The sequence below is a fragment of the Comamonas sp. NLF-1-9 genome (assembly GCF_019195435.1).
Taxonomy (GTDB): domain Bacteria; phylum Pseudomonadota; class Gammaproteobacteria; order Burkholderiales; family Burkholderiaceae_C; genus Comamonas_C.
Map to the genome: position 1 here is coordinate 2,947,454 of NZ_CP078069.1, position 57,671 is coordinate 3,005,124.

Annotated in this window: 41 protein-coding genes, 2 tRNA genes, 3 rRNA genes and 2 pseudogenes (2 of these 48 running past the window's edge); 37 read left to right on the forward strand and 11 right to left on the reverse strand. The window is 66.2% G+C overall.

Annotated features, from left to right (window positions below; translation table 11 throughout):
- A protein-coding gene (locus tag KUD94_RS14255; RefSeq protein WP_218237826.1) for an ATP-binding cassette domain-containing protein crosses the window boundary here: on the reverse strand, positions 1–1,667 show its 5' portion. The gene continues 217 nt to the left of window position 1, outside the view; 1,667 of the gene's 1,884 nt are visible here — the first part of the coding sequence; it begins with the start codon at positions 1,665–1,667; its stop codon lies beyond the left edge, outside the window.
- A gap of 403 nt (positions 1,668–2,070) precedes the next feature.
- On the opposite strand from KUD94_RS14255, the gene KUD94_RS14260 reads away from it, so the two are divergent.
- From KUD94_RS14260 to KUD94_RS14315, 12 genes are all read left to right on the forward strand, one after another.
- Positions 2,071–3,604 (forward strand): 16S ribosomal RNA (locus KUD94_RS14260).
- Positions 3,605–3,775: 171 nt separating this feature from the next.
- Positions 3,776–3,852: transfer RNA gene (locus tag KUD94_RS14265), tRNA-Ile, on the forward strand.
- Between the two features lie 124 nt (positions 3,853–3,976).
- A tRNA-Ala gene (locus tag KUD94_RS14270) sits at positions 3,977–4,052 on the forward strand.
- Between the two features lie 400 nt (positions 4,053–4,452).
- A 23S ribosomal RNA gene (locus KUD94_RS14275) occupies positions 4,453–7,334 on the forward strand.
- Between the two features lie 146 nt (positions 7,335–7,480).
- Positions 7,481–7,593, forward strand: a 5S ribosomal RNA gene (gene rrf, locus KUD94_RS14280).
- Together the 16S, 23S and 5S rRNA genes with 2 tRNA genes alongside form the textbook arrangement of a ribosomal RNA operon.
- Positions 7,594–7,677: 84 nt before the next feature.
- Positions 7,678–8,427 (forward strand): pseudouridine synthase, encoded by a 750-nt coding sequence (locus KUD94_RS14285; RefSeq protein WP_218237827.1) that lies wholly within the window; start codon positions 7,678–7,680, stop codon positions 8,425–8,427.
- A 69-nt stretch (positions 8,428–8,496) separates the two neighbouring features.
- Positions 8,497–8,907 (forward strand): MerR family DNA-binding transcriptional regulator, encoded by a 411-nt coding sequence (locus tag KUD94_RS14290; RefSeq protein ID WP_218237828.1) that lies wholly within the window; start codon positions 8,497–8,499, stop codon positions 8,905–8,907.
- Between the two features lie 59 nt (positions 8,908–8,966).
- A complete protein-coding gene (locus KUD94_RS14295) occupies positions 8,967–10,157 on the forward strand; it encodes an isovaleryl-CoA dehydrogenase (RefSeq protein ID WP_218237829.1) in 1,191 nt (396 codons plus the stop codon).
- A gap of 37 nt (positions 10,158–10,194) precedes the next feature.
- Positions 10,195–10,857, forward strand: coding sequence for a carbonate dehydratase (gene can, locus KUD94_RS14300; RefSeq protein ID WP_218237830.1), 663 nt, complete (start codon positions 10,195–10,197; stop codon positions 10,855–10,857).
- Between the two features lie 22 nt (positions 10,858–10,879).
- A complete protein-coding gene (gene aceK, locus KUD94_RS14305) occupies positions 10,880–12,679 on the forward strand; it encodes a bifunctional isocitrate dehydrogenase kinase/phosphatase (RefSeq protein WP_218237831.1) in 1,800 nt (599 codons plus the stop codon).
- Between the two features lie 33 nt (positions 12,680–12,712).
- Positions 12,713–13,894 (forward strand): acetyl-CoA C-acyltransferase, encoded by a 1,182-nt coding sequence (locus tag KUD94_RS14310; protein WP_218237832.1) that lies wholly within the window; start codon positions 12,713–12,715, stop codon positions 13,892–13,894.
- Positions 13,895–13,962: 68 nt separating this feature from the next.
- Positions 13,963–14,634 (forward strand): SDR family oxidoreductase, encoded by a 672-nt coding sequence (locus KUD94_RS14315; RefSeq protein ID WP_218237833.1) that lies wholly within the window; start codon positions 13,963–13,965, stop codon positions 14,632–14,634.
- Positions 14,635–14,640: 6 nt separating this feature from the next.
- Here the strand turns inward: KUD94_RS14315 and KUD94_RS14320 are convergent, their stop codons facing one another.
- Positions 14,641–15,708 (reverse strand): hypothetical protein, encoded by a 1,068-nt coding sequence (locus tag KUD94_RS14320; protein WP_218237834.1) that lies wholly within the window; start codon positions 15,706–15,708, stop codon positions 14,641–14,643.
- Between the two features lie 14 nt (positions 15,709–15,722).
- Positions 15,723–17,549 carry an SLC13 family permease gene (locus tag KUD94_RS14325; protein WP_218237835.1) on the reverse strand — a complete coding sequence of 609 codons (1,827 nt, stop codon included), beginning with the start codon at positions 17,547–17,549 and terminating at the stop codon, positions 15,723–15,725.
- Between the two features lie 159 nt (positions 17,550–17,708).
- Here KUD94_RS14325 and KUD94_RS14330 point away from each other — a divergent pair, with 159 nt between their 5' ends.
- Together KUD94_RS14330 and KUD94_RS14335 are read left to right on the forward strand one after the other, a co-directional pair.
- Positions 17,709–18,839: an acyl-CoA dehydrogenase family protein gene (locus KUD94_RS14330; protein ID WP_218237836.1), complete on the forward strand. Its 1,131-nt coding sequence runs from the start codon at positions 17,709–17,711 to the stop codon at positions 18,837–18,839.
- Positions 18,836–19,237, forward strand: a complete 402-nt coding sequence (locus KUD94_RS14335; protein WP_218237837.1) for a YchJ family protein — start codon at positions 18,836–18,838, stop codon at positions 19,235–19,237. The genes KUD94_RS14330 and KUD94_RS14335 overlap by 4 nt, the downstream gene beginning before the upstream one ends.
- A 66-nt stretch (positions 19,238–19,303) precedes the next feature.
- Here the strand turns inward: KUD94_RS14335 and KUD94_RS14340 are convergent, their stop codons facing one another.
- Positions 19,304–20,350 carry a virulence RhuM family protein gene (locus KUD94_RS14340; protein ID WP_218237838.1) on the reverse strand — a complete coding sequence of 349 codons (1,047 nt, stop codon included), beginning with the start codon at positions 20,348–20,350 and terminating at the stop codon, positions 19,304–19,306.
- Positions 20,351–20,480: 130 nt separating this feature from the next.
- On the reverse strand, positions 20,481–21,530 hold the full coding sequence (locus KUD94_RS14345) for an AraC family transcriptional regulator (protein WP_218237839.1): 1,050 nt from the start codon (positions 21,528–21,530) through the stop codon (positions 20,481–20,483).
- 181 nt (positions 21,531–21,711) lie between these two features.
- On the opposite strand from KUD94_RS14345, the gene KUD94_RS14350 reads away from it, so the two are divergent.
- The 19 genes and pseudogenes from KUD94_RS14350 to KUD94_RS14895 form a co-directional block, all read left to right on the forward strand.
- Complete coding sequence (locus KUD94_RS14350; RefSeq protein WP_218237840.1) at positions 21,712–23,334, forward strand: carboxyl transferase domain-containing protein; 1,623 nt, start codon at positions 21,712–21,714, stop codon at positions 23,332–23,334.
- Between the two features lie 39 nt (positions 23,335–23,373).
- On the forward strand, positions 23,374–23,715 hold the full coding sequence (locus KUD94_RS14355) for a type II toxin-antitoxin system VapB family antitoxin (RefSeq protein ID WP_218237841.1): 342 nt from the start codon (positions 23,374–23,376) through the stop codon (positions 23,713–23,715).
- Complete coding sequence (locus KUD94_RS14360; protein WP_218237842.1) at positions 23,702–24,103, forward strand: PIN domain nuclease; 402 nt, start codon at positions 23,702–23,704, stop codon at positions 24,101–24,103. Before KUD94_RS14355 ends, KUD94_RS14360 begins: the two co-directional genes overlap by 14 nt.
- Positions 24,104–24,105: 2 nt before the next feature.
- Positions 24,106–24,618 (forward strand): DinB family protein, encoded by a 513-nt coding sequence (locus KUD94_RS14365; RefSeq protein ID WP_218237843.1) that lies wholly within the window; start codon positions 24,106–24,108, stop codon positions 24,616–24,618.
- On the forward strand, positions 24,615–25,400 hold the full coding sequence (locus KUD94_RS14370) for an enoyl-CoA hydratase/isomerase family protein (protein WP_218237844.1): 786 nt from the start codon (positions 24,615–24,617) through the stop codon (positions 25,398–25,400). Before KUD94_RS14365 ends, KUD94_RS14370 begins: the two co-directional genes overlap by 4 nt.
- 251 nt (positions 25,401–25,651) lie before the next feature.
- Positions 25,652–26,401 carry a DUF4126 domain-containing protein gene (locus KUD94_RS14375; RefSeq protein ID WP_218237845.1) on the forward strand — a complete coding sequence of 250 codons (750 nt, stop codon included), beginning with the start codon at positions 25,652–25,654 and terminating at the stop codon, positions 26,399–26,401.
- Between the two features lie 13 nt (positions 26,402–26,414).
- The gene (locus KUD94_RS14380) at positions 26,415–28,424 is read left to right on the forward strand and encodes an acetyl/propionyl/methylcrotonyl-CoA carboxylase subunit alpha (protein WP_218237846.1); all 2,010 of its coding nucleotides are present in this window, start codon (positions 26,415–26,417) and stop codon (positions 28,422–28,424) included.
- Positions 28,425–28,521: 97 nt separating this feature from the next.
- Positions 28,522–30,000, forward strand: a complete 1,479-nt coding sequence (locus KUD94_RS14385) for a sulfatase-like hydrolase/transferase (RefSeq protein ID WP_218237847.1) — start codon at positions 28,522–28,524, stop codon at positions 29,998–30,000.
- 28 nt (positions 30,001–30,028) lie between these two features.
- Positions 30,029–30,937, forward strand: a complete 909-nt coding sequence (locus tag KUD94_RS14390; RefSeq protein ID WP_218237848.1) for a hydroxymethylglutaryl-CoA lyase — start codon at positions 30,029–30,031, stop codon at positions 30,935–30,937.
- Positions 30,938–30,939: 2 nt separating this feature from the next.
- A complete protein-coding gene (locus KUD94_RS14395; RefSeq protein ID WP_218237849.1) occupies positions 30,940–31,437 on the forward strand; it encodes a YbaK/EbsC family protein in 498 nt (165 codons plus the stop codon).
- A gap of 299 nt (positions 31,438–31,736) precedes the next feature.
- Positions 31,737–32,387, forward strand: coding sequence for a 2-hydroxychromene-2-carboxylate isomerase (locus KUD94_RS14400; protein ID WP_218237850.1), 651 nt, complete (start codon positions 31,737–31,739; stop codon positions 32,385–32,387).
- A 72-nt stretch (positions 32,388–32,459) separates the two neighbouring features.
- Positions 32,460–34,067, forward strand: a complete 1,608-nt coding sequence (locus tag KUD94_RS14405) for a WD40 repeat domain-containing protein (RefSeq protein WP_218237851.1) — start codon at positions 32,460–32,462, stop codon at positions 34,065–34,067.
- A 114-nt stretch (positions 34,068–34,181) separates the two neighbouring features.
- Positions 34,182–37,085: a DNA methyltransferase gene (locus KUD94_RS14410; RefSeq protein ID WP_218237852.1), complete on the forward strand. Its 2,904-nt coding sequence runs from the start codon at positions 34,182–34,184 to the stop codon at positions 37,083–37,085.
- A 58-nt stretch (positions 37,086–37,143) separates the two neighbouring features.
- Positions 37,144–37,401, forward strand: a complete 258-nt coding sequence (locus KUD94_RS14415; protein ID WP_218237853.1) for a type II toxin-antitoxin system HicA family toxin — start codon at positions 37,144–37,146, stop codon at positions 37,399–37,401.
- A complete protein-coding gene (locus tag KUD94_RS14420) occupies positions 37,398–37,742 on the forward strand; it encodes a type II toxin-antitoxin system HicB family antitoxin (protein ID WP_255568869.1) in 345 nt (114 codons plus the stop codon). Before KUD94_RS14415 ends, KUD94_RS14420 begins: the two co-directional genes overlap by 4 nt.
- A 203-nt stretch (positions 37,743–37,945) precedes the next feature.
- The gene (locus KUD94_RS14425) at positions 37,946–38,179 is read left to right on the forward strand and encodes an addiction module protein (protein WP_218237854.1); all 234 of its coding nucleotides are present in this window, start codon (positions 37,946–37,948) and stop codon (positions 38,177–38,179) included.
- The gene (locus KUD94_RS14430) at positions 38,145–38,459 is read left to right on the forward strand and encodes a type II toxin-antitoxin system RelE/ParE family toxin (protein WP_255568872.1); all 315 of its coding nucleotides are present in this window, start codon (positions 38,145–38,147) and stop codon (positions 38,457–38,459) included. The genes KUD94_RS14425 and KUD94_RS14430 overlap by 35 nt, the downstream gene beginning before the upstream one ends.
- Before the next feature lie 126 nt (positions 38,460–38,585).
- Positions 38,586–42,413 (forward strand): annotated as a pseudogene (gene uvrA / locus KUD94_RS14890) (excinuclease ABC subunit UvrA); the annotation flags it as partial.
- Positions 42,414–42,965: 552 nt separating this feature from the next.
- Positions 42,966–45,191: pseudogene (locus tag KUD94_RS14895) on the forward strand (hypothetical protein); the annotation flags it as partial.
- Positions 45,192–45,193: 2 nt separating this feature from the next.
- Here the strand turns inward: KUD94_RS14895 and KUD94_RS14450 are convergent.
- From KUD94_RS14450 to KUD94_RS14470, 5 genes are all read right to left on the reverse strand, one after another.
- On the reverse strand, positions 45,194–45,553 hold the full coding sequence (locus KUD94_RS14450) for a carboxymuconolactone decarboxylase family protein (protein ID WP_218237855.1): 360 nt from the start codon (positions 45,551–45,553) through the stop codon (positions 45,194–45,196).
- A gap of 5 nt (positions 45,554–45,558) precedes the next feature.
- Positions 45,559–45,954, reverse strand: coding sequence for a DUF488 domain-containing protein (locus tag KUD94_RS14455; protein ID WP_218237856.1), 396 nt, complete (start codon positions 45,952–45,954; stop codon positions 45,559–45,561).
- An 83-nt stretch (positions 45,955–46,037) separates the two neighbouring features.
- Positions 46,038–49,415 carry a FecR domain-containing protein gene (locus tag KUD94_RS14460; RefSeq protein ID WP_218237857.1) on the reverse strand — a complete coding sequence of 1,126 codons (3,378 nt, stop codon included), beginning with the start codon at positions 49,413–49,415 and terminating at the stop codon, positions 46,038–46,040.
- A gap of 82 nt (positions 49,416–49,497) precedes the next feature.
- Positions 49,498–51,459 carry an adenylate/guanylate cyclase domain-containing protein gene (locus KUD94_RS14465; protein WP_218237858.1) on the reverse strand — a complete coding sequence of 654 codons (1,962 nt, stop codon included), beginning with the start codon at positions 51,457–51,459 and terminating at the stop codon, positions 49,498–49,500.
- Positions 51,460–51,587: 128 nt separating this feature from the next.
- The gene (locus KUD94_RS14470) at positions 51,588–52,013 is read right to left on the reverse strand and encodes a MaoC family dehydratase (protein WP_218237859.1); all 426 of its coding nucleotides are present in this window, start codon (positions 52,011–52,013) and stop codon (positions 51,588–51,590) included.
- A gap of 71 nt (positions 52,014–52,084) precedes the next feature.
- Here KUD94_RS14470 and alkB point away from each other — a divergent pair, with 71 nt between their 5' ends.
- Positions 52,085–52,750: a DNA oxidative demethylase AlkB gene (gene alkB, locus KUD94_RS14475; protein WP_218237860.1), complete on the forward strand. Its 666-nt coding sequence runs from the start codon at positions 52,085–52,087 to the stop codon at positions 52,748–52,750.
- Positions 52,751–52,766: 16 nt separating this feature from the next.
- Here the strand turns inward: alkB and ychF are convergent, their stop codons facing one another.
- Entirely contained in the window at positions 52,767–53,861 is a 1,095-nt protein-coding gene (ychF, locus tag KUD94_RS14480; RefSeq protein ID WP_218237861.1) for a redox-regulated ATPase YchF, read from the reverse strand.
- A gap of 134 nt (positions 53,862–53,995) precedes the next feature.
- Between ychF and KUD94_RS14485 the strand changes: the two genes are divergently transcribed.
- From KUD94_RS14485 to KUD94_RS14495, 3 genes are all read left to right on the forward strand, one after another.
- On the forward strand, positions 53,996–55,117 hold the full coding sequence (locus tag KUD94_RS14485; protein WP_218237862.1) for an FAD-dependent monooxygenase: 1,122 nt from the start codon (positions 53,996–53,998) through the stop codon (positions 55,115–55,117).
- 38 nt (positions 55,118–55,155) lie between these two features.
- Positions 55,156–55,881, forward strand: coding sequence for a DsbC family protein (locus KUD94_RS14490; protein ID WP_218237863.1), 726 nt, complete (start codon positions 55,156–55,158; stop codon positions 55,879–55,881).
- A 107-nt stretch (positions 55,882–55,988) separates the two neighbouring features.
- A protein-coding gene (locus tag KUD94_RS14495) for a M61 family metallopeptidase (protein ID WP_218237864.1) crosses the window boundary here: on the forward strand, positions 55,989–57,671 show its 5' portion. Its footprint extends 78 nt past the window's final position; only the first 1,683 of its 1,761 coding nucleotides appear in the window; the start codon lies at positions 55,989–55,991; its stop codon lies off the right edge, out of view.

The window sequence follows — 57,671 nt, forward strand, 5'->3', positions numbered from 1 at the left end:
TTTTGCGGCGGCTCCTTGGCGGCAGGCTGGCGTGGCGCGTCCGCCTTGGGTGCGGCGGGCGCCGCCGGGGCCTGGGCGGCGGCCCATTGCGCGCTGCGCCGCGACTGGGTGAGCCAGTCCTGCACGTTGCCTTCGTATTCGCGCCAGCGCCCCTGGCCTTCGCTGGCGATGATGCTGGTCACCACGTTGTCCACGAAACGCCGGTCGTGGCTGACCAGAAAGACCGTGCCTTCGTAGTTTTGCAGCAACTCCTCCAGCAGCTCCAGCGTGTCGATGTCCAGGTCGTTGGTCGGCTCGTCGAGCACCAGCACGTTGGCCGGGCGCGCGAACAGGCGCGCGAGCAGCAGGCGGTTGCGCTCGCCGCCCGACAGTGAACGCACCGGAGAGTGCGCGCGCGCTGGCGAGAACAGGAAGTCCGCCAGGTAGCTGCGCACATGCTTGCGCTCGCGCCCTATCTCTATCCATTCGCTGCCCGGGCTGATGAAGTCTTCCACCGTCGCATCCACGTCGAGCTGGGCGCGCAACTGGTCGAAGTAGGCCACCTGCAGCGTGGCGCCCAGACGCACGGTGCCGCTGTCGGGCTGCAGCTCGCCCAGCATCAGCTTGAGCAGCGTGGTCTTGCCCGCGCCGTTGGGCCCGAGCAGCCCGACCTTGTCGCCGCGCACAATGGTGGCGCTGAAATCCTGCACCACCTGTTTGTCGCCAAAGGCCTTGGACACGTTCTCGAGCTGCGCCACCACCTTGCCCTGGTAGGCACCACTGGCGGAATCGACATCCATCTTCACGCGCCCCAGCGTCTGGCGGCGCTGTGCGTGTTCCTGGCGCAGCGCCTGCAGGCGGGCGATGCGGCTCTGGCTGCGCGTGCGCCGCGCCTCCACGCCCTTGCGTATCCAGACCTCCTCCTGCGCCAGCAGCTTGTCGGCCTTGGCGTTGAGGACCTCCTCGCGCGCGAGTTGCTCGGCCTTCTGGCGCTGGTAGGCGGCAAAGTTGCCGGGGTAGGAAAGCAGCTTGCCGCGGTCCAGCTCGACAATGCGCGTGGCCACCGCGTCGAGGAAACTGCGGTCGTGCGTGATCGTCACCACGCTGCCCGCAAAGCCCAGCAGCAAGTCTTCCAGCCAGGCGATGGCGTCCAGATCGAGATGGTTGGTCGGCTCGTCGAGCAGCAGCACCTGCGGTCTGGCCACGAGGGCCTGCGCCAGCGCCACGCGTTTTTGCATGCCCCCGGAAAGCTCGCCCACGGGCTGCTCGCCTCGCAGCTTCAGGCGCTGCAGCGCTTCCTGTACGCGCTGCTCCCAGGTCCAGGCGTCGAGCGCCTCGATCCGCGTTTGCAGGTTTGCAAGTTCGAGCGCGTCGCTGCTCTGCTGGTAGCGCTCGCGCAATGCGATGGCCTCCTGCAGGCCCAGGGCCACGGTGTCAAAGACCGACGCCTGCGGCTCAAAGCGGGGCTCCTGCGCGACATAGGCCACCCGCGTGCCTTGCTCCAGCACCAGCGCGCCATCGTCGAGCGTCGCCAGGCCCGCCAGCACCTTGAGCAGCGAAGACTTGCCCGCGCCATTGCGCCCGATCAAGCCGACGCGCTCGCCCGCTTCGAGCGAAAAACCCGCCTTGTCCAGGAGCGGCCAGTGCCCGAAGGCAAGCTGCCCCTCCATCATCGTGATCACTGCCATGCGGGCAGTTTATAGGGGCGCTCCAGGCCCTCTGAATCTTTTTCCTCGCCCATCTTGCGCGCTGCTCAAAACTTGGTATAGAATTCAGGGCTTCGCTGATCGCAGCGCTCTTTCTTGAACCGGGTTCTCTCTTGGGGGCTTTGGGGTGTGATGGGAAGAGACAGGGTTCGTTAACAACACACAGCCGATAAGCGTGGGCGTTTGGCTCGGTGCAGCTGCAAAGCGGCGCGCCCGCCTGGCCCGAGAGGGGCTTTGACTGCCATAGTTGGTGCTGGCGCGCAAGCGCTGCGCTGCTGGGGCAGGCGAGGGCCATCTTGGAGCTCTGGCACACCAAACGCTCATGAGAAAAGGAAGTGAGGATTCACTTCAATTTCCGTTTTTGAGTGAGCACAAGCAAAAGATCGAACTGTAGAGTTTGATCCTGGCTCAGATTGAACGCTGGCGGCATGCCTTACACATGCAAGTCGAACGGTAACAGGCTCTTCGGAGCGCTGACGAGTGGCGAACGGGTGAGTAAAGCATCGGAACGTGCCCGGTAGTGCGGGATAGCTCGGCGAAAGCCGGATTAATACCGCATGAGATCCGTGGATGAAAGCAGGGGACCCCTAGTGGGCCTTGCGCTACTGGAGCGGCCGATGTCGGATTAGGTAGTTGGTGGGGTAAAGGCCTACCAAGCCTGCGATCTGTAGCTGGTCTGAGAGGATGATCAGCCACATCGGGACTGAGACACGGCCCGAACTCCTACGGGAGGCAGCAGTGGGGAATTTTGGACAATGGGGGCAACCCTGATCCAGCCATGCCGCGTGCAGGATGAAGGCCTTCGGGTTGTAAACTGCTTTTGTACGGAACGAAAAGTTCTTCTCTAATACAGAGGGACGATGACGGTACCGTAAGAATAAGCACCGGCTAACTACGTGCCAGCAGCCGCGGTAATACGTAGGGTGCGAGCGTTAATCGGAATTACTGGGCGTAAAGCGTGCGCAGGCGGCCATGCAAGACAGTGGTGAAATCCCCGGGCTCAACCTGGGAACTGCCATTGTGACTGCATGGCTGGAGTACGGCAGAGGGGGGTGGAATTCCGCGTGTAGCAGTGAAATGCGTAGATATGCGGAGGAACACCGATGGCGAAGGCAGCCCCCTGGGCCTGTACTGACGCTCATGCACGAAAGCGTGGGGAGCAAACAGGATTAGATACCCTGGTAGTCCACGCCCTAAACGATGTCAACTGGTTGTTGGGGATTCATTTCTTCAGTAACGAAGCTAACGCGTGAAGTTGACCGCCTGGGGAGTACGGCCGCAAGGTTAAAACTCAAAGGAATTGACGGGGACCCGCACAAGCGGTGGATGATGTGGTTTAATTCGATGCAACGCGAAAAACCTTACCCACCTTTGACATGGCAGGAATCCTTCAGAGACGAAGGAGTGCTCGCAAGAGAGCCTGCACACAGGTGCTGCATGGCTGTCGTCAGCTCGTGTCGTGAGATGTTGGGTTAAGTCCCGCAACGAGCGCAACCCTTGCCATCAGTTGCTACGAAAGGGCACTCTGATGGGACTGCCGGTGACAAACCGGAGGAAGGTGGGGATGACGTCAAGTCCTCATGGCCCTTATAGGTGGGGCTACACACGTCATACAATGGCCGGTACAAAGGGCAGCGAAGCCGCGAGGTGAAGCCAATCCCATAAAGCCGGTCGTAGTCCGGATTGCACTCTGCAACTCGAGTGCATGAAGTCGGAATCGCTAGTAATCGTGGATCAGCATGTCACGGTGAATACGTTCCCGGGTCTTGTACACACCGCCCGTCACACCATGGGAGCGGGTCTCACCAGAAGCAGGTAGCCTAACCAATTGGAGGGCGCTTGCCACGGTGGGGTTCGTGACTGGGGTGAAGTCGTAACAAGGTAGCCGTATCGGAAGGTGCGGCTGGATCACCTCCTTTCTGGATACAACACAGAAAAAAAGCGCACAGAGCGCAAGCACAGGCGGCAGCCGCTGCTCTGCACAAGCGCTGGCCAGGCGCCCACACTTATCGGTTGTTGGACAGCACAAGGGGTGTGTGTCACCAGCGGTCCGGGCCCGGCAAAGGGTTCGAATGCAGTTTGACCGATTGGGGTCTGTAGCTCAGCTGGTTAGAGCACCGTCTTGATAAGGCGGGGGTCGTTGGTTCGAGTCCAACCAGACCCACCAATCCCTGGGCAAAAGATCGTGACAGCAATGGCGATCAAGATTGCGCTTGCCAGGCAAGGCGCGAGCAAGGGCCGTGTAGCAGCGCTACACAAGCGACCGAGCAACGCAGCATGGCGGGCGCAAAGGGGGATTAGCTCAGCTGGGAGAGCACCTGCTTTGCAAGCAGGGGGTCGTCGGTTCGATCCCGTCATCCTCCACCAGTGTGCCCAAACCGGTGCACCCCAAGCCAGATGCAGTGGCAATCTCAAAGCAAGCCAGAAGCGCCTGCTTTGACATTGGCATGAGCCAAGAAACTGGAAGCGCAAAACGCTTCCCGGCTGTTCCTTAAAAATTCACAGAGTCGAATCAGCGCTGCTGATGGCAAGGGCGTCCGCGAGGATGCGCAGTGTCATCGGTGGCAAAGAATTTGATTGCGTCAAAACGAACATGAGATTCGAGAGAAACTCTGTTTGAGTAATGACGAATGGTTCTCAAAGCACTGCTGTAAAAGGCAGAGCCAAGAAAGAAATTCGCGTTACGGCATGAAAACGCGCGAGGTGCAAGACCTCGCAAGTTGACTTGAAAGCAAGACTTGGAGGCTGCAAGGCTTCAAAGTTATAGGGTCAAGTGAACAAGAGCATGTGGTGGATGCCTTGGCGATGATAGGCGAAGAAAGACGTGGTAGCCTGCGAAAAGCTTCGGGGAGCTGGCAAACAAGCATTGATCCGGAGGTCTCTGAATGGGGAAACCCACCCGATGAGGGTATCGGTGCCTGAATACATAGGGCACGCGAGGCAAACCAGGGGAACTGAACCATCTCAGTACCCTGAGGAAAAGACATCAACCGAGATTGCGAAAGTAGTGGCGAGCGAAATCGCAGCAGCCTTCTAGAGATAGTCAGGCGGTTAGCAAAGCGGCATGGAAAGGCCGGCCATAGTGGGTGATAGCCCCGTATGCGAAAACCGTTTGGTGGTACCAGGCTAGAGACAAGTAGGGCGGGGCACGAGAAACCCTGTCTGAACATGGGGGGACCATCCTCCAAGGCTAAATACTCATCATCGACCGATAGTGAACCAGTACCGTGAGGGAAAGGCGAAAAGAACCCCGGGAGGGGAGTGAAATAGATCCTGAAACCGCATGCTTACAAAAAGTCGGAGCCCGCAAGGGTGACGGCGTACCTTTTGTATAATGGGTCAGCGACTTACATTCAGTGGCAAGCTTAACCGAATAGGGAAGGCGCAGGGAAACCGAGTCCGAACAGGGCGTCTTAGTCGCTGGGTGTAGACCCGAAACCAGGTGATCTATCCATGGCCAGGATGAAGGTGTTGTAACAGGCACTGGAGGTCCGAACCGACTGGTGTTGCAAAACCAGCGGATGAGCTGTGGATAGGGGTGAAAGGCTAAACAAACCTGGAAATAGCTGGTTCTCTCCGAAAACTATTTAGGTAGTGCCTCGCGTATTACCTTCGGGGGTAGAGCACTGTTTAGGCTAGGGGGTCATGGCGACTTACCAACCCTAGGCAAACTCCGAATACCGAAGAGTAGAGCGCGGGAGACAGTGCACCGGGTGCTAACGTCCGGACACAAGAGGGAAACAACCCAGACCGCCAGCTAAGGTCCCTAAAATTGGCTAAGTGGGAAACGAAGTGGGAAGGCTAAAACAGTCAGGATGTTGGCTTAGAAGCAGCCATCATTTAAAGAAAGCGTAATAGCTCACTGATCGAGTCGTCCTGCGCGGAAGATGTAACGGGGCTCAAGCCAGTTACCGAAGCTGCGGATGCACAACTTGTTTGTGCGTGGTAGGAGAGCGTTGTGTAAGCCTGTGAAGGTGTCTGGTAACGGATGCTGGAGGTATCACAAGTGCGAATGCTGACATGAGTAGCGTTAAAGCGGGTGAAAAGCCCGCTCGCCGTAAGCGCAAGGTTTCCTACGCAACGTTCATCGGCGTAGGGTGAGTCGGCCCCTAAGGTGAGGCAGAGATGCGTAGCTGATGGGAAACGGGTCAATATTCCCGTACCGCTCAATGGTGCGATGTGGGGACGAAGAAGGTTAGCTCAGCCAACTGTTGGACATGTTGGTTCAAGCCTGTAGTCGTGCCCGGTAGGCAAATCCGCCGGGCTGAGATGAGGGGTGACAACGAGGGCACTTGTGCCTGAAGTGAGTGATACCCTGCTTCCAGGAAAAGCCACTAAGCTTCAGCCATTGACGACCGTACCGCAAACCGACACTGGTGCGCGAGATGAGTATTCCAAGGCGCTTGAGAGAACTGCGGAGAAGGAACTCGGCAAATTGATACCGTAACTTCGGGAGAAGGTATGCCGCAAGTAGGTGAGGCCTGTACAGGTGGAGCCCAAAGCGGTTGCAATAAATCGGTGGCTGCGACTGTTTAATAAAAACACAGCACTCTGCAAAGACGAAAGTCGACGTATAGGGTGTGACGCCTGCCCGGTGCTGGAAGATTAAGTGATGGGGTGCAAGCTCTTGATCGAAGTCCCAGTAAACGGCGGCCGTAACTATAACGGTCCTAAGGTAGCGAAATTCCTTGTCGGGTAAGTTCCGACCTGCACGAATGGCGTAACGATGGCCACACTGTCTCCTCCGCAGACTCAGCGAAGTTGAAATGTTTGTGATGATGCAATCTCCCCGCGGAAAGACGGAAAGACCCCATGAACCTTTACTGTAGCTTTGTATTGGACTTTGAACGGATCTGTGTAGGATAGGTGGGAGGCTTTGAAGGGTGCTCGCTAGAGTGCCTGGAGCCAACGTTGAAATACCACCCTGGTGCGTTTGAGGTTCTAACCTTGGGCCCTGATCGGGCTTGGGGACAGTGCATGGTAGGCAGTTTGACTGGGGCGGTCTCCTCCCAAAGCGTAACGGAGGAGTTCGAAGGTACGCTAGTTACGGTCGGACATCGTGACGATAGTGCAATGGCACAAGCGTGCTTGACTGCGAGACTGACACGTCGAGCAGGTGCGAAAGCAGGACATAGTGATCCGGTGGTTCTGTATGGAAGGGCCATCGCTCAACGGATAAAAGGTACTCTGGGGATAACAGGCTGATACCGCCCAAGAGTTCATATCGACGGCGGTGTTTGGCACCTCGATGTCGGCTCATCTCATCCTGGGGCTGTAGTCGGTCCCAAGGGTATGGCTGTTCGCCATTTAAAGAGGTACGTGAGCTGGGTTTAAAACGTCGTGAGACAGTTTTGTCCCTATCTTCCGTGGGCGCTGCAGATTTGAGGAGACCTGCTCCTAGTACGAGAGGACCGGAGTGGACGCACCGCTGGTGTACCTGTTGTCACGCCCGTGGCATCGCAGGGTAGCTATGTGCGGAAGAGATAAGCGCTGAAAGCATCTAAGCGCGAAACTCCCTCCAAGATGAGATCTGCCGGGGGCTAGACCCCCCTGAAGGGTCGTTGTAGACCACAACGTTGATAGGCTGGGTGTGCAAGAGCAGCAATGCCCGCAGCTAACCAGTACTAATTGCCCGTGAGGCTTGACCCTATAACCTTGAGGCCCAAAAAACACCAAAAAAGCCCAAGGTCCATGCCAAAGACTCAATCAAATTCCCAAAACGATTCGACTGCTGTGAATGAGCTGCACAAAAAAAGGCGCCACAACGCCCCCACAACGTGCAGCTACCCTTTACGCCTGATGACAATAGCAAGCCGGAACCACCCCTGCCCATCCCGAACAGGACCGTGAAACAGCTTCGCGCCAATGATAGTGCGGACTCCCGTGTGAAAGTAGGTCATCGTCAGGCACCCATACCAACAACAAACCCCCTGCCTCAAGCACCATACATGTGCCATGGACAGGGGGTTTGGTGTTTGCGGAAAGTGACGACGTGCAATTGGCAGATGCCTTGTATTCCCAGGGTTTCGGCACCCGCCGTTTCTGCCAGGCGCTGATCGAGCGTGGCCTGGTAGCGGTTCGCTCACGGAGCGGCGCACCTTGCATCGTGCGCGAGCCGAACCAGGACGTGGACGAAGATGGCCTGATCCTGCGAGTCGATGATCAAGACTGGCCGTTTCAGCGCAAGGCCTATCTGATGCTGCACAAGCCGGCCGGCACCGAATGCTCGCAGCGCCCGCGCAGCCATCCAAGCATCTACAGCCTGCTGCCCGCGCCGCTGCGCCAGCGCCCGGTGCGTGGCGGCACGCCCGGCGTGCAGGCGGCGGGGCGGCTCGATCAGGATACGACGGGGCTGCTGCTCCTGAGCGACGACGGCCAGTTTCTGCACCGCATGAGCTCGCCCCGGCATCGGGTGCCCAAGCGCTACCGCGTCTGGACCCGGCATGCGATCGACGCGAGCCAGATGCAGCGGCTGCTGTCGGGCGTGGTGCTCGACGACGATCCCAAGCCGGTTGCTGCTACCGGATGCGAAGCGGTCGCAGACCGGGTGCTGGATCTGACGCTCACCCAGGGCAAATACCACCAGGTCAAGCGCATGCTGGCCGCCGTGGGCAACCGGGTTGAGCGGCTGCACCGCATGCAGATCGGCGCGCTGGGCTTGCCGGGCGATCTTGCGCCGGGTCAATGGCGCTGGCTGGATGCCGATCAGCTTGGGCTGGCAATGAGCCCAGCCCTGCCGTGATTTGGCCTGTGGGTGCTGCCTCCCTAGAATCGGCCCAGCGGCCCCGTTCCAGGCGGCCGGTTCGAGACCATGCCTGTGACCTACACCATCAGCGACCTGGCGCGCGAGTTCGACCTGACTACGCGTGCCATTCGTTTTTACGAGGACATGGGGCTGCTGCGGCCCACGCGCTCGGGCCCGGGCGGGCGCTCGCGCGTGTACAGCGGGCGTGACCGCACCCGCCTGAAGCTGACGCTGCGCGCCAAGCGCCTGGGGTTGTCGCTGACCCAGGCCAAGGAAATCATCGACCTCTACGAGAGTCCGCGCGACACCGGCGCGCAGTTGCGCAAGTTCCTGCAGGTGCTCGGCCAGCACCGGCGCGAGCTGGAAGCGCAGATGCAGGATCTGCAGGCCAATCTGGACGAAGTGCAAGAACACGAGCGCGAGGCCCTGAGCCTGCTTTCCAGGCTGGCACAGGCGCCGGAAAGAAATGCCGGATAATTGACGTTTACGTAAACGTAACTTAACTGCCGGCATCGCCCGGCTTTCAGGAGGACACCATGGCGACTGCACTCTCTCTGCCGGGCCTGAACTTTCAGCTGGGCGAGGACATCGACGCGCTGCGCGATGCGGTGCGCGACTTCGCGCAGGCCGAGATCGCGCCGCGCGCCGCCGAGATTGATCACAGCGATCAATTCCCCATGGATGTCTGGCGCAAGCTGGGGGACTTGGGCGTGCTGGGCGTCACCGTGCCCGAGCAGTACGGCGGGGCCAACCTCGGCTATCTCGCGCACATGATCGCGATGGAGGAGATCTCGCGCGCCAGCGCTTCCGTCGGGCTGTCCTATGGCGCGCACAGCAATCTGTGCGTGAACCAGATCAACCGCAATGGCAGCGACGCGCAGAAAGCCAAATACCTGCCCAAGCTGGTGAGCGGCGAGCACGTCGGGGCGCTGGCGATGAGTGAACCGGGCGCCGGCTCGGACGTGATCAGCATGAAGCTCAGGGCCGAGGACAAGGGCGGCTACTACCTGCTCAATGGCTCCAAGATGTGGATCACCAACGGGCCGGATGCCGACACCCTCGTGGTCTATGCCAAGAGCGAACCCGAACTCGGCGCGCGCGGTGTCACGGCCTTTTTGATCGAGAAGGGCATGAAGGGTTTTTCGATCGCGCAAAAGCTTGACAAGCTGGGCATGCGCGGCAGCCATACGGGCGAGCTGGTGTTCCAGGATGTCGAGGTGCCCTTTGATAACGTGCTCGGCGGCGTGAACAACGGCGCCAAGGTCTTGATGAGCGGTCTGGACTACGAGCGTGCGGTGCTCACCGGCGGGCCGCTCGGCATCATGCAGGCGGTGATGGACAACGTCATCCCCTACATCCACGACCGCAAGCAGTTTGGCCAGAGCATCGGCGAGTTCCAGCTCATCCAGGGCAAGGTGGCCGACATGTACACCGTGCTGCAGGCGGCGCGCAGCTTTGCCTACACCGTGGCCAAGAACCTGGACATGCTTGGCAAGGACCACGTGCGCCAGGTGCGCAAGGACTGCGCAAGCGTCATCCTCTGGTGCGCCGAGAAAGCCACCTGGATGGCCGGCGAGGGCATACAGATTCACGGCGGCAACGGCTACATCAACGAATTTCCGCTGGGGCGTCTGTGGCGCGATGCCAAGTTGTATGAAATCGGCGCGGGCACGAGCGAGATCCGCCGCATGCTGATTGGCCGCGAATTGTTCGCGGAAACCTGTTGAGCAGCAGTTCTGCCCGAAAACCCATAGGAGAGGCTTGATGCCGACCACCAATATTGCCGACCTGTTCGAGAACAACCGCGCCTGGGCGGCGCAGATGGAGAAGGAGCGCCCGGGCTTTTTCACCAAGCTCAAGGCGCAGCAAAAGCCGCGCTACATGTGGATAGGCTGCTCGGACAGCCGCGTGCCGGCCAACCAGATCTCGGGCCTGGAGCCGGGCGAGGTCTTCGTGCACCGCAATATCTCCAACGTGGTGGTGCCGACCGACCTGAACTGTCTGTCGGTGGTGCAGTACGCGGTCGACCAGCTCAAGGTCGCGCACCTGATGATCGTCGGCCACTATGGCTGCGGCGGCGTGCTTGCGGCGTTGCAAGACCAGCGCATCGGTCTGGCGGACAACTGGATACGCCACGTGCAAGACGTGCGCGACAGGCATCTGGCGCTGCTGGAAAAGACCCCGGTGCAATGGCGCCACGACGTGCTGTGCGAACTCAACGCCATCGAGCAGGTGGTAAACATCGCGCACTCCACCGTGATCCAGGACGCCTGGGCACGCGGGCAGAAGCTCGAACTGCACGCCTGGTGCTACGGCCTGAGCGACGGCTTGATCACCGACCTGAAGATGTCCGTGCCCAGCGTCAACGGACTGCAGGCGGCCTACCGCGACGCGGTCGCGCTGGTAGGCACGCGCGAGCGCGGCTGAGCTGCCGCCGGCGGGGCGCGCCATGCCTTCCGAGCGCCTCGATGCCCCGCAGGCCTGGGAGATCGCCCGGGCCATGGTCGATGGCTTCAACCGGCACTACTCGCTGTTTCGGCTGGAGTCGGCGCGCGCCAAGCATCGTTTTGAAACGCGTGACTGGCACGGCCAGCAGCGCGCCCAGCGCGAGCGCATCGAGTTCTACGACCTGCGCGTGCTCGAATGCGTGCGCCGGCTGAACAAGGAATTCCACGCTGCAAGGCTCCCCATGGCGCTGTGGCACCAGGTCAAGCTGCATTACATCGGCCTGCTGGTCGAGCACCGCCAGCCGGAACTTGCCGAGACTTTTTTCAATTCGGTCACGACCAAGATCCTGCACCGCACGCACTTTCACAACGACTTCATCTTCGTGCGTCCCGCCGTGAGTACCGACTATCTGGAAGACCACGCCCCGGGCGCGCGCGCGAGCTACCGCGCCTACTACCCGCACCCGCACAGCCTGCGCGAGACGCTGCGGCGCATCGTTGAAGATTTCGCCCTGCAATGCCCGTTTGAAGACCTGGAGCGCGACATTGCGCGGGTGCATGCGGCCTTGGCGCCGCGCATTGCGACCTACACGCTGCGCGCCAACTTCCAGATCCAGGTGCTGGCCAGTCTGTTCTACCGCAACAAGGGCGCCTACCTTGTGGGCCGAGTGATCAATGGCTATACCGAGCTGCCCTTCGCGCTGCCCATCCTGCATGCCGAGGATGCCCGTCTGTACATCGACGCGGCGCTGTTTGGCGAGGACGACTTGCTGGCGCTGTTCAGCTTCGCCCGGGCCTACTTCATGGTGGACATGGACGTGCCCAGCGCCTGCGTGCAATTCCTGCGCAGCCTGATGCCGCGAAAGCCCGTGGCCGAGCTGTACAACGCGATAGGCCTGGCCAAGCAGGGCAAGACCCTGTTCTACCGCGAGTTCCTCTCGCACCTGAAGCACTCCAGCGACCAGATGCGCATCGCACCCGGCATCAAGGGCACGGTGATGCTGGTGTTCGACCTGCCGAGCTTTCCCTACGTGTTCAAGCTCATCAAGGACAGGTTTGCGCCGCAAAAGGAAACCACGCGCGCGCAGGTGCAGTCCAAGTACCTGCTGGTCAAGCACCACGACCGCGTCGGCCGCATGGCCGACACGCTGGAATACAGCCTGGTGGCGCTGCCGCGCGAGCGTTTTTCCGACGAGCTCATGGCCGAACTGCTGGCCGAGGCGCCCAGCCAGATCGAACTGAGTGAACGCGACGGGCGTGAAGAGGTGATCATCCGCCACCTCTACATCGAGCGGCGCATGGTGCCGCTGAACCTGCATCTGAAAGAGCTGCTGGACGCCGGAATCGAGCGGCCCGAGGTCTGCGCGCAGCTCGAGCGCGTCGTCATCGAATACGGCAACGCGCTCAAGGACCTGGTGGCGGCCAACATCTTCCCGGGCGACATGCTGTGGAAGAATTTTGGCGTGACCCGCGGCGGTCGCGTGGTGTTCTACGACTACGACGAGATCGAGTACCTGACCGATTGCCACTTCCGCGCGGTGCCCGAGCCGCGCACCGAAGAAGAAGCCTTGTCCGGCGAGGTGTGGTATCCCGTCGGCCCGCGCGACGTGTTTCCCGAGACCTTTGCGCCCTTCCTGCTCGGCCATCCTGCCGTGCGGGACATTTTTTTGCGCCACCATGGTGAGCTGCTCACGCCCGAATACTGGCAGGCGCACCAGGAACGCATACGCCAGGGCCACCTCTATGATGTTTTCCCCTATGGCGCGCAGCAGCGCTTCGAACCGCACCGCCTTGCGGTGTGACGCTTTTTTGTTGATTCCGTCAGGAGATTGAAAATGCAAGACCCCATCGTCATCGTCGGTGCCGCCCGTACCCCCATGGGCGCCTTCATGGGCGACTTTTCCGCGCTCGCCGCGCACGACCTGGGCGGCGCCGCGATCAAGGCCGCGGTCAAGCAGGCCGGCATCGCCCCGGAGAAAGTCGACGAGGTGTTGTTTGGCAACTGCCTCATGGCCGGACAAGGCCAGGCGCCGGCGCGCCAGGCGGCGCACAAGGCGGGGCTGCCGCGCAGCACCGGGGCGGTGACGCTGTCCAAGATGTGCGGCTCGGGCATGGAGTGCGCCATCCTCGCGCACGACCAGCTCGTGGCCGGCAGCCGCGACGTGATGGTCGCCGGCGGCATGGAGAGCATGACCAACGCCCCCTACCTGCTGCAAAAGGGCCGCGGCGGCTATCGCATGGGGCACGACAAGGTCTACGACCACATGATGCTCGACGGCCTGGAAGACGCCTACGAGCCCGGCCGCTCCATGGGCACCTTCGGCGAGGACTGCGCCGCCAAATACCAGTTCACGCGCGAGCAGCAGGACGCGTTTGCGGTCGAGAGCGTCCAGCGCGCGCAGCAGGCGGCGCAAAGCGGCGCGTTCGACGCCGAAATCACGCCGGTGACGTTTGCCACGCGCAAGGGCGAGGTGACGGTGTCCATCGACGAAGGCCCGGCCAAGGCCAAGCTGGACAAGATTGCCACGCTCAAACCCGCGTTCAAGAAGGACGGCACGATTACCGCAGCATCGAGCTCCAGCATCAACGACGGCGCGGCGGCGCTGGTGCTGATGCACGAATCGACCGCCAAGGAATTGGACTGCAAGCCGCTGGCGCGCATCGTCGCGCACGCCACGCATGCGCAGGAGCCCAACTGGTTCACCACCGCGCCGATCGGTGCGACCGAAAAGGCGCTGAAGAAGGCCGGCTGGAGCGTGGCCGACGTCGATCTGTGGGAGGTGAACGAAGCCTTTGCCGTGGTACCCATGGCGCTGATGCACGACCTGAAGGTGCCGCACGAGAAGGTCAACGTCAACGGCGGCGCCTGCGCGCTGGGCCACCCGATCGGTGCGAGCGGCGCGCGCATCATGGTCACGCTGCTGTATGCGCTCAAGGCACGCGGGCTGAAGAAGGGGCTGGCCACGCTGTGCATCGGCGGCGGCGAAGCCACGGCGGTCGCGCTGGAAGTGATTTAGTCCTTGTTTGATAGCTGCTGGCGCTTACCCATCAAGGGTTTTCGCCGCTTTTGACTGAAAAGACAGACATGGCCAGGGTTTTGATCATGGGGGCCTCGCGCGGTCTTGGGCTGGAGCTGGCACGCCAGTACCTCACCGCGCGCGATGAAGTGTTTGCCACGGCGCACAGCGACGCGGGCATGCAGGCGCTGCAGGAGCTCGGCCTCACGCCGCTGCGCCTGGACGTGAGCGATGCGGCCAGCGTGCAACAACTGGGCGAGCGGCTCAAGGGCGAGAGCATCGACATCGCCTGGCATGTGGCCGGGGTGATGTGCAGCCGCCGCGATGCGCGCCATGCGCCCAGTCTGCAGGAGTTCGACCGGGTGATGCACACCAACGTGCTGGGCGCGATGCAGACCATCCCCGTGGTGGCGCCGCTGGTGGAAGCAGCGCAGGGGCGCTTTGGCTTTCTCACCAGTGTCATGGGGCAGATCGGCAGCGCCAGCGCCAGCAACGCCTGGCTGTACCGCAGCAGCAAGGCGGCGCTGAACATGGTGGTGGCTTCGGCCCGGCACAGCTATCCCAAGGCCTGGTTTGCGCTGTTTCACCCCGGCTGGGTCAAGACCGACATGGGCGGCGACAAGGCTCCATTGGGCGTGCGCGACAGCGTGACCAGGCTGCGCGTGACGCTGCAGAGCGCCGGCGCTGCCGACAACGGCGCCTTCTTCAACGAAGAGGGTGTGCGCCTGCGCTCCTGGTAGCGCCGTTCAGCGCGCGGGCGCGGGCGTGCTCGCCGGCTCTGAGATGTCGCGAAACAGCAGCTGCGCGGCGCGCGCCGCCTGTACGTAGATGCCCGGCAACCGGTAGCCGCGCCGCGCCAGCGGCTGCAGCCCCACGCCGACCGCAAAGTCCTCGCTGTCTTGCGGCGCGGGCAGCGTCGCATCGCGCAGGGCCTGCAGCGCCAGGCGTCCCGCCTGCTCGCCCAGCCCCTCGGCCGAGGGCGCGATGGCCAGCGCCCCGCCGCCTTGCACGAAGCGCTCGCGCACGCTGATGGGCAGCGGGCGGGCGTTGGCCTCGGTCCAGCGCGCAACTTCCAGCGAATCGACGACGCCCGGCTCGCGCGCCGAGCGCGGCATGCCCGCAAAACTCAGCACCAGCAGCACGTCGGCCTGGCCCTCGGCCTCGCGCACCGCCTGCTGCCACTGCGCGTAGGTTTCGACCAGCCGCACCGGCGCAAGCCGGTGGTCCTGCCAATCGAAGGCCTGCACCTGGTCGCGCTCGACCTCGCCCGTGGGGTCTGCCATGCCCAGCGCCTGGATGCGCAGCGGCCGCGCTTCCAGCACCGCCAGCAGGTCGCGGATCTGCGCCAGCGGCAGCAGCTCGCGCACGCCGGTGACGTTGGCCGCGCCCGGGTAGCCAAAGCGCTGCGGATCTTCGGCGGTGGCATAGACCAGGCGCTGCGCGCGCGGGTCATCGGACACGTAGCGGTAGCCCAGCCACTGCTGCGCCTCTTCGCCGACGATGAGCACCACGTCGGGCTTCCAGGAGGTGATCACGGCGCGCGCCCGGGCGCTGGCCGCCTGCCATTCGGCGTTGCTCTGCACCTCGGCGCTGGAAAAGCTCATGTAATGCCAGCGCACGGCCAGCGGCTGGCGGTTGCCGGCCAGCGCGCGCTGCACGCCGCGGTCAAACAGTTGCTCCCAATGCCCGTCTTCGGAGAAGGTGTGCAGCACCAGCAGGCGCGGCTTGGCATGGTTGAACGCGATCAAGAGCGCAAACAGCAGCAGCACGAAGGTGCACAGGCAGGCGATGAGGATGCGGCGGCGCGGCGTCATCCGTCCAGCCCCAGTCAGCGCCACCAGGGAATGCTGGCAAACGCCAGCAGCACGCGCACGCCGTTGAGCCACCAGGCGTAGCGAAAGAACAGGCTTTCATCGCAGCGCTGGCGCATGCCCGCGCCCTGCAACTGCGCAAACGAGGACTGCTGGTGGGGCATGAACCAGATGTCGGAAAACAGCGAGGTCAGGAACACCACGATCCACGGGTGGATGCCGTTGGCCAGGCCTATGGGCAGCAGCAGCGTGGCCGCCAGCACCATGCCCGCGGTCGTCGGCAGCGCCAGGCGCAGCGCCACGGTGACCAGCAGCGCCAGCAGCGTGAACCAGACCAGGTCGCCATGGATCCAGCCCAGCAGCGGCATCAGCACCTGCAGCATGGCCTTGTCCAGATGCAGGTAGCTGATGGCGTCGGTAAAGCCGTCCAGGCACAGCAGGAAGAAGATCGTCGGCCAGTCGATCTTGCTCTGAAAGCCGCTCTTGTCCAGCAGCCCCAGCACCATCAGAGCAACCAGCACCAGGCCCGCGAGCCAAGCGGCCTGCGACTGGTGCCACTGCGGCAGCGCCGCGCCCAGCACGAAGGTGGTGAAGGCCAGCGCCGCCGCCCATTCCGCCGGCTGCAGCGGCCCGAGCGTGACGAGCTGGGTGCGGATGCGCGCCAGCGGCAGGGCCGTGCGTTGCTGCGGCTGCCAGGCCAGGCGCATGACGGCAAAGTGCACCAGCACGAAGCCCAGCGCCACCACCGTCGCGCCCAGCAGCCAGGTGATGCCTTGAAAGTTCAGCCGCACCTGCGCCGGCAGCATCGCGAAGGCCGCGAGGTTGGAGCTCTTGGCGGTGAGCAGCAGCGGCGAGAACAGCGTCGCGCCGGTGAAGGTCGCCACCACCAGCGCGCTGGCTTCGGGCGAATGCCGGCGCGCGCCCAGGCTTGCGTCCATTTCCTTGTACAGCGGCAGCATCAGCGCCAGGCGCGCGTTGGACGATGGCATGACGATGGACAACACCATGCCGAAGAAGGTCAGCGCCGAGCGGTGCCAGAACGGCGTGTCCGGCAGGCGCAGCAGCGTCCAGAGCATGAGCCGGTAAGCAAGCCCCGAAGCCACTACCACGGCCGACACCGCATACACCCCGAGCAGCAGGATGAAGGTGCGCGAGTAAAACCCGTGCAGCGCCACGCGCGCCGGCACCAGCTCGATGAACAGCATGGCGACGACGGCGATCAGGGGCGGGATGTATTCATCGACCAGCGCAAACAGCCACATCAGCGCGGCCATGGTGAACAGGCCCAGATAAACCGCCGCCTGCGGCGTGAGCCCCGCCCGCTGCCCCATCCACCAGGCCAGAGGCGACAACACCATGGTGCTGATCCACCCCAGCAAAGCCTTCCAGGGCAGCGGCGCGCTGGCGCTGGCGGCCGGCGCGGCGGGAGCGGGCGGCGCCAGTTCGCCCAGCGCACGAGCGAGTTCGGCGAGCGCCGGCGATTTGAGCTGGGGCCGGCTGGCCAGCAGGCTGCGCAGCGCGCCGCGTTCCAGGCGCAGTGCGCTCACCTCAGTCAGCGCCGTGGCGCTGGCCAGATAGCGGTTGTCGCTGGCGGTGCCGTCGGCAAAGGCCTCGGCGCCCAGGCCGTCGCCCGGCCCGGCGGTCTGCGAGCGGGTGCTCGAGAGCTTGGCCGTGCCGGCGGTGATCCAGTAGTAATGCTCGGACGGCGCGCCCGCTTCGAACAGGCGCTCTCCCGCCTTGAACTGGCAGGTCGTGGCGGCCGCCAGCAGCCGCGCGTGGTCCAGCCGCGAACAGCGGGCAAACAGCGGATGGGCGCGCAGCAGGGCGGCAATCTCGGCGGGCATGGGCGTCGGGCAAAGGCGGCCGGGCGGACTCGCAAGGCGGGGCAATGCTACAGCCCCCGGGCGCCGCGTGGCAAAGCCGCGCTCGGCCGGCGCAGCGCTGTGAAAGAATCGGCGCTGTCCGCGCTGCTGCTCAGCGCTCCACTTTTGCAGACCGCCGCCATGCTGTTGACCCAAGACCAGGAAATGATCCGCGACGCCGTGCGCGACTTCGTGCGCGAGCAGATCACCCCCCACGCCGCGCGCTGGGACAAGGGGCACCACTTCCCGCGCGAGGTGCACCAGGGCCTGGCCGCCTTGGGCGCCTACGGCATTTGCGTGCCAGAGGAATACGGCGGCGCAGGCCTCGACTACCTGACGCTGGCGCTGGTGCTGGAAGAAATCGCCGCGGGCGACGGCGGCACCAGCACGGCGATTTCCGTGACCAACTGCCCGGTCAACGCCATCTTGATGCGCTATGGCTCCGAGGCGCAAAAGCGCGACTGGCTCAGCCCGCTGGCGCGCGGTGAGATGCTCGGGGCGTTTTGCCTGACCGAGCCGCACGTCGGCTCGGACGCCTCCGCGCTGCGCACCACGGCCACGCTCGACGACGGCGAGTACGTGATCAACGGCGTCAAGCAGTTCATCACCAGCGGCCAGAACGGCCAGGTCGCGATCGTCATCGCCGTCACCGACAAGGCCGCGGGCAAGCGCGGCATGAGCGCCTTCATCGTGCCCACGAGCACGCCGGGCTACATCGTCGCGCGGCTGGAGGACAAGCTGGGCCAGCACAGCAGCGACACGGCGCAAATCCAGTTCGACAACTGCCGCGTGAGCGCCGCCAACCTCATCGGCGCCGAGGGCGAGGGCTACCGCATTGCACTGTCCGCGCTCGAGGGCGGGCGCATCGGCATCGCCGCGCAAAGCGTGGGCATGGCGCGCGCGGCGCTCGATTGCGCGCTGCACTACAGCAAGGAGCGCGAGAGCTTTGGCACGCCCATCTTCAACCACCAGGCCGTGGGTTTTCGCCTGGCCGACTGCGCCACGCAGATCGAGGCCGCACGCCAGCTCATCTGGCACGCCGCCAGCCTGCGCGACGCCGGTCGCCCCTGCCTGAAGGAGGCGGCCATGGCCAAGCTCTTTGCCACCGAGATGGCCGAGCGCGTGTGCAGCGCCGCCATCCAGACGCTGGGCGGCTATGGCTACGTGAGCGACTTCCCGGTCGAGCGCATCTACCGCGACGTGCGCGTCTGCCAGATCTACGAAGGCACGAGCGACGTGCAGAAAATCATCATCCAGCGGGCGCTGGCGTGAGCCAGGCCTGCCACTGCGGCCGGCTGGACGCGCGCGGCAAACCCCTGGCCTATGCCCAATGCTGCGAGCGCTACCTGGACCACTTCGACACCACACCCGCGCCCGACGCCGAAAGCCTGGTGCGCTCGCGCTACAGCGCCTACGTGCGTGAAAACGAGGCTTATCTGCGCGCCACCTGGCACGCAAGCCGGCGCCCCTCGCGCGTGCGCTTTGATGCGGGCGTGAAGTGGCTGGGCCTGGAGGTGCGCCAGCACCGCCAGACGGGCGAGCACAGCGCCGAAGTGGAATTCATCGCCCGCTGCCGCAGCGCCGACGGCAAGGCCACGCGCATGCATGAACTCAGCCGCTTCGTGCGCGAGGAGGGGCGCTGGTATTACGTGGATGGGGATTGGCGGTAGCGGGAGCAGCGTCGCAGGAGCGGACCGCTTTCCGAGTCCATTGCGCCCAGGTCCGGGCACAGGCGTTTATCGCTCGCGACCCCGTTTTTCCGTGTCTTCAAGCTGCAGCAGCAGGCGATCGAAATCGCTCTGAAACAGCCTGTCTTGCACGATGCGGTATTTCTCGAACTCGGTTTCGGCGTGGGCTTTGGCAATTTCGGCGCTCACGCGGCCGGCGTCCTGCAATACCTCGCGCTCCGTCAACTGCAGAAAGCGGTTCAGGCGCGCCTCCCAGTCCTGCATGGTCATCGGCATTTTCCGCTGTGCCATCAATTCGGCCATGTCCAGGTAGGCGTTGACCAGCCGGGAAAGCTGCACCAGCTCGTCCGCGTTCAGGTAGTTCTTGGCCACTACCACGTCGAATTTCTGAATCTTTCCGCGCGGCGCGTCCTTCCAGGTGGCCAGGCCCATGTGGGTCTTTCCGGCATCGGCGCGGGCGACGATCACTTCCGCCGCAGTGTGGCCATGGATCGCCCAGTGCAGCTTGTTCTGCACCGTGGCAAAGAACCGCTGTGTGGCCTGCGCGCTCACGTCGTAGTCGATGGCGGTGGCATAGATGTCGGTGATCTTCTGGTAGAACTTGCGCTCCGAAAGGCGGATCTCGCGGACGCGCTGAAGCTGCTCCTCGAAATACCGGTCGGACAGGACAGAGCCGCCTTGCTTCAGTCGCTCCACGTCCATGGCCCAGCCCTTGATGGCGAACTCCTCGACGATGCCGATCGCCCATTTGCGAAACTGCACCGCACGCTCGGAATTGACCTTGTAGCCCACAGCGATGATGGCGGCCAAGCTGTAGTGCTTGGTGTCGTAGCCCTTGCCGTCGGCGGCAGTTGTTCGAAAATTTCTAACAACTGCGTCCTCCCGCAACTCGCTGTCGGCAAATACCTTTTTCAAGTGGTAGTTGATGGTGGGCACCTCCACGCCGTAGAGCGTGGCCATCATCTTCTGGCTCAGCCAGACGTTCTCGTCGGCATATACCGCCTCCACGCCCCCTTGGCCGGAGGCTGCGACAAAGGTCAGGTATTCCGCCGCGGAAGAGCGGACGGAGGGAACTGTCTGCTTTCTCTTGCTCATGTCTGGCCCTGTGTGCTGCCAGACGGGTGCTGCTCTGGCGTCTCTTGGCATATCGGATTGACTCAAGGCCAAGTATGGACCCGGGGAAGAAAGAACTCAGCCGCTTCGCGCGCATGTGTGGGCGCTGGTGTTACGTGGACGGCGACTGGCGGTAGCTCGCACGGTACTGCTGCGGCGAGCAGCCCGCCCAGGCCCGAAACGCGCGGGCGAAGCTCTTGTCGCTGGCAAAGCCGGCCGCCTGCGCTACCTGCTTGACGGGGCGTTCGGTGTGGCGCAGCAGGTGTTCGGCCTGGGCGCGGCGCACTTCGTTCTTGAGCTGTTGCAGCGATGCGCCTTCCTGGCGCAGCTGGCGGTGCAGCGTGCGCTCTGAAAGGTGTAGCGCGTCGGCCACAAGCACCGCGCTTTGCAGCATGGCCGGGTCGCTGCCCAGAAGCTGGCGCACGCGCGCTACCAGCAGGCGCTCGCGCTGGTATTGCCAGACGGTGAGCGGCAGCGCCCGCTGCAGCATGTGTTGCAGCGCGGCTTCGTCGCGCGTCAGGGGCAGGGCCAGATAGCGGCTGTCGAACTCAAATGCGGCCTGCGGGGCGTCGAAGCCGATCGGCCCGGGGAACAGCAATGGATACACCTCGGCGTGCGCCGGCGCGGCGAACGGAAACTGCACCCGCGCAAGCCGCACGCGGGTGTCGATCAGCCAGCAGGCCAAGCCGTGGAGGTTGCGCAGCGTGGACAGCAGGCAGATCTCGCGCAGCGCGCCGCCCGGGCCGAGCGGGCGGTGCTCGGCAATCGCGATGCGCGCGCTGTCGCCGCCCTGGCTCAGCGTCAGGGTGATGTCGTCGGTCAGCAGCGCGTGGTGGCGGCACCAGCGCGCCAGCGCCAGCCCCAGCTGCCCCGATGTGATGGAGGCGCGCGCCAGCATGCCGTAGCTGCCCCAGGGCAGGCGACGGCTGAACCAGCCCAGGGCTTCGTCGTCCAGTTCGCGCATGGCGGCGGCGCACAGGCGCTCGAACTGGGTGGCGGTCACGTAGCCCCGGGGCTGCTTGAGTTGCGATGGCGTGATTTGTGCCTGCGCCAGAGCTTCTTCAGGGCGCATGGCGCGGACCTCGTAGGCGCGCACGACGTCCAGCACCAGAGCGACGGGCGTGCGGGCGTGCGGCTTGCGGGCGGGGCGCATGTCGAGCATGCGCGAGTGTGCTGCGGGCTGGCAGGTTTTGCAACCTGTCTGGCGCCCCGCATGGCGCGACAAGCGCTAAAGTGGCCCGGTAGGGCGTCGGGAGCATCGCCGGGAATATGGGTCAAATCGGCCTCAAACGCTTGCTGTACAAGCGCGAGCAGCTCTCAAAACAATAGATAAAGGACATCCCATGTCGGTTTTGCAAACCAAGCTCAACCCGCGTTCGGCCGATTTCCAGGCCAATGCTCAGGCCATGCGCGCGCTGGTGGACGACCTCAAGGCCCAGGTCGCCAAGGTCGGTCAGGGCGGGGGCGAGGCGGCGCGCAAGAAGCACCTGGCGCGCGGCAAGCTGCTGCCGCGCGTGCGCGTGCAGATGCTGCTGGACCCGGGCACGCCGTTTCTGGAAATTGCCCCGCTGGCGGCGCTGCACATGTACCCGGACCGCGACGGCACCGATTCCGCCCCGGCAGCCGGGCTGATTGCAGGCATTGGCCGTGTCTCTGGCGTGGACTGCATGATCGTGTGCAATGACGCGACGGTGAAGGGCGGCACCTACTACCCGATGACGGTGAAGAAGCACCTGCGCGCGCAGGAGGTCGCCCAGCAGAACCGCCTGCCCTGCATCTACCTGGTGGACTCGGGCGGCGCCAATTTGCCCAACCAGGACGAGGTCTTCCCCGACCGCGACCACTTCGGCCGCATCTTCTACAACCAGGCCAACATGAGCGCGCAGGGCATTGCGCAGATCGCCGTGGTCATGGGCAGTTGTACGGCGGGCGGCGCCTATGTGCCGGCGATGAGCGACGAATCCATCATCGTCAAGAACCAGGGCACGATCTTTCTGGGCGGCCCGCCGCTGGTGAAGGCCGCCACGGGCGAGGAGGTGAGCGCCGAAGACCTGGGCGGGGGCGACGTGCACACGCGCCTGTCGGGCGTGGCCGACTACCTGGCGCAAAACGACACCCATGCGCTGGCCCTGGCGCGCGAGGTGGTGGCACACCTGAACCACACCAAGACGCCCGCCGGTGCGCTGCGCAAACCCGCGCCGCCCAAATACGCGCCCGAAGAGCTCTACGGCGTGATTCCCAAGGACACGCGCAAACCCTTTGACGTGCACGAGATCATCGCCCGCATCGCGGACGAGAGCGCCTTCCAGGAATTCAAGGCGCGCTTTGGCACCACGCTGGTCTGCGGCTTTGCGCACATCGAAGGCATGCCCGTGGGCATCATTGCCAACAACGGCATTCTGTTTTCCGAGTCGGCGCAAAAGGGCGCGCACTTCATCGAGCTGTGCTGCCAGCGCAAGATCCCGCTCGTCTTCCTGCAGAACATCACCGGCTTCATGGTCGGGCGCAAGTACGAAAACGAAGGCATCGCCCGCCACGGCGCCAAGCTGGTCACGGCGGTGGCCACGGCCAACGTGCCCAAATTCACCGTCATCATCGGCGGCAGCTTTGGCGCCGGCAACTACGGCATGTGCGGGCGCGCCTACAGCCCGCGCTTTCTCTGGATGTGGCCCAACGCGCGCATCAGCGTGATGGGCGGCGAGCAGGCCGCCACGGTGCTGGCCACCGTCAAGCGCGACGGCATAGAGCGCAAGGGCGGGCAGTGGAGCGCCGAGGAGGAAGAAGCCTTCAAGGCCCCGATCCGCGAGCAGTACGAAGAGCAGGGCCACCCCTATTACGCCAGCGCCCGCCTGTGGGACGACGGCGTGATCGACCCCGCCGACACCCGCCGCATGCTGGCGCTGGGCCTGTCGGCGGCGCACAACGCGCCGATCGAAGACGTGAAGTTTGGCGTTTTCCGGATGTAAGGTGTACGATGTGTCAATAATTCATGATTGATACACATTATGCGCACAAACATTGATATTGACGACGACTTGTTGGCCAAGGCCATGCAGGCAGGCCCCTACACGACCAAGAAGGACACCGTGGAGGCAGGCCTGCGCCTGCTGGCGCGCCAGGCGGCGTACCGCGAAATCCTGAAATGGCGCGGCAAGCTCAAGTGGGAAGGCGACGAATCAATCGACTGGACGCAGCCGGACCCGGAAACCGAGGTGGATGAAGCGCCCACGCTTGTCGCGCTGGAGGTAAATGAAGGCCGGGCGGACTACCGTGCCACGCGCGCCAAGCCGCCAGCCCCAACGCCAGCGAACCCCACACCGGAGAAGCGCCACCGTGCTGGTCGTTGACTCCAGCGTCTGGATCGATTTTTTTGCCGACCGGCCTACCGCCGCCTGCGATGAACTCGATCGTCTGCTGCAGGACGGCCAGACCCGTCTGGTCGTGCCCGACGTGGTGCTGTACGAGGTGCTGCGCGGCTTTCGCCACGAGCGCGCGATGCGCCAGGCGCGGACGCTGCTGCAAACCCTCAGCGTCGAGCCTTGCGGCGGTGCGGACGTGGCGCTGGCCGCCGCCGAGCACTACCGCCACCTGCGCGCGCGCGGCATCACGGTGCGCGCCAGCACGGGCGTGATGGTCGCCGCCTTCTGCATCGAACGCGACTACCTGCTGCTGCACCGCGACCGCGATTACGACGGTTTTGCCGCGCACCGGGGTCTGCGCATTTGGGAGCATTGACGATGCCCACTTGGCAAGACCATTTTTCGACCCTGGCGCGCTACAACGTCTGGGCCAGCACGCGCCTGCTGGACGCCGTCGCGCCGCTGGACGAAGCCGACTACCGGCGCGACATGGGGCTGTTTTTCAAGAGCATTCACGGCAGCCTCAACCACCTGCTGGTGGCCGAACACCTGCTGTGGTGGGGCCGCATTGCCGAGGGCGTTTCGCTGAAGGTGGCGCTGGACGGCGAAGCCGAGCCGGACCGCGCACGCCTGGCGCAACGCCTGCTGCAAGGCGCTGCCCGCTGGCAACCGCTGATCGAGAGCTGGCCGGCATCGCGCTTTGACGGCCGGTTCAACTACACGACGATGGGCGGCGAGCCCGTCTCGCTGCCCTTTGCTGCCACGCTGGCCCACGTCTTCAACCATGGCACGCACCACCGCGGGCAGATCACGGCGGCACTGACGGCGCTGGGCCAGCGCTGCCCCGAACTCGACATGGCCTACATGCTGCAAGAGGAATCCCCGACATGACGACGGCTGTTCATACCGACGTGCAAGGCCACGTCGCCACCATCACGCTCACCCGTCCTGAGGTGCGCAACGCCTTCAACGACGAAGTCATCGCCGAGCTCACCCAGGCCTTTGCCGATCTGGGGCAGCGCGACGAGGTGCGCGCCATCGTGCTGGCAGCCGTTGGCCCGGCGTTTTGCGCCGGTGCCGACCTGAACTGGATGCGCCGCATGGCCGACTACACGCGCGAGGAGAACCTGGCGGACGCCGCCAAGCTCGCAGAGATGCTGCGCGTGATCTACGAATGCCCCAAACCCACCATCGCGCGCGTGCAGGGCGACGTCTACGCCGGCGGCATGGGCCTGGTGGCTGCTTGCGACCTGGCGGTGAGTGTGGACAGCGCGCACTTCTGCCTGAGCGAGGTCAAGCTCGGCCTGGCCCCCGCCACCATCAGCCCCTACGTGGTCCGCGCGATGGGCGCGCGTGCCGCGCATCGTTATTTCTTGACGGCAGAGCGCTTCAGCGCAGCCGAGGCGCATCGCATCGGCTTCGTGCACGAGGTGGTCGCGACCGATGAACTGGACGCCACCGTCGCCACCTGGCTCAAGGCGCTGACCAGCGCCAGCCCGAACGCGGTGCGCGTGTGCAAGCAACTGGTGCGCGACGTGGCCGAGCGCGAGATCACGCCCGCGCTGGTCGCCGCCACGGTGCAAGGCATTGCCGACATCCGCGCCAGCAGCGAGGGCAAGGAGGGCGTGCAGTCCTTTTTGCAAAAGCGCAAGCCCGACTGGCTGGTGTCTTGAGGGGCGATACCGTGATTTTTCAGACCAAATATGCCGCTGGCGCTTGCTGGACAAGCGCGAGCAGCTATTGGTTTGGAAGCGATGGCATTCAAGAGGCCGGTATCGCCCCTCTCCCCTCTGGGGAGAGGCTGGGTGAGGGGCTGCGCGCAGCCTGCAAAGCGCGTCGCGTTCACGGCGGCACCGGCCCTCACCCCAACCCTCTCCCAGAGGGAGAGGGAGACAAACCCGGGCCACGCAAGGTTTGACCAGCCATGAGCACGCCCCTCGACTCCCTCGTCCAATGGCTGCACGGCCTGGACATTCACGTCGCGCCGCAGGCTGCGGAGGCGGCAGGGCAGGTCGCCGGCCAGGTGGGCGATGCGGTGGGCCGCGCGGCCGCCACGCTGGACATGCCCGGGCTGGTGGCGCTGGCGGCGGCGCTGGGCTGGGCCAGCGGGCTGCGGCTGTATGCGGTGGTGTTCCTGGTCGGCGGCATGGGCGCGCTGGGCTGGATTGCACTGCCCGCGGGCTTGCAGTTGCTGCAGCATCCGGCGGTCTTGACGGCGGCGGGCTTCATGATGTTCGTGGAGTTCTTCGCCGACAAGATCCCCTGGGTGGACAGCGTCTGGGATGCGGTGCACAGCGTCGTGCGCATCCCTGCCGGGGCGCTGCTGGCGGCGGGCGTGTTCGGTGCCGACTCGGGCACCATGGCGCTGGTCGCGGGGCTGCTCGGCGGCTCGCTGGCCGCGACCTCGTTTGCCACCAAGGCCACTACGCGTGCGGCCATCAACACCTCGCCCGAGCCGTTTACCAACGGCCTCGCGTCGCTGTTCGAGGATGGTCTGGTGGTGGGCGCCGTCTGGCTGGCCATCGCGCATCCGCTGTGGTTTGGCGTGGCGCTGGTGGTGACGGTGTTGGTGTCCATCGCCCTGCTGGTGCTGCTGTTTCGCTTTCTGCTGGCCGTCTGGCGCCGCCTGAGGTCCTTCTTCGGCGCGCCGGCCACACCTGCGCCATTGAATTGATGAGGAGAAATCCATGTTTGAAAAAATCCTGATCGCCAATCGCGGCGAAATCGCCTGCCGGGTGGCGGCCACCGCACGCCGCATGGGCGTGAAGACCGTCGCCGTCTATTCCGACGCGGACGCGCACGCCAAGCACGTGCTGGCCTGCGACGAGGCGGTGTACATCGGCGGCAATGCCCCGGCCGAGAGCTATCTGCAGTGGCAGCGCATCATCGATGCCGCCCGCGCCACGGGCGCGCAGGCGATCCACCCCGGTTACGGCTTTCTGAGCGAGAACGAGGCCTTTGCCCACGCCTGCGCCGACGCGGGCTTGGTCTTCATCGGCCCGCCCGCCAGCGCCATCCAGGCCATGGGCCTGAAGGCCGAATCCAAGCGCCTCATGGCCAAGGCCGGCGTGCCGCTGGTGCCGGGCTACCAGGGCGAGGACCAAGACCCGCAGCTCTTGCAGCGCGAGGCCGACAAGATCGGCTACCCGGTGCTGATCAAGGCCAGCGCCGGCGGCGGCGGCAAAGGCATGCGCGAGGTCTACAAGAGCGAAGACTTTGCCGATGCGCTCGCCTCCTGCAAGCGCGAGGCGGCCAACAGCTTTGCCAACGACGCGGTGCTGATCGAAAAACTGGTGCAGCAGCCGCGCCATATCGAAATCCAGATCTTTGGTGATACCCAGGGCAACTGCGTCTACCTGTTTGAGCGCGACTGCTCCACCCAGCGGCGCCACCAGAAGGTGCTGGAAGAAGCCCCCGCCCCCGGCATGACGCCCGAGCTGCGTCGCCAGATGGGCGAAGCGGCCGTGGCCGCCGCGCGCGCCGTCGGCTATGTGGGCGCGGGCACGGTGGAATTCATCGTCGAGCAGCCCGGCGGTTATGCGCATCCCGAACAAATGAAGTTCTACTTCATGGAGATGAACACGCGCCTGCAGGTCGAGCACCCGGTGACCGAGGCGATCAGCGGCCAAGACCTGGTCGAATGGCAATTGCGCGTGGCCTTTGGCGAGCCGCTGCCTTTGGCGCAAGAGCAGCTCACCATCCACGGCCACGCGATCGAGGCGCGCATCTGCGCCGAAAACCCGGACAAGGACTTCCTGCCCGCCACCGGCACCCTGCGCGTCTACCGCAAGCCCGCACACGTGGCGTTTGAAATCGGCGCGGTGCGCTTTGACGACGGCGTGCGCGAGGGCGACGCGATCAGCCCCTTCTACGACAGCATGATCGCCAAGCTCATCGTGCACGGCAAGACGCGCCAGGAGGCGCTGGCCAGGCTCGATGCCGCGCTGGCTGCCACGCACATCGCCGGGCTGCAGACCAACGTGCAGTTTCTGCGCCACGTGCTGGCGACCGACTCGTTTCGCCAGGCGCAGCTCGATACCGCGCTGATCCCGCGCGAGGCCGAGCACTTGTTCAACCAGGACCCGCTGGGGCGCGAACTGGTCGTGGCCGCCGCCGTCGCGCAAACCGTGCTGGCCGAGCGCGCCGCAGAAACCGACGACCCCTTCAGCCGCACCGACGGCTTTCGCTCGCACGGCGTGGCCACGCGCCGCGTCGATCTGGAATACCAGGGCGAGCCGCTCGTCGCCAAGCTGCGCTATCTGGACGATGGCCTGCAGCTGCAAGTGGGCGATGGCGCGCCGCAGCCGCTGTCCATCACCGCGCTGCCCGATGGCCGCATCGACCTGCGCTACGGCGAGCGGCGCGAGCTGGTGCAGGTGCATGCGCTGGGCGAGGAGGAATACGTCTTTGCCACCCGGGGCGCGGCGCGCATCACCGAACTCGACATGCTCTCGCGCGCCGACGAAGGCGGGGCCGAGGGCGGACGCCTGACCGCGCCCATGCCGGGCAAGGTCGTCTCGATCGCGGTGAAGGCCGGCGACAAGGTCGCCAAGGGCCAGGCGCTGGCCGTGATGGAAGCCATGAAGATGGAGCACACCATCGCCGCGCCGCAAGACGGCGTGGTGCAAGAGGTGCTGTACGCGCCGGGTGACCAGATCGCCGAGGGCGAGGAACTGCTCAAGCTCGATGCATCCTGAGTCGCATGCCGCCTTGACGCGTGTCCCCGTCCGTTCGCGGTGGGGCGCCGCACCTACACTGCTGGCTTGGTGCTTCCTCTGCAGTCCGGTGCTATGGATGTGGCCGTCGGCCGATCGGCTGGTCGATACCTTGGGTTCGGCGTTGCTGCTGGCGCCGGTGTTTCTGTGGCGCCACGGCGCGCGCCTGGCGGCAGGGCTGCTGGTACCGATCGGGGCGGTATACCTCGGCTATTTCCTGGCGGTGCGCTCGGCGCCCGACGAGTATTTCTGGTTCACCATTTTGGGTTCGCACACGAGCGAGGCAATGCAGTACGCAGCCTCTTACCGTGTGCGTGACGGGCTGTGGCTGCTCGCTTGGCTGGTGGCCGCCAGCGGCGCCGCATGGTGGATCGGGCACCGACCCTTGCACTTGCATCGGGCGCTGCGCGCCGTCCTGGTTCTGATCGCATGGGTCTGGCTGGCATGGGCTGTGGTTTCGATTGCCAAGCAGCAGACGCTGGTGTCGGCGCTGAGCAACATCGACCGGGTCTATCCGCTTGGGCTGCTCGAATCGCTGGCGCGCCAACAGGCGGCGCAGGCGCAGATATTTTCCGTACCCGGCGTGGCTCCGCCGACCGCTTCCGTGCGTGCCGATCTCATCGTCGTGGTCCTGGGCGAGAGCGCCAGTGCACTGCGCTGGTCGCTGCTGGGCTATGGCGGGCATCCAACGAACGAGGACCTGACGCCTGTGCGTTCCGAGCTGCAGGTCCTGTCAGTGCTCAGCAACGGCAACAACACCGCTCAGGCAGTGCCCATGCTGCTCAGCGGATCGGAGCTCGACCGCTTGCCAGTTCAGGGCTTGCCGACCTGGCTCGACTGGGCGCATGCGGCGGGGTTTCGGGTTGTGACGCTGAGCAACCAAAGCCGTTCGGGTATCGGCGAGACCTTCTTTCACGTGGCCTATCGTCAGCGGTCGGACCGGTACGTGAATCTGCCTGCCGGCGCACGCGACAGCGGGCTCACACCCCTGCTGCGCCAAGCGCTCGACGAGGCCAGACCCGGCCAACCGCTGCTGGTGACGCTGCATACCTACGGTAGCCATCCGCGCGTGGGCCAGCGCTACGAACCGCAGCAGGCCCGCTGGGATGATCCGTACGACAACAGCATTGCCGCTTCGAGCCAACTGCTGGCGCAGTGGATAAGGCTGCTGCACCGGCACGCCAAGGAGCGCCGCGCGGTGCTGCTCTACATCTCGGACCACGGACTGAACCTTCCCGCCTGCGGTAGCAACTACACCCACGGTAGTGCGCAAAGCGCCTACGAAGTGCCCTTCATGCTGTGGAGCAACGCGGCGTTTCGTGCCGATCAGCCGCAATGGAGCAGCCAGGCGACTCGCAATGCATGGGCTGCGCCCGATGGCCTGCCGCGCTATGACAACCGCGTCTTCGCCGCGACGATGGCCGACCTGCTGGGCCGTCCCGCACCCTATCCGTCGCTGGGCAGTGCGCAAACGCCTCCGCCACCCGCGCTCGACGGCACCCCGTTTGCCACGCTCGTGCACCAGGACGCCTGCGAAGTCCGCCGGGCGATGCGATGATTGCATCCAAGAGACCGAGTGAATCACCATGACCTATCCAACCCACGTCCGCCTCATCGACGTCGGCCCGCGCGACGGCCTGCAAAACGAAAAACAACCCCTCCCGGCCAGCGACAAGATCGCCCTGGTCCACAAGCTGCAAGCGGCCGGCCTGCACGAGATCGAAGTCACCAGCTACGTCAGCCCCAAATGGGTGCCGCAAATGGCCGACAACCACGCGGTGATGGCCGGCGTGCAGCGCCAGACCGGCGTGCGCTACAGCGTGCTGGTGCCCAACCTCAAGGGCTGGGAGGCGGCGGTGCAAGACCGGCCCGACGAGATCGTCGTCTTTGGTGCGGCGAGCGAAGCCTTTAGCCAGAAGAACATCAACTGCTCGATCGCCGAGAGCATCGAGCGTTTTGCCCCTGTGGTGCAGGCCGCACTGGCCGCCGGCGTGGCGGTGCGCGGCGCCATGAGCTGCACCGTCGGCTGCCCCTACGAGGGCGATATCGCTCCGGCGCGCGTGGAATATCTGGCGGGCTTGATGCGCGGCATAGGCGTTGAGCGCGTGGACGTGGCCGACACCATAGGCGTGGGCACGCCGCTCAAGGTGCAGCGCGCAATGGAAGCCGCGCTCAAGCACTACGACATCGACCACGTGAGCGGCCACTTTCACGACACCTACGGCCAGGCGCTGTCCAACACGCTGGCCGCGCTGCACATGGGCGTGTGGAATTTCCAGTCCTCCGTTGCCGGCCTGGGCGGCTGCCCCTATGCCAAGGGCGCGACGGGCAACGTGGCGACCGAGGACGTGGTCTATCTGCTGCACGGCCTGGGCATAGAGACCGGCATCGACCTGGACAAGCTGGTCGACGCCGGCGCCTTCATCAGCGGCGTGCTGGGCAAGCAGCCCCAGTCGCGCGTGGCCGTGGCCATGCTGAACAAGCGGGCGGCTTGACCATGGCGGCGCAAGACTCCGACAGCGTGCAGCGCGTGCGCGCCGCCCTGCAGGCCGCCGGCCATCCGCATGCGCCGCAAATGCTCGACATCTCGGCGCGCACCGCACAAGAGGCGGCCGACGCGCTCGGCGTCGTCGTCGGCCAGATCGCCAAGAGCATCATCTTCCGGCGCAAGAGCGATGACGCAGCGGTGCTCGTCGTCACCTCGGGCGACCGGCGCGTGGACGAGAAAAAAGTCAGCGCCCTGATCGGCCCGATCGGCCGCGCCGACGCCGACTTCGTCAAGAGCGCGACGGGCTTCACCATCGGCGGCGTCTCACCCGTCGGCTTCAGCCGGGCGCCGGTGACCCTGATCGATGCCGAACTGCTGCGCTTCGACGAAATCTGGGCCGCCGCAGGGCACCCGCACGCGGTGTTCCGCCTCAAGCCCCAAGACCTGGAGCGCCTGACCGGCGCGCCCGTGGCCGATGTGGTGCAGGCGCCCAAAACCAGCGCCTGAAAGAGTGTGCCGACTGGCGCAGCCCCTCACCCCAGCCCTCTCCCCAGAGGGGCGAGGGAGAAATACCGCGCCGGTTTGGCCCCGCTGCGCGCAAGAGGCGGGGCGAAACGCGGCCCCGGCTTTTCTCCCTCCCCAAAGGGGCGAGGGTGCCATGCCGCGCCGGTTTGGCACCTCTGCGCACAAGAGGCGGGGCGACACGCGGCCCCGGTTTTCCTCCCTCTCCCTCTGGGAGAGGGCCGGGGTGAGGGCCAGCGGCCTGTGATGTCGCCTTTCCTTGTCCACGATCAGAGCCAGACCCCATGCACGAAATCACCTTCTACCTCGACTTCGTCTCCCCCTACGCCTGGCTCGCCTTTGAGCAACTGCCGCGCACCCTTGAAGGCCTGAGCGTGCACGTGCGTTACCGCCCGGTGCTGCTGGGCGCGCTGCTGCAGCACCACGGCAACCCGGCGCCGGTCAGCGTGGCACCCAAGCGCGACTGGCTTTATCGCCACGTGAATTGGCTGGGCCACAGCCTGGGCGTAGGTCTGGACATGCCCGCGCGCCATCCCTTTCACTCCTTGCCGCTGCTGCGCCTGGCCCTCGGCCACAGCCCGGACGGCGATGTCAACCGCTTCACCGCAGGCGCCGTGCTGCGCCACGTCTGGCAGGGCGGGCACGATGCGCTCGACCCCGAGCGCCTGACGCAATTGACCCAGGCACTGGCCGAGCAATGGCAGCCCGAGGGCGACGCCGCCGCCCACGCCAAGGCGCTCTTGCGCGCCAATACCGACCAGGCCGCCGCGCGTGGCGTGTTCGGCGTGCCGACGTTTGAAGTGCAGGGCAGGCTCTTCTGGGGCTTGGACAGCCTGCCCATGCTGCGCGCGTTTCTGGACTGCGACGCGTGGTTCGACGGCCCTGCGTGGGCGCAAGCGGCGCAGCAGCCTTCGGGCCTCCCAGGCATTCCCTGAGTCCTAAAATCAATAGCTGCTGGCGCCCGGCTGCTGGGCGTTCCGGGCATATTTCTTTCACAAGGAGAAAGCATGGCCAAGAAACCCTCCCCCTGGCGCTTGAAGCCCCCGGCCTTTCGCCTGGGCAGCGGCAGCTTTCCGCGGTTCGTCGATGCGCACACCCTGGTGCAACTGGGCACGCGCGGGGTCGAGGTCTGGGACGTGCAGGAAGGGCGCAGGCGCCTCACCGCCCCGCGCGTGGTCAACCCCGCGTCGCTGGCGGTTTCCGCCAGCCAGCGCTGGGCCGCCACCTCCAACGGCTACAGCCAGGCCGTCGTGGCAGACCTGCACAGCGGCGCGTCGCTGTGCAGCATCGCGCTGGAGCCGCGTGCCTGGATGGAAAAGCTCGCCGTCTCGCCCACGGGCGACCGGCTGCTCGCTCTGGGCCAGTACGCCAGCTTGCGCGTGTTCAACCCCGCCACGGGCGCGTGCGAGCGGGTCGAAAAATTCGGCGATGAGCGCTGGTTTGCAGCCTGCCTCAGCGTGCACGCGCCCAGTGGCCGGGTGCTGATCGGCTTCAACGAATGGCACCACAGCGCTGACGACGTGCCGCCCACCTGCACCTCGCACCTGCTGCAATGGCAGTGGCCGCTGGTACCCGGCGCGGCGCGGCTGCTGGAGAGCCGCACGCGTCCCCTGCAGCAGGCCTGGCATTGCCCGGATGGTGAGCGGCTGCTGGTGCTCTCCGAGACCTGGCCGGGCACCGGGCCGCTGGAGCTGCGCCTGCTCGATACCGACGGCGGCGTGCTGCGGCAGGCGCAGCTGCAGCAGTCGCCATTGGTCTGGCAGCAAAGCCAGCACGCCAGCGACGTGGTCTGGTCGGCCGACGGCGCGGAGCTGGCGCTGGTGCTCTCCTGGGGCGAGATCGTTTTTCTCGATGCGCACACCTTGCAGGTCAAGCAACGCGCCTATGGCGACAACTTGCGCGGCCTGGCCTGGGCGCCGGGCGGCGATCTGCTGGCCATCACCGGCGCCAAGGGCCTGGTGCTGCCGCGGGAAGAGGTCGCCAGCTGGTCCACTGCCGAAGGCCAGCCAGCCGCCGAGCTGCACAGCGCCACCATGACTGCCGTCGCCCGCCTGCCGCAGGTGCGCAAGCACCATGCGCCGCGCGCGGCCGTCTTCTTTTGCCCGGACCGCATCGTGGTGCAGGCCGAGCGCCTGTTTGCGCTGATGCGCTACCTGCCGCAGCCCGATGTCGTGGTGCTTGCGCCCGACGCCAGCGCCCAAGACCTGGGCCGCGCCGTGCGCCAGGCGCTCGCGCGTTTTGACAAGAGCGGCTTCATCCCCGACCTGCCCGCCGGCCTGGACACCGACCCTGAGCGTTGGCAAGCGCTGGGCATGGACGCTGCCGACATGCCGCGGGTGCGTGTCTTCGGCCGAGCGCACGAGTTCAGCGAAGCGCTGCCCGAGGCCACGCGCTACTTCACCCTCAGCCTGCACGACGGCACGCTGGACCTGTGGCCCGGCTGCGTGCTGGGCGGCGGACGCTTTGCCGAACAGGAATGGCCGCATCTGCCCCTGCCCGCCGACATCGGCGACGCCGCCCTGGGCCAGGCGCTGCACCACTGCGCGCTGCAGCCGGAAAAAATCGGCGTGCGGCAACTGCCCGCCTGGCGGCAGTGGCAGGGGGCGACCGCTTGACCCGCGCGGCAGCCTGCGCCAATGTTCGGCGGGAGGCTGGTCAAGAAAATACAAAATTCATAGCTGCCAGCGCTTGATGGTAGGGCGCTACAGCCATATTTCATTCAAAACCCCATGCCCCTGTCCTGGAACGAAATCAAATCCCGTGCGCTGGCCTTCAGCCGCACCTGGGACAACGCGGCCAATGAAGATTCGGAGGCCAAGCCCTTCTGGATCGCCTTCTTCGAGATCTTCGGCATCACCGACAAGCGCGTCGCCACCTTCGAGCTGAACGTCAAGAAGCACGGCGGCGGGCAGGGATTTGTGGACTTGTTCTGGCCCGGCATGCTGCTGGTCGAGCAAAAGTCGCGCGGGCGCAGTCTGGATGCCGCCTTCGACCAGGCGCTGGGCTACTTCCCCGGCATTCTTGAGCGCGACCTGCCGCAGATCATCATCGTCTGCGACTTCGCGCGCTTTCGCGTGCACCAGCTCGCCAGCGGCAAGACCACGGAATTCGCCCTGGCCGATCTGCACAAGCACGTGCGCCTGTTTGGCTTCATCGCGGGCTACCGGGTGCAGGAAATCACCGCGCAAAACCCGGTCAACATCCACGCCGCCGAGCGCATGGGGCGGCTGCACGACGCGCTCAAGGCCAGCGGCTACGGCGGTCATGCGCTGGAGGTGCTGCTGGTGCGCCTGCTGTTTTGCCTGTTTGCCGACGACACCGGCATCTTCCAGCCCGCGCAGGCGCTGCGCCTGTGGGTGGAAGAGCGCACCGCGCCCGACGGCAGCGACCTGGGCCCGCGCCTGGCGCAGCTCTTTCAGGTGCTCAACACGCCCGAGCACCTGCGCAGCAAGCACCTGGACGAGCAGCTCGCCGCCTTCCCCTACGTCAACGGCCGCTTGTTTGAAGAACCTCTGCCCCTGGCCGACTTCGACGCCGACATGCGCACCGCGCTGCTCGACGCCTGCGCGCTCGATTGGTCGGCCATCAGCCCCGCCATCTTCGGCAGCCTGTTCCAGAGCATCATGGACGCCAAGGCGCGGCGCAACCTGGGCGCGCACTACACCAGCGAAGAGAACATCCTCAAGCTCATCAAGCCGCTGTTTCTCGATGCGCTGTGGGCCGAATTTCACAAGGTCAAGAACAACAAGAACCGCCTGTTCGAATTCCACAAAAAGCTGCGCCAACTGACCTTCTTTGACCCGGCTTGCGGCTGCGGAAATTTCCTCGTCATCAGCTACCGCGAACTGCGCCTGCTGGAGCTGGAAGTGCTGCGCGCCAGCTATCAAAGCGGCCAGCAGACGCTGGACGTGCACCAGCTCATCAGCCTGGACGTGGACCAGTTCTTCGGCATCGAGATCGAGGAATTTCCCGCGCAGATCGCGCAGGTCGCGCTGTGGCTGGTGGACCACCAGATGAATTTGCGCGTGAGCGAGGAATTCGGCCTGTACTTTGCGCGCATCCCGCTCAAAAGCAGCGCGCGCGTGGTGCATGGCAATGCGCTCACGCTCGACTGGAACGAGGTGCTGCCGGCCGAGCAGTGCAGTTATGTGCTGGGCAATCCGCCGTTTCTCGGCAAGAAGGAGCAAAGCGCAGCACAGAAAGAAGCTTTTGCGCTTGTGATGGGCCAGATCAAAGGCTTTGGTGTGCTCGACTTCGTCGCCGCCTGGTACATCAAGGCCGCGCGCTACATGCAGGGCGCTGTTTCAACTCCTTCCCCCTCTGGGGGAAGGTTGGGATGGGGGCCCGGGGTGCTGGCCGAGGCGGGCACGCGCGCAGGCGCCGCTGGCCCCCACCCCTGCCCTCCCCCAAAGGGGGAGGGGGTGAAAACCCGCGCCGCCTTCGTCTCCACCAACAGCATCACCCAGGGCGAGCAGGTCGGCGTCCTCTGGGGCTGGCTGCTGGCTCAGGGCATCCATATTCACTTTGCGCACCGCACCTTTCGCTGGAGCAACGAGGCCAGCGGCAAGGCAGCCGTGCACTGCGTCATCGTTGGCTTTGGTCTGCAGGATTTGCCGAACAAGGTGATCTACGAATATGAAGACATCAAGGGCGAACCGCTGGCGGTACCTGCGGCCAACATCAATCCCTATTTGGTGGACTATCCGGACTTGGTGCTGCAAAGACGCTCCAGCCCTCTGTGTGCGACGCCGCCTTTGATTGAAGGCATCACGCCGTTGGACAACGGCATCCTGGCCTTCACAGCAGATGAGAAACAAGCCTTTCTCGCCAAGGAGCCCGGCGCTGAACGTTGGTTTCGCACCCTGCTGACAGGCAATGACTTCATCAATGACCAGCAGAATTTTTGTCTCTGGTTATCCGATGCCAGGCCCAGCGATTTGCGAGCCATGCCTCACGTCATGACGAAGGTGGCAGAGGTGAAACGCTTCCGCGAGAACAGCAGGTCGTCGCAAAAATTTGCTGCCACACCTTGGTTGTTCCGCGAGACCACCATCCCCGAGCGTTACATCCTCATTCCCAAGACCAGTTCAGAGCGTCGACGCTTCTTCCCGCTGGGGTTCGTTGATCACGTCGTGGTAACGAACTCGGCGCTATACATGGACGGTGGTGGTCTGTATGAATTTGGCATCCTTTGCAGCACCATGCACAACGCTTGGCTACGGATCGTTGGAGGTCGCTTGAAAAGCGACTTCCGCTACTCCGCCGCCATCGTCTACAACAACTTCCCCTGGCCCGATCTCCCCGCAGAATCAGAGCCAAATCAGCCTCTAACGCCCGTCCACAAAGCGCAAGCAGCTATTGAAACCGCAGCGCAAGCGGTGCTGGCCGCCCGCGCCAGCTTCCCCGGCAGCAGCCTGGCCGACCTGTACGACCCGCTCACCATGCCGCCCGCCTTGCTCAAGGCGCACCAGAAGCTCGACGCGGCGGTGGATGCCGCCTACGCCCTGTGCGGCGGCAAGAAAACCTGGAAGAGCGACGCCGAGCGCGTGGCGTATCTCTTCGAGCGCTACCAGCAGCTCACCAGCCTGCTGCCGGTGGGCAAGGCCAAAGCAGACAAAAAGCGCGTGACGTGACTGTTGGTAATAGGTCGTATCGCTTTTGTTTGATACCAATTGTTGATACCATCTTCACATGAAGCGCAAACACGCGAAGACATTGGAGCTGCTGTTTCACCGACCCGTATCCGCCAACGTGGCCCATGCGGACGTCATGGCCTTGCTGCAAGAGTTGGGCGCGCAGATTGAAACCAGTCGCGAAGGCTCGCGGGTTGCCGTGGTGCTCTTCGGGCAGGTGCGGGTCTTGCACAAACCGCATCCCTCACCCCATATGGACAAGGGCGCGGTAGCGGCACTGCGCGACTGGCTGGAGCACAACGGAGTGACACCATGAGCACGATGAACACCATGGAGCTGGACGGCTATACCGCCGTCATTCAGTACAACCCCGAAACAGACGCATTTCGCGGCGAGGTGCAGGGCATCAATGGTGGTGCCGACTTTTACGGCAAGACGCCCGAAGAATTGCGCCGCGAGTTCCGCGCCTCGCTGGACTTCTTCCTGCAGACCTGCGCCAAGCATGGCATTGCGCCGCGCAAGGCGGCCAGTGGCAAGTTCATGGTGCGCCTGCCCCAGGCGCTGCACGAGCAGGCCGCCACGGTGGCGGCGGCGCACGGCATCAGCCTCAACGCCTTGGTGGAGCGCGCCTTGCGTCATGAGGTGCAGTCGGCGTAGGGCAAAGATCGTGATCAAGTTGCTTGAGGTCACATCACTTGGCAAACACCGGCTGGCACTGGTGTTCAGCGATGGCGTGCATGGCGTTTTTGATGGCGGCGCACCCCGTGAAGTCTTCAGCTTTGGACTTCGCGCGCTCAAAGCTACACTGAAACAGTGCGCCGACGTATCGGCATCCGATGGATCCACACCCGGAGTACGACATGACATCCGCCGTTCAAACCCTCAGTGCACAGGCCTTGAAGCTGCCGCCGAAGGAACGCCTGCAGGTGGTCGAGCAGATTCTGGACAGTCTCGACCAGGCTGGTGCGTCCATCCGCGATCTGTGGGCGCAGGAAGCCCAGGCCCGCCTGGCTGCTTACCGGCGTGGAGAAATCGGCGCGGTGGCGTTGCCGGATGTGATTGCGAAGTACGCGATCAGCACCTCTGGCGCATGAGCCTGCGCAGGCGGAACTGGATGAAGCCGTTGCGTGGTATGCCGACCAGGCACCGGGTTCGGGCGAGCGCTTTTTGCTTGAATTTTTGCAGGCGCTGCGGCTGATCGAGCAGTTTCCGCTGGCCTGGCATCCGTTGACGCCTGATCTGCGGCAGTGCCGTCTGCAGCGTTTCCCCTACAGCGTGATCTACGCCACAGACGACGCGGGGGTGTTGGTGCTTGCGGTTGCGCACCAGCATCGCAAACCCGGCTATTGGCGTGATCGGCAGCGCACGCCGTAGCGCATGGGCTTTTCCGTGCGATGGCGTTTGTCTGCTGGCTTGCCACAGCATCGAGTAACCACAGTTCCAACTCTTCCTGCGTCTACGGCCTAGAATTTTTGCCCCACCCACCCACAGGCCAGCCGCATGTCCCAGGGACACATCCGCATTCGCGGAGCCCGTCAGCACAACCTCAAGAACCTCGACCTCGATATCGCTACCGGCACGCTGACGGTGGTCACCGGCGTGAGCGGCTCGGGCAAGTCCAGCCTGGTGTTCGACACGCTCTACGCCGAAGGGCAGCGGCGTTATGTGGAGACCTTCAGCCCCTACGCGCGCCAGTTTCTCGACCGCATGGACAAGCCGGCGGTGGACAAGGTGGAGGGCGTGCCGCCGGCGATCGCCATCGACCAGACCAACCCGGTGCGCTCCAGCCGCTCGACCGTCGGGACGATGACCGAGCTCAACGACCACCTCAAGCTCTTGTTCGCGCGCGCCGGCCAGCTCTTTGACCGCCAGACCGCGCTGCCGGTGCGCCACGACACGGCGCAGAGCATTCATGACGAATTGCAGCGGCGCTGCGCCCAAGAGGAGGATCCGCGCATCGTTTTGACTTTTGCCACTGAGCTGCCTGGCGGCACCAGCCCGGAGCAGATGCAGCAGTGGCTCTCGGCCAGCGGCTTCACCCGCGTGCAGGCCGAGCGCGAGGTGGGCGGCAAGAAGCTGCTGGACGTGGTGGCCGATCGCTTTCGCTTTTCGAGGGTCGAGCGCGCGCGCGTGATGGAGGCGCTGGAGACCGCGCTGCTGCGCGGCGGCGGGCGCATGGCGGTATATGTGCCGGGCGAGGACGGAGAGACGCGGGACATCTGGCGTTTTTCCACCGGCCTGCACTGCCCGGAGAGCGACATCCGCTACGCAGAGCCGATTGCCTCGATGTTCTCGTTCAACTCGCCCGTGGGCGCGTGCGAGACCTGCCGCGGCTTTGGCCGGGTGATCGGCGTGGATTGGGGGCTGGTGATTCCCGACGAAAAACTCACGCTGCGCGCCGGGGCCATCAAGGCCATCCAGACCCCCGCGTGGAAGGAAATCCAGGACGACCTGATGCGCTGGGGCGAGGCCGCCGGCATTCCGCGCGACACGCCGTGGAACAAGCTCACCGAAGCGCAGCAACGCTGGGTGATCGAAGGCACGTCCGACTACCGCGAGGGCAACTGGAACCGCCAGTGGTACGGCATCAAGCGCTTCTTTGCCTACCTGGAGACCAAGGCCTACAAGATGCATATCCGCGTGCTGCTGTCCAAGTACCGCAGCTACACGCCTTGCCCTACCTGCAGCGGCGCGCGCCTGAAGACCGAGAGCCTGCTGTGGCGCGTGGGCAGCAAGGCGGATGCGGACGCGGTGCTGGCACCTGCCGCGCGCTTCATGCCGCCGGGTGTGCAGTGGAGCCGGGCACAGCTGGAGGCGTTGCCGGGGCTGTGTTTGCATGATCTGGTGCTGCTGCCGCTTTCGAAGTTGCGCCAGTTCGTGCAGCGTTTGCTTCTTTCTCCCTCCCCCTCCGGGGGAGGGCAGGGGTGGGGGCCGACGGCGCCAAGTTCAAGCGATCTGGTGAGTGTGGAGGCTGCTGGCCCCCACCCCCACCCTCCCCCAAAGGGGGAGGGAGCCAACGCGGATGCGCAGGCGCGCCAGCAAATCCTCGAAGAAATCGCCACCCGCCTCCAATACCTCTGCGAGGTCGGCATTGGCTACCTCACGCTCGACCGCCAGAGCCGCACGCTCAGTGGCGGCGAGGTGCAGCGCATCAACCTGACCACGGCGCTGGGCACCTCGCTGGTGAACACGCTGTTCGTACTCGATGAGCCCAGCATCGGCCTGCACCCGCGCGACATGGACCGCATCAACGTGGCGATGCGCCGTCTGGTCGATGCGGGCAACACCTTGGTCGTGGTCGAGCACGACCCGGCGGTGATGCTCTGCGCCGACCGCGTCATCGACATGGGCCCGGGGCCGGGTGAACGCGGCGGGCAGATCGTCTTCGATGGCGCCGTGCCCGCGCTGCGCCAGGCCGACACGCTGACCGGTGCCTACCTGGGCGCGCGCAAGTCCGTCGGCATGGGCTTCAAGCGCCTGGTGACCGAAGCCACGCCGCGCCTGATTCTGGAAGGCGCGCGCGAGCACAACCTGAAGAACATCACGGTGCAATTCCCGCTGCAGCGGCTGGTCACCGTGACCGGCGTGTCCGGCTCGGGCAAGTCGACGCTGATCCAGGACATCCTCGCGCCTGCGCTGATGCGCCACTTTGGTCGCGCCACGGAAGCACCGGGCGCGCACGACCGGCTGCTGGGCGCGGACCATTTGAGCGATGCGGTCTTCGTCGACCAGTCGCCCATAGGCAAGACGGCGCGCTCCAACCCCGCGAGCTACGTTGGTGCGTGGGACGCGATGCGCGAGATTTTTGCCGCCGCGCCGCTGGCCAAAGAACGCGGCTACAGCGCCGCCAAATTCAGCTTCAACAGCGGCGACGGACGCTGCCCGACCTGCGGCGGCTCGGGCTTTGAGCATGTGGAGATGCAGTTCCTCTCCGACGTCTATCTGCGCTGCCCCGACTGCAACGGCCAGCGCTACCGCCCCGAGGTGCTGGAGGTGCGCGTGGAGCGCGGCGGGCGCCTGCTCAACGTGGCCGACGTGCTCGAGCTCACGGTGAGCGAGGCGGCGCAGTGGTTTGCCGCCGACGCCGAGGTCAGGCGCGCGCTGGCGCCCCTGGCTGACGTGGGTCTGGAATACCTGCGCCTGGGCCAGCCCGTGCCCACGCTCTCGGGCGGCGAGGCGCAGCGCCTGAAGCTCGCGGGTTTTCTCGCCGAGGCCGCGCGCTCGCGCGCCAAATCACGTCAGCCGATGGCGCGCAAGGGCCAGCTTTTTCTCTTCGACGAGCCGACGACGGGGCTGCACTTCGACGACATCGCCAAGCTGATGCGCGCGCTGCGCAAGCTGCTCGATGCCGGGCATTCGCTGATCGTGATCGAGCACAACCTGGACGTGATCCGTGCGAGCGACTGGGTGATAGACCTCGGCCCCGAGGGCGGCGATGCGGGCGGAGAACTGATGGCCGAAGGGCCGCCCGAGGAGCTGCGCCAGCACCCCCGCTCATACACCGCGCAGGCGCTGCGCGAGTACGAGGCGGCGCTGGGCGTGGGCGGGCACGGCGTGCAGGAGGCGCGGGCTTTTCTCCTTCCCCCTTTGGGGGAAGGCAGGGATGGGGGCCGGGGCGCATCCAGGGCAGTGGCGCATCTCGCAAGCGCCGCTGGCCCCCACCCCAACCCTCCCCCAGAGGGGGAGGGAGAAATACAGATCATCAATGCCCGCGAGCACAACCTGCAGCACCTGTCGGTCAACATCCCGCGCGGCAAGTTCAACGTCATCACCGGTGTCTCGGGCTCGGGCAAATCCACGCTCGCCTTCGACATCCTGTTCAACGAAGGGCAGCGGCGCTACCTCGAATCGCTCAATGCCTACGCGCGCTCCATCGTGCAGCCGGCCGGCCGGCCCGAGGTGGACGCGGTCTACGGCATCCCGCCGACGGTGGCGATCGAGCAGCGCCTGTCGCGCGGCGGGCGCAAGAGCACCGTGGGCACGACGACCGAAATCTGGCACTTTCTGCGCCTGCTCTACGTCAAGCTCGGGGTGCAGCACTGCATCCACGACGGCGCCGCCGTGCAGCCGCAGAGCGTGGAGAGCATCGTCGCCCAGGTGCTGCGCGACTACCGCGGCCAGCACGTCGGCCTGCTCGCGCCGCTGGTGGTGAACCGCAAGGGCGTCTATACCGAACTGGCCGACTGGGCGCGCCCGCGCGGCTACACGCACCTGCGCGTCGATGGTGAATTCCTGCCGACGACGGGCTTTCCGCGCCTGGACCGCTTCAAGGAGCACAACATCGAACTGCCGGTGTTCAGCCTGGATGTTTCGCCTGCCGACGAAGCCCTGCTGCGCGAGCAACTGGAAAACGCGCTGGCACTGGGCAAGGGCGTGGTGCAGGTGCTCAGCGCAATGGACGGCCTGCAAGCCGCGCTGGCGCAAGGCCTGCCGACTGCGGGCATTGGCAGGGTGCAGGTCTTCTCCACACAGCGTGCCTGCCCGGTCTGCGCCACGAGTTACGCCGAGCCCGACCCGCGGCTGTTCAGCTACAACAGCAAGCACGGCTGGTGCCCGGACTGCATGGGCACCGGCGTGCAGCTCACGCGCGCACAGCGCAAGGTGATCACGGAATCCATGCAGCCCGATCGGGAACTCGGGCGCGAAAAGACCTTTGGCGAGCCTGAACTCGAAGACCTGGAGGATGTGGCTTGCCCGACTTGTGAAGGCACCCGGCTGAACCCGGTGGCGCGCGCGGTGCTGCTGGAGTGGGACGATCGCGACGTGGATGCTCCTCCCCCCGCTGGGGGGAGGCTGGGAGGGGGGCTAGGCGGCGGTGGAGATGGTGTGTCGCCAGCCCCCACCCCAGCCCTCCCCCAAAGGGGGAGTGAGCAGAACACCGGGGTGGCCATCACCGAGCTGGCACGCTGCTCCGTCGAGCAATTGCGCCGCTGGTTCGGGACGCTGCAACCGACGGGCCGCGCCCAGGAGATCGCGCGCGATCTGCTGCCCGAGATCGAAAGTCGCCTGGCCTTTCTGGAGGAAGTGGGCTTGTCCTACCTCACGCTCGATCGCGGCGCGCCCAGCCTCTCCGGCGGCGAGGCGCAGCGCATCCGCCTGGCGGCGCAGCTCGGCAGCAACCTGCAGGGCGTGTGCTACGTGCTCGATGAACCGACCATAGGCCTGCACGCGCGCGACAACCGCATCCTGCTGAACGCCTTGCAAAGCCTGAGCGACAAGGGCAACACCCTGGTCGTCGTCGAGCACGACGAAGACACCATCCGCCGGGCCGAGCACCTGATCGACATCGGCCCCAGCGCCGGCAAGCGCGGCGGCCGGCTGATCGCCGAGGGCAGCGTGTCCGACATCGAGGCCGCGCCCGATTCACAGACCGGGCGCTATCTGCTGCACGCGATGCGCCACCCCTTGCAGGCGCGGCGGCCGGTATTGCCCCTTGCGACGTCGCGGGAGGGCCCTCTCTTTCCCCCTCCCCCTTTGGGGGAGGGCAGGGGTGGGGGCCAGCGGGGCACCACCAGTGAATTTGAGGAAAATCAGCCTCAAACGCTTGCCCAGCAAGCGCAAGCAGCTATCAATGCAGAAGCTGCCAGCCCCTACCCCAACCCTCCCCCAAGGGGGGAGGGAGTGGATACCGAAGCCATCGCGCACTCCTTTCTCCAGGCTGCCAGCCCTCACCCCCACCCTCTCCCAGAGGGAGAGGGAGTGAATGCCGACGCCTTCACCGACGTGTCTCCTCCCGCTGCGGGCGACGGGGCTGTCTTGCTCCCTCCCCCTTTGGGGGAGGGCAGGGGTGGGGGCCAGCCCGGCATCACTGAAAAACATCAATCAAATCAGCCTCAAACGCTTTCCCAACAAGCGCGAGCAGCTATCAACGTGGAAGCTGCCAGCCCTCACCCCCACCCTCTCCCGAAGGGAGAGGGAGTGAATACCGCTGCCGTTTCCGCTCCTTCTTCTCCCGCTGGAGTGACGATCGCCGCCGTTTCCTCTCCCTCTCTCCCCGCAGGGGGAGAGGGCAGGAGTGAGGGAGCGCTCGCCCCCGCCCTGCGCTGGCTCACCGTCCACGATGCCCACCTGCACAACCTGCACCATCTCACCGCCCGCGTGCCGCTCAACCGCTTGGTCGCCATCACCGGGGTTTCCGGCTCGGGCAAATCCACGCTCGCGCGCGACGTGTTGTTGACCAACGTGGCGGCCTGGGTCGCCCAGCGCCAGACCAAGGCGGGACGTGACGCAATGGACAAGGAAGGCAAGGCGCCGCCCCTGGTCGGCTGCACCGGTCTGTCGGGCTTCGAGGCGATAGACCGGGTGCTTGAAGTCGACCAGACGCCGATCGGCAAGACGCCGCGCTCCTGCCCCGCGACCTACATCGGCTTCTGGGACCTGATCCGCAAGCTGTTCGCGGAAACGCTTGAGGCCAAGGCGCGCGGCTACGGGGCGGCGCGCTTCTCGTTCAATACCGGCGAAGGCCGCTGCCCCGCCTGCCAGGGCCAGGGCATGCGCACCATCGAAATGAGCTTCTTGCCCGACGTGAAACTGCCTTGCGAGGTCTGCCACGGCGCGCGCTTCAACCCCGAGACGCTGGCCGTCACCTGGCGCGGCAAAAGCATTGGCGAGGTGCTGCGCATGGAAGTGGACGAGGCGGTCGGTTTCTTTGCCAGCATGCCGGCCATCGCGCACCCGCTGCAATTGCTCAAGGACGTGGGCCTGGGGTATCTGACGCTGGGCCAGCCCTCGCCCACGCTCTCGGGCGGTGAGGCGCAGCGCATCAAGCTGGTGAGCGAACTCACCAAGGTGCGCGACGACGTCACGCGCCGCGGGCAAAAAACGCCGCACACGCTCTACGTGCTCGATGAGCCCACCGTCGGCCTGCACATGGCCGACGTGGACAAGCTGATCCGCGTGCTGCACCGCCTGGTCGATGGCGGCCACAGCGTGCTGGTGATCGAGCACGACCTGGACGTGATCGCCGAGGCCGACTGGGTGATCGACCTCGGCCCAGAAGGCGGCGCAGGCGGCGGGCGCATCGTGGCCGCCGGCACGCCGGAAGACCTGGTGCGCCTGGGTACGCACACCGGACAGGCGTTGGCGCCGGTGCTGGCGCGCGGGTGACTTCAGGCCGTACGGCCCTGCGCGGCTTCGCCGTGCGCGGCCATCTGGTCGATCGCCAGCGCCGAGTGCGCATACGCACCGCCCGCGCGCATTTCGGCCGCGACCCAGATCGCTTCCATGATCTGGCCCTCGGTCGCGCCGGCCTTGAGCGCGCCTTCGGTGTGGCCGCGGATGCAGTACGGGCACTGCGTGACGTGCGCCACCGCCACGGCAATCAGTTGCTTGGTCTTTGCGTCCAGCTCGCCGGCGGCAAAGGCGGCGGCGCTGAAGGCGCGGAAGGCCTCGAGCTGCCGGGGCGCGAGTTCGCGGCGCTTGCGGGCGATGTCGGCATCGCCGAATTTCGGGAACATGGCGTGGTCCATGGTGTTTACTCCGATTGCTTCGCGTTCAATCCATCGTCGCCCAGCAGATAGCCGCGCAGGGCCACGGCGTTGTTCACTTGCTCGTCGTGCGCGCCGTAAACCAGGGTGATGACGCCGCTGCGCGCGCGCTCGCGCAGCGCCTCAAAGGCCTCTGGGTGTTCGGCCAGTTCGGCGGCATAGCGGCGGCGGAATTCCGGCCAGCGCTCAGGGTCGTGGTCGAACCATTTGCGCAGCTCGGCGCTGGGCGCCAGATCCTTGTTCCATTCGGCCAGTTGCAGCGCTTCCTTTTTCACGCCGCGCGGCCACAGACGGTCGATCAGGATGCGCTCGCCGTCCTCGGGCGCGGGGTCTTCATAGGCGCGCCGGATGCGCACGTGACTGGCGGGAATTTTCTGGCTCATGGCTTGCGGCTCCAGACCCTTCAGGATACGCCTGCGCGACTGACCTGTCGCCCCCATGGGCATGGCGCGTGGCCGAGGCGCGCTCAGCTGCGCCAGCGCAGGCGCAGCCAGAAGGTAGGCGGCACGCGCCCGTCCAGCGGGCCCTGGATCGAGGTGACGAGCGACCAGCGCCGCTCGCGCAGGTCCATGGAGTGCATCAGGCCCAGCGTCCAGCCCGCTCCTTCGACGGTCTCGTTGGACATCTGCGTGAAGCGGCTGCTGCGGTAGACCAGCGACAGCAGCGTGTAGTCGCGCCCGCCATGCTTCCAGACGTTGACCAGCACCCCGGTGTGGCGCGGGAAGCCGGGCAGGGCCTTGCCGGGGAAGTATTCGCCGGTGTTGCGCGAATGGCTCCAGGTGTAGCCCGTCAGCACGCTCCAGCGCGACGAGAGGATGCGGTTGTAGGCGAGGGCTACCTGGCTGAGCCTGCCCCGGTCAAACTGCGGGTCTCCGTTGTAGACGTCGACGACGCCGGTCTGCGCGGTCTGGATCAGCGGGCCGAGTGAACCGACCTTGTCGCTGTAGAGCACTTCCAGCGGGTAGAGCATGCTGCCGTTGTCGTACTGGGCATTGGTGATTTTCTGGTGCGACAGGCTCAGCCAGGCAAAGCTGCGCCGGTCGATTTCCCAATCGAGCTGCATGGCCAGCTTGCGCGCCAGGCTGCCGGGAATCTGGTACTGGTAGTCGATCGGGATGGCGCCCACGGACACGGGGGCGAGCGTGTGCGAGCTCGGCGAGTACATGCTTTCGACGTAGGCGAAATGCAGCGCGCGCCCCGGCGCGAAGCGGTAGGACAGGCCCAGGCGGGGGCGCAGCCGGCGCCGCTGGCGGCCCGCGTCGTCGTAGGGTTCGGACAGATCTTCACCGGTCTGGCCCAGGTATTGGCGATAGCGGTAGCCCATGTTCAGGCGCGGCCAGCTGGCCATGGCCGAGCCGCTCCACGGCCCCTGGCCGTATTCCCAGGCCAGCCAGGGCATGTCGTAGCGCAGCCGCGAGTGCTCCGCACCCGTCACCAGGCTGTAGCTGCGCGCGCTGTCCAGGTCCACGCTGGCCCATTCCCAGCCGGCGGACCAGCGCATCGGGCCCTGCTGCACGGTGTGGCGCAGCATCCAGGCGCTGTGCGCGTCCGCGCCGCGGTAGCTGTAGGGCCCGGCCGCCTCGTCGTTCGCGAGGTAGCGGGTGCCAAAGCGCGCGCGACTCCATTGCAGCCAGGTCTGGCTGTCCGCCGACCAGCGCCAGGAGCCGCCCAGGTCGGTGCGGCTGAACGGCTGGCGTATGGCGCCCTCGAGCGTGCCGTCGGAGAAGCTTGCGCCGCCGGGGATCCAGGTGCGCGCGCGGTCTTCGTCGTGCAGCAGCAGCAGACTGAGCCGGTCGCTGGGCTTGATGCCCAGACCCAGGCGCGCCGCGCCCGAATTCATGCGCGGGCTGAAGGGGCCGCCGCGGGGGTGGAAGTCCATCGCGTCCAGGCCTACGCGCCAGGCCATGGGCACGGGTTGGGTCCTCAGGCCCCGGTGCCCGAGCTCCACGGCGCCTGCGTGGCGGTCGGGGTAGCGCCCGGCGCTCATGCCGGCGATCCATTCGCTGCCTTCCATCGGGAGCACGGGGGCGGTCCTTTCACTGGCGCCAAAGGCCAGCGGGTCGGCCAGGTAGCCCTGGTGCATTTCCGAATCGCGGGCAAAGCCGCTTTCGTAGCGGTCGGCCATGAAGAAGTGGCTGCCGGCCCACAGCGGGTAGTAGGACTGCCGGGCATAGGCGCGCGCCCAGTGTTCCAGGCCAAAGTCGGCCAGTGCCTTGCCCAGGTTGGCCGAACCCTGGCTGTCGCTCTTGAGCGGCTCGAGCGACTTGAGATAGGGCAGGCGCACCAGGGCCTCGCGGGCAGCGGCGATCGCCTCTTCGGCCTGGCCGTCGTCGTTGCGCAGGATGGACTCGATCTGCCAGGGCAGCGGGTCGTTCGGGTCGGCCAGGCGCGCCCGCGCCAGCGCATCCAGCGCTGCCGGCAGGTTGCCCAGCTGGTATTCCGCCACCGCCAGCCAGACCTGCGCCTGGGCGTAGCGCGGCTCGATCACCAGCGCCTTGAGCAGCTGGGTGCGGGCCAGCTCGGCTTCGCCGCGCTGCAGCGCCAGCAGGCCGTCACCGGCCAGCGCCACGTAGTCGCCGCCCGATTGCGCCAGAGCCGCAGCAAAGCCCTCGGCGGCCTCGGCGTGGTGCAGCGCCTGGGTGTCGGCAGTAGCGGCGCGCGCGCGGATTTCGGCGTTGTCGCCCTGGCGCTGCAGCGCGCGCGCCAGGGTCTCGCGTGCTGCGGCCAGGTCGCCGCGCTCCAGCAGGGCACGCCCCAGACCGGCTTCGGCCTTGGCCTGCTCGGCATCACCGCGTGCCTGGGCCACAGCCTGGCGGTACAGCGCCAGCGCGGCCTCGCCCTGGCCCTGCAGGCGCCGGGCATCGGCGTCGGCCAGCAGCAGGGCGAAGGCCTGCGGGGCTTGCCGGCGCGCATCGGCGATGAACTCGCGCGCCTCATCGCCCCGGTCCAGCGCCTGCAGCAGTTGCGCGCGGCGTGCCGCCGCGCGGCTGTCGCGCTGCGCCTGCCACAGCGCCAGCAGGCTCTGCTGCGCCGCATCCAGCCGGCCGTCCTGCGCCTGCAGCTCGGCGCGCAAGCGCTGCGCCAGTGCGTCGTCGGAGGCTGTGGCCAGACGCGCGTCGACCTCTTGCTGCAGCGCCTGGAGCTGACCAGCGCGCAGCGCCTGCGCCGCCCGGGTCTGCCAGGGCAGCGCGGCGGCATCGAGCTCGGGCCAGAGCCTTGGCACCAGCGCCGGCGCCATGACCCACTGCACGCGCTCGCGCGGGTTCACCAGACGGTGCTTGACGGGCGCCTGTCCCGGCACGACGGTGGCCTGCTCGGACGGGCCGACCTCCACGCTGCCCTGCGCGTTGGACACCGCTATCAGGCCCGAGAGCACGGTCAGCGTGGTGTGCCCCTGCGCATCCACCTCCACGTCCCAGTCGGTGCCGCGCACCGCCGCCACGGCCGCGGGGGTCTGTAGCTGCAGGCCGGCGGCCTGGCCCTTGGTGCGCGTCCAGATGCGCCCCAGCCCCAGTTCCAGCCGCGTCTGGCCGGGGCGGGCGTCGCAAAGTCGGATGCGGGCCTGCGCGGCCATGCGGATCTGGGTGCGGTCGGCCAGCAGCAGCGCGGCCGAGGACAGTGCCAGCGTGCGCATGTCTGCGCCGGCGTGGAGCTGCTGGGAAAGGGCAGCGGCGGTCCAGGGTGCATCGGCCTGTGCACGGGTCTGCCCCTGGCCGCTCAGCGCGACGATCTGCGCCGCCACACCATCGGCACCGGCCACGGCCGTGCAGGGCGGGGTTTGCGCCCATGCGACGCCCAGGCACCCGAACATGGCGGCCCACACGATTGCCAGGCGCTTGCGCATGCGCTTTCCCCGTCGAATTGGAGCGCGTCCACCTTAGGGACGGGCGGCATCGGCGTCAATAGGACACAGCCCTTGCAAAGGGTCACAGTTTGTCGAGCGCCACCGCGGCCGACCAGGGGGCCTCCGCCGGCAGTTGCGCCAGCGCGCGGGCGCGCTCGGCCAGGCGCTGTGCGGCGCGGTCGCCGGGCGCCCGCGCCAGCAGCGCGGCCAGATGCGCCTGGGCCGCGGCAGCGTCGCGCGCATGCAGCGCATCCAGCGCCGCCTGCGACAGACGGCAGACCTCGGCGTCCGCGCAGGGCGTGAACACCCGCACTGGCGTGCTGCGCCCTTGCACGACGACGTCGTCCAGCGGTCGCAAGGCGATGTCCGGCGGCAGCCGCGCCGCAGTTTGCGCCGAAACCAGGATCGCGGTGCCGAAGGCCTTGTTGGCGCCTTCCAGGCGCGCCGCCAGGTTCACCGCGTCGCCGATGGCGGTGTAGGCAAAACGCTGGCGCGAACCGACATTGCCCACGACCACGCGCCCGGTGTGTACCCCGATGCGCATCTGCAGCGCCGGCAAGCCGCGCGCGCGCAGGCGTGCCGCCAGCGGCTGCATGGCCTGCTGCATCGCAACCGCGGCCTGCAGCGCATGCGCCGTGTGCGCGGGGTCGGCCAGCGGCGCGCCCCAGAAGGCCATGATGGCGTCGCCGATGTACTTGTCTACCGTGCCGCCGCTGGCGTGGATCAGCGGCGTCATGGCGTCGAAGTAGGCGGTGAGCACCTCCACGGTTTGCTCGGCGCTCAGGCGCTCGGCCATGGCGGTGAAGCCGGCGAGGTCGCTGAACAGCAGCGTCACCTCGCGCGCTTCGCCGCCCAGGTGCAGCAGCCCGGGCTGTTCGATGAGGCGGGCGACCACCTCTGGCGGCACGTAGTGGGCAAACATCTGCCGCGTCTGGCGCGCGCGTCGATGTGCTGCCGCCCAGGAGGTCAGCGCCGTGGCGCCGTAGAGCGCCAGCATGGACGCGGCCGGCCACAGCGGAGCCAGCCACCAGCGCTGGCGGCTGAACAGCCACCAGGACAGCGCCAGCGTGCCCAGCACCAGCGCCGCGGTCAGCGCCGCCGTCGCCCCCGGATGCCAGCGTGCGCCCGCGCCGAGCAGCAGGGCCGCGGCCAGCAACACCAGCGCCATGCCCGCGGCTGGGGATGCAATGCGCAGCCCGTCGCCCTGCAGGCGGTTGTCCAGCAGCGTGGCCTGCAGTTCGACGCCGGGCATCAGGCGCGCGCCCGCCAGCAGCCCGAAGGGCGAGTTGAAAGCGTCGGCCTGCAAGCCCTGGGCCGCGCCACCCGCCACGAGCGCCTGACCGACGAGCACCACCTTGCCGCGAAAAAAGCCAAGGGGCAGCAGCCCGGGCTCCAGCGCCTGGTAGTAGGAGCGCGTGTCGAAGCTTCCGCGCGGACCGCGGTAGGCGATCAGTTCGGCGCTCGCGCCGCCGTCCCGGCCCAGGGCCCGCGCCAGGCTGGCGGAAAAGCTGTCTTCGCCGGCCGGCGGCTGGCGCACGACGAAGTCTTCATCGGGTTGGACGCCGGCATCGCCCGCGCGCGCGCCTGCGGCCAGCAACTCGGGCAGTGGCGCCACCTCGGTCCAGAGCAAGGCGTTGGCGTTGCGCGATTGCTCGCGCGCCGAAGCCAGAACCACCGGCACCCCGGCATGGGTTGCGCGCGCGATGGCTGCTGCCAGCGCCGCGTCCTGCGCCGTATCGGCCGAGGGCTCGGCAAACACCACATCGAAGCCGATCGCGGCGGCGCCATCCTGCACCAGCCGGTCGATGAGGCGGGCATGCAGGCTGCGCGGAAACGGCCAGGGCAGGCCGATCTGCTGAGCGCTGGGTTCGTCGATCGCCACGATCACCAGCGCTGGCGCACCCTGACCCGAAGCAGAGAGCGTGCTCCAGAGGTCAAAAGTCTTGTATTCCAGTGCATGCCAGGGGCGCGTCAGCGAGGCGGCCCAGACCAGGGCCAGGGCCAGCAGGGCCGCGCCCCAGCGGATCAGACGTGTGCTGGCCATGCGTGTCTTGCCGGCGCGCTGTCGGCGCACGGACGGAGAAGGCGTGCGCCCGGCTCAGCCCTTGCATGCCGGCACCAGCCGGTGCCCGCAGGCTGTTTCTTGAGGGCGCGGCGGTCCATGGCCCGGCGCTAAAGCCGAAACAGATTGGTTGCAGCCAGCGTCAGCACCTCGCGGCCTTCCTGATTGCTCAGCGCCCAGTCCCAGCGCAGCACGCCCAGGCCCGATTTGGAGATGCGCTTGTCCGCGACGGTGATGGCCAGGCGCAGCGTGTCGCCCGGGCGCACCGGCTGCAGCCAGCGGATGTTTTCCAGCCCCGGCGAGACATAGGATTCAGAGTCTGCGAGAAAAGCGTCGACCGCCAGGCGCATCGCGATGCAGCAGGTATGCCAGCCGCTGGCGATCAGACCGTTGAAGGGTCCGCTGGCCGCCGCTTCAGGCCGGGTGTGAAACCACTGCGGGTCCCATTGCCGGGCGAAGGCGAGGATCTCTTCCTCGCTCACGCTCGCGGGCCCGGCATGCAGCACCTGGCCGACTTCGTATTCCGCAAACTTCATCGTGCGCTCCGTGGTTGTGCGCGCGATGCTGCCACACTTGCGCGCATGCCAAGCGCCTGTGCACATCTGCCTTGACGACGACGCCCGACCTCTTTGCCGACGATCTGCCGCTGAGCGGCAGCCGCACGCCGCTGGGTGCATCGGCAGTGGTGCTGCGCGGCTTTGCGCTGGCGCGCGTGGACGTGCTCTGGCCGCTGTTGCAGGCGATCGTCGCCCAGGCGCCGTTTCGCCACATGATGACGCCGGGCGGCTTGAAGATGTCTGTGCCCTTGACCAGTTGCGGGCCGCTGGGCTGGACCAGCAGCCGCGCCGGCTACCGCTACCAGAGTACGGACCCGGCCAGCGGCCGCCCCTGGCCGGCGATGCCCGCAGCCTTTGCGGCCCTGGCGCGCGATGCGGCCGCCGAGGCCGGTTTTGCCGGCTTCACGCCCGACGCCTGTCTGATCAATCGCTACCTGCCGGGCGCTCGCCTCACGCTGCACCAGGACAAGAACGAGCGCGATTTTTCCCAGCCCATCGTCTCGGTGTCGCTGGGCGTGCCTGCGGTCTTTCTCTGGGGCGGACTGCAGCGCGGCGCAAGGACGCAGCGCGTGCCGCTGTTTCATGGCGACGTGGCCGTCTGGGGCGGCGCCGACAGGCTGCGCTACCACGGCATCGCGCCGCTGCGCGAAAGCGCTCACCCCTTGACGGGCAAGGCGCGCATCAACATCACCTTTCGCAAGGCCGGGCCGGCCTGAGGGTGCTGCGGGGCGTTCAGACGTTGAACAGAAAGTTCATCACGTCGCCATCCTTGACGACGTAGTCCTTGCCTTCGGCGCGCATCTTGCCGGCTTCCTTCGCGCCTTGTTCGCCCTGGTACTGGATGAAGTCTTCAAAGGCGATGGTTTGCGCGCGGATGAAGCCGCGCTCGAAGTCGCCGTGGATCACGCCCGCAGCCTGGGGCGCGGTGTCGCCCTGGTGGATGGTCCAGGCGCGCACCTCTTTCACGCCGGCGGTGAAATAGGTTTGCAGGCCGAGCAAGGTGTAGCCGGCGCGGATCAGGCGGTTCAGGCCGGGCTCGTGCAAGCCCATTTCTTCCAGGAACATGGCGCGGTCTTCGTCTTCCATTTCTGCCATTTCCGCTTCGATCTTGGCGCAAATGGCTACAACCGGTGCGTTTTGGGCGGCGGCATAGTCTTGCAGACGCGCCAGCAGGGCGTTGTTCTCGAAGCCGTCTTCGGCGACGTTGCCCACGTACATCGCGGGCTTGGCGGTGATCAGGCACAGGGGCTTGAGCAGGGGCGCGTCTTCCCGGCTCACGGGCACGCTGCGCGCGGGCTTGCCTTCGTTGAGCGCGGCCTGCAGCGGGGTGAGCAAGGCCACGAGCTTGGCCGCTTCCTTGTCGTTGCCGCTCTTGGCCGCCTTGGTGTGGCGCTGCAGCGCCTTTTCCACGGTGGCGAGGTCGGCAAGGCACAGCTCGGTCTGGATCACCTCGATGTCCGCAATCGGGTCCACGCGGCCGGCGACGTGCACCACGTTTTCGTCTTCAAAGCAGCGCACCACGTTGACGATGGCGTCGGTTTCACGGATGTGCGCGAGGAACTGGTTGCCCAGGCCCTCGCCCTTGCTCGCTCCGGCGACCAGACCGGCAATGTCGACGAATTCGACGATGGCCGGCACGACGCGCTCGGGTTTGACGATCTCGGCCAGTTGCCTGAGGCGCGGATCGGGCACTTCGACCACGCCGGTATTGGGCTCTATGGTGCAAAAAGGGTAGTTCTCGGCAGCAATGCCGGCCTTGGTGAGGGCGTTGAACAGGGTGGACTTGCCGACGTTGGGCAGCCCCACGATGCCGCATTTGAGGCTCATGGCAAGGAACTCCGGGAATCTGGGAAAACCCTCGATTCTATGGACCGGCGCCCGGCCTGCCTCGGCTCGCGCCGGCCTGCACCGGGGCGCGCGCGGCCAAGGGACGGGCGGGGGTGGCTCCTACAATCCTCGCCATGGCGCAAAGCTTTGATATCTGCATTCGCGGGGCGGGCATCGTCGGCCGCACGCTGGCCTTGCTGCTGGCCCAAAGCGGCCTGCGCGTGGCGCTGGTGGCGGCGCCAGCGCGCCAGGGCGCAGACGTGCGGGCCTACGCACTCAACGCCGCGTCGCGCAGCACGCTGCAAGCGCTGCGCGCCTGGCCGCAGGAGGAACACGCGACGGCCGTCGCGCAGATGCAGGTCTGGGCCGACGCCAGCGGCAGCCTGAGCTTCGACGCCGCGCGCGAGGGCGTCGAAGCGCTGGCCTGGATCGTGGACGTACCGGCGCTGGAGCAGCGCCTGCAAGACGCCATCGGCTTTCAATCCCAGGTGCAGATGCTGGACGCGCCGGTGGCGGCGCCGCTGACCATCGTCTGCGAAGGGCGCGCCAGCCGCACCCGTGCGCAGTTCGGCGTGGACTTTGCCACGACGCCTTATGGGCAGGACGCGATTGCCACGCGCCTGCGCTGCGAATTGCCGCATGGCGCGGTGGCGCGCCAGTGGTTTGCGGCGGACGGCAGCATCCTGGCCTTTCTGCCGCTGGCCGGGCGCGAGGGGAACTCCGTCGCGCTGGTGTGGTCAGTTGCCCATGCCTCATCCTCCCACTGGCTCGCCTGCGACGAGGCGCAATTCCTCGCGGCGCTGCAGGCAGCCAGCCGCCAGACTCTTGGTCGCCTGGAGCTGGCCGCGCCGCGCGCGCGCTGGCCGCTGGTGCAGGCGCGCGCCCTGCGCTGGAGCGGCCCCATGAACGGTCAGCGCGATCAGTCCTGGGTGCTGGCCGGTGACGCCGCCCACGCGGTGCACCCGCTGGCCGGCCAAGGCCTGAACCTGGGCCTGGCCGACGCCGTGGCGCTGGCGCGCACCCTGCGCAGGCGCGAGACCTGGCGCAGCCTGGCCGACCTGCGACCGCTGCGCGCCTACGAGCGCGAACGCAAGGCGCAGGTGCAGCTGGCCATGCTGGCCATGGACGGGCTGCAGCAGCTCTTTGCCCGCGATGGCGCGCTGCTGGCGCCGCTGCGCAACCACGGCATGACGGCCTTCGACCATTGCGCCCCGCTCAAGCGCTGGGCCAGCCGCCGCGCCATGGGCGTGGCCTGAATTCATCCACTCGGGCGCGCTGCCCTGCTCAGAAACCCATGAAGAATCTTGCACGCACCATTTCCTTTCTGCTGGCCGCCTTGCTGCTGGGCGCACAGGCGGCGCACGCGCAGGAGGCGCAAATCCGCAAGACCCTGGCAGAGCGCATACCGCAACTGGCGCAGATCGACGAAGTCAGCCCCACGCCGATGAAGGGGCTGTACGAAATCCGTCTGGGCACCGACGTCTACTACACCGACGCCAGCGGCAACTTCCTGATCCAGGGCGAGCTGATCGATACCGGCGCGCGGCGCAATCTGACCGAGGACCGGGTGAACAAGCTCACCGCCATCGACTTCAAGTCGCTGCCACTGCAGGACGCCTTCAAGGTGGTGCATGGCAAGGGCGAGCGCCAGCTGGTGGTGTTTGAAGACCCCAATTGCGGCTATTGCAAGCGCTTCGAGAAGGACATGCAAAAGGTGGACAACGTCACCATGCACATCTTCCTCTACCCCATCCTGAGCGCCGATTCGGCAGAAAAGTCGCGCAACATCTGGTGCGCCAAGAACCCCGCCGCCGTCTGGCAAGACCACATGCTGCGCGACGTGGCCCCGCCCGCGGCCAGCTGCGACGTGGGCGCGCTGCAGCGCAACCTGGCGCTGGGGCGCAAGCACAAGATCACCGGCACGCCCACGCTGATCTTCCCCGACGGCTCGCGCGTACCCGGCGCCATCGCCGGCGCCGAGGTGGACCAGCGCCTGAATGCGCTGGCCAGCGCCAAATAGCGCCTTCTTGCATTTTGAGAGCTGCCCGCGCAGGCTTGGCGGGGCTTTCGTGGTAAAAGCGCTGCAAAGTCCTTTGTTGACAGGCGCCTGCAGCTCCTGTATTTGATATGCCCAAACCCCTGTTGCCGCCGGTGCACTACCGCGTGGATCTGCCCGACCCGCGCACCCACCGCTACCACCTCACGCTCACCATCGCGCGGCCGGCGGCGCGCCAGAACCTGTCGCTGCCGGTGTGGATACCGGGCAGCTACCTGGTGCGCGAGTTCTCCCGCCATCTGGTGAACCTGCGCGCGCGCCAGGGCGGGCGCGCCGTGGTGCTCACCCAGCTGAGCAAATGCCAGTGGCAGGCGCTGTGCCGCCGCGGCGAGCCGCTGGTGCTGCACTACGAGGTCGTGGCCAGCGACCGCTCGGTGCGCGCCGCCTGGCTGGATGCAACGCGCGGCTTCTTCAACGCCACCAGCCTGTGCCTGCGCGTGCACGGCCAGGAAGAGCAGCCGCACGGCCTGCAGGTGCTGCGCCCGGCCGCCTGCGGCAACTGGCAGCTGGCCACCGCGCTCACCGCGCTCAAGGCCGCGCGCCACGGTTTTGGCAGCTACCAGGCAGCGGGCTACGACGAGCTGGCCGATTGCCCGGTGGAGATGGGCGTGTTTCAAAGCCTGCGCTTCGTCGCCTGCGGCACGCCGCACCGCCTGGTGGTGAGCGGCGCGCCGGCGTCGTTCGACAGCGCCCGCCTGCTGCGCGACGTGCGGCGCATCTGCGAAGAGCAGATCCGCTTCTGGAGCGAGGACGCGAGCGCGCCGTTTGCGCACTACACCTTCTTGCTCAATGCGGCAGACGATGGCTACGGCGGGTTGGAGCACAAGAGCAGCACCGCGCTGATCTGCAACCGGCGCGACCTGCCGCGCCTGGGCCAGGCCAAGGCCCCCGAGGGCTACACCACGCTGCTTGGCCTGTTCAGCCATGAATACTTTCACGCCTGGAACGTCAAGCGCATGCGCCCCGCCGAGTTCACGCGCTACGACTACACGCAGGAGAACTACACCGAGCTGCTCTGGTTCTTCGAAGGTTTCACCAGCTACTACGACGACCTGCTGCTGCGCCGCGCCGGCCTGATCGACCAGTCCGGCTACCTCAAGCTGCTTGCCAAGACCATCAACCAGGTGCTGCAGACCCCCGGGCGCCAGGTGCAAAGCGTGGCTCAGGCGAGCTTTGATGCCTGGGTGCGCTACTACCGCCCGGACGAAAACACCCCCGGCACCACGGTCAGCTACTACACCAAGGGCGCGCTCGTTGCGCTGTGCCTGGACCTGTCCCTGCGCAGCAGCGGCCGCTGCACGCTGGACGACGTCATGCGCGCGCTGTGGCGCACGAGCAAGGGCGGCCCGATCACCGAAGCTGCCGTGCGCCAGCAGCTGCGCCGCTGCTCCGGCCGGCACTGGGGCGACGAGCTGCACGCCTGGGTGCACGGCACGGGCGAGCTGCCGCTGGCCGAGCTGCTGGCCGCGCATGGCGTGCAGATGAAGAGCGACACCGACCAACCGGCCCAGCGCCTGGGCCTGCGCGTGCAGGAGTCGGGCAGCGTGCGGGTCAAGCTGGTGCTTGCCGGCAGCGCGGCAGAGCGCGCGGGCTTCATGGCCGGCGACGAATGGCTGGGCGTGGAGGTCGCGGGCGAGGGCTGGCGGCTTGCAAAGCTCGACGACCTGGCGCTGTACGCCGGCGCGCAGCCCGAGCTCACCGCGCTGGTCGCGCGCGACGCCCGCCTGCTGCGCCTGGCGCTGAGCCTGCCCGCG

Excerpts from the sequence above, each read along its gene's own strand:
- KUD94_RS14290 (WP_218237828.1), top strand. The coding sequence starts at position 8,497 with ATGCCTGTGACCTACACCATCAGCGACCTGGCGCGCGAGTTCGACCTG.
- KUD94_RS14295 (WP_218237829.1), top strand. The coding sequence starts at position 8,967 with ATGGCGACTGCACTCTCTCTGCCGGGCCTGAACTTTCAGCTGGGCGAG.
- can (WP_218237830.1), top strand. The coding sequence starts at position 10,195 with ATGCCGACCACCAATATTGCCGACCTGTTCGAGAACAACCGCGCCTGG.
- aceK (WP_218237831.1), top strand. The coding sequence starts at position 10,880 with ATGCCTTCCGAGCGCCTCGATGCCCCGCAGGCCTGGGAGATCGCCCGG.
- KUD94_RS14310 (WP_218237832.1), top strand. The coding sequence starts at position 12,713 with ATGCAAGACCCCATCGTCATCGTCGGTGCCGCCCGTACCCCCATGGGC.
- KUD94_RS14315 (WP_218237833.1), top strand. The coding sequence starts at position 13,963 with ATGGCCAGGGTTTTGATCATGGGGGCCTCGCGCGGTCTTGGGCTGGAG.
- KUD94_RS14320 (WP_218237834.1), bottom strand. The coding sequence starts at position 15,708 with ATGACGCCGCGCCGCCGCATCCTCATCGCCTGCCTGTGCACCTTCGTG.
- KUD94_RS14325 (WP_218237835.1), bottom strand. The coding sequence starts at position 17,549 with ATGCCCGCCGAGATTGCCGCCCTGCTGCGCGCCCATCCGCTGTTTGCC.
- KUD94_RS14330 (WP_218237836.1), top strand. The coding sequence starts at position 17,709 with ATGCTGTTGACCCAAGACCAGGAAATGATCCGCGACGCCGTGCGCGAC.
- KUD94_RS14340 (WP_218237838.1), bottom strand. The coding sequence starts at position 20,350 with ATGAGCAAGAGAAAGCAGACAGTTCCCTCCGTCCGCTCTTCCGCGGCG.
- KUD94_RS14345 (WP_218237839.1), bottom strand. The coding sequence starts at position 21,530 with ATGCTCGACATGCGCCCCGCCCGCAAGCCGCACGCCCGCACGCCCGTC.
- KUD94_RS14350 (WP_218237840.1), top strand. The coding sequence starts at position 21,712 with ATGTCGGTTTTGCAAACCAAGCTCAACCCGCGTTCGGCCGATTTCCAG.
- KUD94_RS14355 (WP_218237841.1), top strand. The coding sequence starts at position 23,374 with ATGCGCACAAACATTGATATTGACGACGACTTGTTGGCCAAGGCCATG.
- KUD94_RS14365 (WP_218237843.1), top strand. The coding sequence starts at position 24,106 with ATGCCCACTTGGCAAGACCATTTTTCGACCCTGGCGCGCTACAACGTC.
- KUD94_RS14370 (WP_218237844.1), top strand. The coding sequence starts at position 24,615 with ATGACGACGGCTGTTCATACCGACGTGCAAGGCCACGTCGCCACCATC.
- KUD94_RS14375 (WP_218237845.1), top strand. The coding sequence starts at position 25,652 with ATGAGCACGCCCCTCGACTCCCTCGTCCAATGGCTGCACGGCCTGGAC.
- KUD94_RS14380 (WP_218237846.1), top strand. The coding sequence starts at position 26,415 with ATGTTTGAAAAAATCCTGATCGCCAATCGCGGCGAAATCGCCTGCCGG.
- KUD94_RS14385 (WP_218237847.1), top strand. The coding sequence starts at position 28,522 with ATGTGGCCGTCGGCCGATCGGCTGGTCGATACCTTGGGTTCGGCGTTG.
- KUD94_RS14390 (WP_218237848.1), top strand. The coding sequence starts at position 30,029 with ATGACCTATCCAACCCACGTCCGCCTCATCGACGTCGGCCCGCGCGAC.
- KUD94_RS14395 (WP_218237849.1), top strand. The coding sequence starts at position 30,940 with ATGGCGGCGCAAGACTCCGACAGCGTGCAGCGCGTGCGCGCCGCCCTG.
- KUD94_RS14400 (WP_218237850.1), top strand. The coding sequence starts at position 31,737 with ATGCACGAAATCACCTTCTACCTCGACTTCGTCTCCCCCTACGCCTGG.
- KUD94_RS14405 (WP_218237851.1), top strand. The coding sequence starts at position 32,460 with ATGGCCAAGAAACCCTCCCCCTGGCGCTTGAAGCCCCCGGCCTTTCGC.
- KUD94_RS14410 (WP_218237852.1), top strand. The coding sequence starts at position 34,182 with ATGCCCCTGTCCTGGAACGAAATCAAATCCCGTGCGCTGGCCTTCAGC.
- KUD94_RS14415 (WP_218237853.1), top strand. The coding sequence starts at position 37,144 with ATGAAGCGCAAACACGCGAAGACATTGGAGCTGCTGTTTCACCGACCC.
- KUD94_RS14420 (WP_255568869.1), top strand. The coding sequence starts at position 37,398 with ATGAGCACGATGAACACCATGGAGCTGGACGGCTATACCGCCGTCATT.
- KUD94_RS14425 (WP_218237854.1), top strand. The coding sequence starts at position 37,946 with ATGACATCCGCCGTTCAAACCCTCAGTGCACAGGCCTTGAAGCTGCCG.
- KUD94_RS14450 (WP_218237855.1), bottom strand. The coding sequence starts at position 45,553 with ATGGACCACGCCATGTTCCCGAAATTCGGCGATGCCGACATCGCCCGC.
- KUD94_RS14455 (WP_218237856.1), bottom strand. The coding sequence starts at position 45,954 with ATGAGCCAGAAAATTCCCGCCAGTCACGTGCGCATCCGGCGCGCCTAT.
- KUD94_RS14460 (WP_218237857.1), bottom strand. The coding sequence starts at position 49,415 with ATGCGCAAGCGCCTGGCAATCGTGTGGGCCGCCATGTTCGGGTGCCTG.
- KUD94_RS14465 (WP_218237858.1), bottom strand. The coding sequence starts at position 51,459 with ATGGCCAGCACACGTCTGATCCGCTGGGGCGCGGCCCTGCTGGCCCTG.
- KUD94_RS14470 (WP_218237859.1), bottom strand. The coding sequence starts at position 52,013 with ATGAAGTTTGCGGAATACGAAGTCGGCCAGGTGCTGCATGCCGGGCCC.
- ychF (WP_218237861.1), bottom strand. The coding sequence starts at position 53,861 with ATGAGCCTCAAATGCGGCATCGTGGGGCTGCCCAACGTCGGCAAGTCC.
- KUD94_RS14485 (WP_218237862.1), top strand. The coding sequence starts at position 53,996 with ATGGCGCAAAGCTTTGATATCTGCATTCGCGGGGCGGGCATCGTCGGC.
- KUD94_RS14490 (WP_218237863.1), top strand. The coding sequence starts at position 55,156 with ATGAAGAATCTTGCACGCACCATTTCCTTTCTGCTGGCCGCCTTGCTG.